This window comes from Alteromonas sp. H02 (genome assembly GCF_059682525.1).
On sequence record NZ_CM185021.1, the window covers coordinates 1,843,970 to 1,901,640 of the forward strand.

The following is a 57,671-nucleotide window of genomic DNA, read 5'->3' on the forward strand; positions in this document are numbered from 1 at the left end:
GTACAGCTGATTCTTGCTGTGCCTGTTCCTGCGGCAGCAACGCTAGGTACACAAATAGATTCCACTATACTTGTGCAATCTGTTGGCGGTGGTGCGGGTGTGGTTCTCGATATCGGAACGAACAGCGATGCTGGTACTTATGATTCAGATAGCGATGGTACACCTGATGGTAACGATAGCCTAAACAACGTAGTTACGGTTACTACGGATGCCGTTTTAGTTGCAACTAAAACAGCGGTAGTAAACGCAGATACTAACACTGTTCGCTATACCTTACAAGTAGCTAATACGGGTGGGAATACGGCTGAGAATGTAAATATATTCGATACTATTCCGACTAATAGTAGCTTTGTGGAAGTAAATGCAATTAATGGTTTGTTAGCATCTAATGGCGATACATTCCGTGATGCCGCCGGCGTTGATACGGCAATACCAAGCGATCCTACTACTATTGTGCTAACCGAAGTTGATGAGCCTGCGGGCATTGATATGAACGGTAACGGTATATCGGGTGAAACTGCGGTTGATGGTATTTTCTTCAACAATGCTTCGATGGCTCCGGGTACTACGGTATCAATTACTTTCACAGTATCATTTGACCCAACTGCAGTTAGTGCAGGTTCACAAATTCGTAACGTGTTTGTTGCGCAAGGTGATACTGATGGCGGTGGTACTCCAAATGATCCGGTACCTTCGAATAGCACAACAACTACTGTAGGCCAAATCTACACGGTTGATGTATCGGATACTGGTGATGCAGCGGACGACGATGGCTCAGTTAACGATATCGCGCGTCAAGATACTGCTGGTGCTGGTTCTACTGTTGGTTTTGCTAACGTGATTACCAACAATGGTAACGGTACAGACATTATCGATTTTGAACTTTTGAACGACGCAGGTGCGGCTTATGCCGGCGCTACTGCGCTTCCTGCGGGTGCGCAAGTGTTCCCTGCGGGTACACAGTTCTCATTCTGGAACGAAGCAGGAACAGTGCAGTTAACCGATACCAATGGTAACGGCCGTGCTGATACTGGCGAGCTGGCTCCAGGCGCAAGTTTACGTATCCAAGTAAAAGCACAACTGCCGGCTGGATTTTCTGGTACCGGACCTTTTGTTGCGACGATGCGTGCTACATCAGCAAACGATCCTTCGGCCACTCCAGCCAGTAACACTAAACTTGAAGTTTTAGGTCAAATCTCAGCTCCAACAGTGGATTTGGCAAACAGCTATAGTGTTGATCTTGTTGATGCTGGCGTGGATGCTGATGCATTTAGTGCAACTACACCAATCACGACAGAAACCGCACAGGTTGGTGGTACAGCCACGTTCCCATTGTTCTTAGCGAACAACTCGGGTAATTCGCAATCGTTTTTCTTACAGTCAACTTTGCCTGCGGGATGGTCGGTAACTTTCCGTGAGTTGGGTATTGATTCGAACGGCGATGGCGTTATTAACAATGCTGCAAATGCCGGGAATACGGTTTCTTCTTCACCGGCATTGCCAGGTGGCGCGGTTTATCACTATGAAGCAGTTGTACAAGTATCTGCAGTGGTATCGCAATCACTTGCTGAGTTTACAGGTGCTGTGGGTGGTGTGAACGGTGATGATATTGGTGGTGCGTATCCGATAATTTTCACGGTTGCCTCTACTTCTGATGGCGCTGTTACCGATACCAAGCTTGATGCGGTTGATGTTACGGCTAATCGGAATATTGATGTAACTCCGGATGGTGCGAACCAAATTCAACCGGGCGGTAATGTAACGTATTCACACATAATCGCAAACATTGGTAACTCAACAGAAGCACTTGAAATTACAGGCCAAAATAGCTTGGCTGCCGATGGTTGGTCGAACAACACGCAGTTGTTTGTTGATACCACCGGCAATGGCGAACCTGATGCTTGGGTGCAGATTAATAACCTAGTTACAGGTACTGTATTTGCTCGTTCACCTTCTGGCACGATTATGCAGATTGAGGTTGATAATAGTGGTGCAAACCCTGTAATCACCTTAGAGCCTGCACAGCGTTTAGATGTACGTGTAATTGTGTATGCTCCAGCGGCAGCACCAGCTGGCAATATCGATCAGTTTACTCTAACTGCTTCGAATGCCAACGTTACAGGCACAGCAATAGATAGTTCTGAAGTTATTGTTGGTCAGGTGCGTTTGCAAAAATCAGCTTTCGTTGACACGAGCTGTGCATGTGCAGGTGGATCGCCAACTTGGCCAGCTGATAACTTGTTTGAAGCAAATCCAAGTGGAACGGTATTACCAGAGCAGTGCATTGTTTGGCGCTTAACAACGGTGAACGAAGGTAGTGCAGCAGCGCAAAACGTTGTGATTTCTGATGCAACAACTGCCTTTACAACCTTCCAGAATGCTCGTGATGCAATTCGTTTATCTGATGGTAATGCTGTACCTAATAGTGGTACAGCTCCTGAAGTTAATTGGAATGTAGGTAACTTGCCTTCGGGTGACCAAGCCACAGCTCAATTCTGTGTAGTGGTTAATTAATACTTAAAGCCGTTGTGCGCGCTGTGTGAATACAGTGTGTGCAACGGCTTTATTTTTTAATGCGCTCTTGGAACGAGAGCTTATTAAAAAATAAGAAATAAAAAACTAAAATTATAACTTTGTTACCTGGATGGTACAGGCATGTGGAAAGCAGCAACCTACACGTTTTATGCTTTATTGCTGTTGGCAAGCTTTGCAGTGGATGCAAATACGCCACCGAATACTGCAATATACAATCAAGCGCACGCTTCTTATTATGACGAAGAGTTTGGCATTACTCATGAAGTGATTTCGAATACTTCGCGAGTGATGGTTGGACATAGCTATAGTTTTATTCTTGATGACGAGAAGATAAAATATGTTGCCCCCGCGCAGCAAGTTCATTTTGACCACATTGTTACCAACACTGGAAACTCTATTGATAGCTACACGCTTTTGTTTGAAAACCTTGAAGGTGATGATGGCGAATTAGTAAATTTACGTGCTTACCATGACGTGAATGCTAACGGTGTTGTGGATGCTGGCGAACCAGAAATTAGTTCTATTCAAAATCTTGAACCTGACGCTAGTGTTAATATCGTTGTACTCGGTAACACGCGAGCTAATCAACGGAATAATGATGAAATCGATATATTAGTGACGGTAACATCGCAGCATGATGCGAGCGATGTTAAAGCAGTTACCGATAAAGCGATTGTTCGTGAAGGTGCGATTTTTACTTTAAATAAATTCTCTCACCAGCAATGTGAAGCGCCATTAACGGCCGGAGAGTTGATTCATTACAGCATTGAATTTTCTAATACAGGCACCTCACTTCCAAGCCCGCGGACGATTTCACTTGACGGTGTGCCTTATCAAGGCGTTGTGTTGGAGGATAAAATTCCAGCAAATACTTTCCTACTTCCTAATCAAGATTTAGATGTTTCACCTATTCAAGCTATTCCATTGGTGCGCTTGAGTGGCTCTGAATCGCAAAACTGGCAGCCATACGAGAGTTGGGATGGCACGGTTCCCGCCGTGAGTTTTGGATTGCTTATTCCGGTTGCGAACGTGCAGCCTAACCAATCGGGTAGTGTTTCTTTTGCGGTTCAAATAGAGCCCGGTGTTTCTAATAACACAATGATATACAACCAAGCTGAAATTGACTTTTCGGGTACGAACAGTGACATTTTATTTTCGAATCGAGTGTGTAACTCAGTAGCCGCCCAGAATGTACCCGAGATTCGTTTTCAATCTGCTCGGCCAGAAATGGTGGCAAGTGGGCAGGTGAAACATAGTAATGATGCTCACTTTATGGATACCAGCATATATTCGATGCCCGGTGAGCAAAGTTATGATGCGTTGCTGGATGGTGTTTTTCTTCGATTAGTAGCCTCTCAACTAAATCGGGATCTTGATAAACACGATTTCGTTCACGAAAATGGCGTTGAACTTTTATTAGCACGGGTTGAATCACAGCTGAGTGGTGATTCGGTTCAAGTAGTCATGAAAGAAACTGAACGGAATTCAGGTGTATTTAGAAGCTTGCAACCATTGGTTCTTAGCGGTATTCGTACAGCCGATGGTGAAATATGTTCGAGCAGTGCAACTGCCGCATCGGCTTTCGAATTCACATCTACTACTACTACCAACGAAGTTCTAGGCCAAGGTTGTTATTTGAACAGCGCTTTTGGCGATATTCTGAATGTTACGTTTGATGTGCCAGTTGAACAGGCTGCTGGCTTTGGCCAACGCATGATTCGCGTTTCTGATGTTGCTGCAGTTGAACCTTCGGGGCGTGTTTTTGATACGTCTTCGGGGAAAGCGGTTAATGGCGCACTGGTAAGCTTGTTTCAATCGAAGCAAGTGTTCTCGAATGCAGGCCCTAGTGCATGTGCATCGCTTACTGCGGAAGACTTTGAACCTGCTCGAGATCGATTTACTGGTGAGGTAATTCCTGCGTTCGATAGTGGGAGCATGAACCGAAGTGGGAATTCCGATGGATTGTACAGTTTTGCGCGTGCGGCAACAGACCATTGCTATTACATTGGTGTAACTCCGCCTGATGGCTATGAGTTTCCATCAAGTGTTTCACCTATTTCCTTACGCGCATTTTCTTCAAACTTAGGCGAGCATTCTTATGGCTTAATTGGTTACCTCGGTGACGGTGGTAGATTACAGCCTGTTGGCGACGGAATGACCACTACCAACGAACAAGGGGACTCAAAAGGGGCTTTTTCTCTTGGTTTAGCTTGGTTTCCTGATATTCCATTAGACCCTGAAGATTCACTTGTGGCGGGTGAATTGTTTCTAGAGAAAACGGTAGATACCGAAGTTATTGCTGCTGGTGATTATGTGTCTTATCGATTGAGTATTAGCAACTCAAGCGCTGTTCCGTTGTTAGGTTTCCGCATCGTTGATAAGCCTGCTTACGGGCTTCGCTACGAATCAGGGACCGCTCGAATGACAGTAGGGAACGGTGTGGCGATAGAGTTACCAGATCCCGTTCGTGATGAGGGCGGTTATTTAGTGTTTCCTCGAATACGTGATGAAAACGGGGCGAATTTATTATTGGAGCCAGGTGCTACGCTTGATATTACGTATGTAATGCGCGCGTCGGTAGCTGTAAATAATGGTCGATTAGTTAACCAAGCCAATGTAACTGCTCGTAACGAGGGTGGCTTTTTATTTACATCAAATGAAGCAGAAGCTTCAGTGACGGTTCGGAACGAGGGAGTTTTATCTGATCGCGGTATTATATTTGGTAAGGTGTTTGTAGATACTACGTGCTCAAGTACTCAGGAGCTCGGTGAGTGGGTTATTCCTGGTGTACGTTTGTATCTACAAGATGGAACATGGGTAGTAACCGACGAAGATGGCATGTTTAGTATTCACGGTTTACGCCCAGGTTTAAAAACACTTGCTGTCGACCCTGCCACAATGCCGGCTGGCGTTACTTTAAAACCGATCACAACACGTCACGCAGGAGATGGAACAAGCCGGTTCGTTGATTTAGTACCCGGAGAAATGCATCGAGCTGATTTTGCCATTGCGTGCCCTGATGCTCGGAATATCGTTCGTGTGCGGGCGGATATTGAAGCGCGTAGAGAAAACGCAAATAGTGAGTGGGTTTACGATAGTATTCTCGCCAATGATCCTCTGCGCAACAGAGCTGCTGGAACACGTATTCGAAGTGCCGGTGCTGGTGGTGATTTAGGTAGTGGCTTTTACGATGAAACGTTGAGCCGTGGTTTGGACCCGATGCGGTCTGCTGAGCGCGAGACGCCACAAACTTCAATAGCTGAAGGGCAACTCACTTCAGCGTTGGCCGATGCTCCTGAGATGCTTGAATCTGTTGATCAAGCTCGTATTATTACCAGTGAACAAGCAACAGCAGGCGTGGTACTGTGGCCTGAAAACGGCGTTAGCCGCGATGGCCGTTTGCAGGTTGTTGTGCAAGCGGGCGTTACACCAGAGTTGACTATTAATGGCAAGGCAGTAGCGAAAGAGCAGCTCGGTGAGCAAATCGAAAATATTTCTGAGCAAGGGCAAGTTGTAACTTGGTATGGCTTGCAGTTTACGCCAGGCGAGAACCATGTTGTTGTTCAAGCGGTAGACCCCTTTGGTAATTTACGCACGCTTATTGATACTATGATTGTGCGCCCGGGATCGGCAAAAGCCCTGCAGTTAACCGCTCAGGATGAACCGTTTTTTGCTGATGGCGGCACAACTCGTATGCCGATTACAATTGAGCTGTTTGATAGTGAGGGCTATCACGCAAGTGGTTCTAATGTAGTTACTTTATTAGGTAATGATTTACGTTTTGCGGAAGCGGATTTGCAACCGGATACCATGGGCCAACAGGTACGCATAGTTGATGGGAAAGGGACTATTCATCTACTTAGCTCTTTTCAAACAGGCTCTCGAGATGTGCATGCTCGCTTTAACGATTTGAACGACAGTATTGCGGTGCAGCAAATAACACCAGTCCGCGAACTTTTCGCTACGGGTTATATTTCAGCGAAAAAAGTTTGGGGTGATTTTACCAATAATGGTGATGTTCCAGCCGATATTGAATCAATCGAACAAGAACAATCGGGTTTAGAGAGCGGTATGTTTGTAACGGGCTCTGTAGGTGAACGTACAACCCTAACGTTGGCTTTTGATAGCGAACGCGCATTGAGTGATGAAGAAGAGATACGCCGTGATCTTAACCCTGGTGATTATTATCCGGTTTCTGGTGATGCATCTATTCGTGGGTATGATGCAAAAAGCCAAAGCCGTGTGTATGCTCGTGTAGAACGTGGTGCGAGTTCGTTACTTTGGGGCGATTTTGTTACTGATGCGAATACGGATTTCCAAGATGTTGGGCGTATTCAGCAAATTCTAACGGGGGCCAATCTCACTTTTGATAATCAAACGACTCGGCTTCAGTTGTTTGGTGCGAAAGTTGATTATCAGCAAGTAACTGAAGAAATTCGGGGTAACGGTACGGCATTGTTGTACCAAACTTCAGCGCCGCCAGTTCGTGAATCTGAAATTATAGAATTTATTGTTCGCGATAGAAATAATCCTGGATTAGTTATAGAGACACGGCCGCTGCGCCGAGGCGTTGATTACTCGATAAATTATTTCACGGGTGATTTACGTTTCTTTGATGTCATTCCCTCAGTTGACGATGAGTTCAACCCTGTATTTTTACGTATTACCTACAATGTTGATGGTAGCAGTGTGGATTACGATGTGTATGGTGCGCGCTTGCAGCATAAGCTTTCTGATTCTTTGACCCTAAGCGGCAGCTTCACTGAGAACTCACATGATATTGACGGTTATAGTTTATCGAGTGTTACTTCGCTTTATGAATTGGGGAATCGCACGCGTGCTTTTGCTTCATACGGGCGGATGCAAAATCTAATTGATGAAGATGGCGATGCTTTGAGCGTTGGTTTGCAACACCAATGGGAAAACGGCAGCTTTACTGATATTCGTTGGGCTCGCGCTAATGATGGCTTCCGTAATCCTACCTCAGGTATTGGTGAAGCTAGAGAAGAACTGCGCGCTGAACATGAACAGCAAATTTCTTCACGAACTTCTGCTCGATTTGAAGCTCGAAAAACACAAGATTTGAGCACTGATGCAGAACAAAGTAGCGTTGCTTTTCTCGCGCTACGCCAGTTTGATAATGTTCGGGCTACCGTAGGTTCGCGTGCTATTGAGCAGCGGGATACTGACGGGGATGATCGTTTTGGCACTTATATTTTAGGTCTGGCGAGTGGTTTTGATGTGTTTGGTAAACCGCTAACGCTTGGTGCGGAATATGAGCAAGCGTTTAGCGACTCAAGTAAGCAACGGATAGCCGCAGATGCTGATCTGGCGATTACGCAGAATACAGGTTTTTATGCTCGTTATGAGTTCTTGAATAGCATTGCGGGAATGAATCAAATTACCTCGGATGTAGAAACGGAGCAGTTTGTTGCGGGTGTTCGTACGCGGGCATTTAGTAATACCGACCTATTCTCTGAATACCGCTTGCGTGGTGCCCAAGATGGGCAGGACGTAGCGTTAGCGAATGGTGTTCGTTCTGCCTTTGAAATCGAACCAGGGTTAACTTGGAGCCCGTCGGTGGAATGGATTCGGGTACTTGATGGTAATGAGAGCCAAGCCGCTACGGCATATTCTTTAGGTTTCGAGGATATTCGGTCGGCGAATCGGCGAACGCTTGGACGAGTTGAAACTCGGTTCGGTAACGGCCGCCGTTATTACGGTGTTTCCTTGGCCAATATTTGGCGTATTTCGCAGAATTGGTCAGGTGTGATTCGGAATGATATGCGGGTTCAATATTCTGATACAGAATCACGAAATGGCGATCATATTGTAACGCTTGGTTTTGCTCGTCGGCCTCGACTCGATAACAAGCATCATTCAATGTTCATGTATCAATGGCGTAAACATTGGGGCGGCGATTTAGGGCCAGATCGCGTTGCTCATGTATTAAGCAATCACCATAACTTGGAATTGAAAGCCGATCTTGTGCTGTCGGGCCGAATTGGTGGTAAGTGGCAATCATTTGAGCAAAATGATTTAGCGCTAAGCAATGCTATTTATATTGCTGATGGTCGGGTTATTTGGGGTGTGACTCGGCGTTTAGATATCGATGTTCGCGCTGGTATTATGAGTGCTCGTGATGAGAATGAGCAACGCTTTAGTTATGGAATAAGCGCTAACTATTTGATTAGAAAGAATCTGCGTATGGGTGTTGGTTATAATGTACGTGGCTTTAAAGATAATGATTTAGATCCTGAAGGCTATAATGCGCAAGGCCTCCATATTGGCTTGGATTATAAAATTAGCGCTGATGATTTTGCCTGGATTGGCAATACAGCTGCCGGCATACGTTCGTTTATTGGAGCAAACTAATGAAAAAGAAACCATTATTGAGCATGTTATTTCTTGTGGGGGCTTTATCAGGTTGCGCCAGTATGGATGAACTGTATGCTGATTACGATTTAATGTGTGAAGCACCCCAAGCGCCTTTTAATTCTGTGGTGGTAGTAAACTCCATGATAGAGGAGATTACCACGCGTTGGGAGCCTGCGGTCTATTTTGGCTTTGATAGGGGCGAGTTAAACGATGCTGAGAAGCTGCGCTTACAGCCAAACTTAGACATCATGGCAGCGAACCCGGAGTACAAAATCAGTATGCAGGCGTTTACCGACCAGTTAGGTAATGCTGATTATAACTTGAGTTTAGCCAATGAAAGGTTACAAGCAGTGATCCGTTACTTTACTGAAAACGGAGTTTCACGAGATCGTATGGTGACAGGATCGGCAGGTCAGGAAATGTTGCTTTCAACGGATGACAATGTGTCTGAACGAGTTTACAACCGCCGTGTAGAACTGATGCTTTTAGATTCAAACGGGCGTCCGTTATCGCTACGAGTAGTTCAAGATGCAGATGAAGAGGCGTTTGTTGCGCCGGAACCAATTCGATAGGGGAAGTTGAGTGGCGATGCAAATAACAAGGTGGTTTTTCACAACTATATTGGTTGTATTATTCAGTGGGCTATCCTATTCCGCGGTAGCGGACGTAGTACCCGCTGGTACGGTAATTAAAAACCAAGCATCGGCAACATACCGTACTTGCATCGACGACTCATGCTCTCAGGCCACTGAAGAGCGGAGTATTACGTCTAATATAGTTGAAACTTTAATTCAGGGAGTGCCTGCATTTGAGTTTTTAACTGATCAACGCTTACCTGCTATTTCTGAACGACCGGTATACTTTGCACACACAATTTCGAATATTGGTAATGTTGCTGATAGATATCAGATTTGTGTGAGCGCGGTGGATGCTCAAGTTTCAGAGTGGCGCGTTTATGCTGATACTGATCTGGATGGCAGGCCTGACCCGGGTCAAATTTTATTGAGTAGTGATGATGGCAGCGCATGTTTACCCAACCTCACAAACTCAATAGATCCAAGTGAAACTTGGGGTTTAGTGATTGAAGTGATTGCGAATGGGGCTGCTGGCTCGGTTTTACTTTCTGCCATAGAACTTGAAGCAACTAGCTCTGATGACAATACCTTAAACCAAACGGTAGTTGATAGTGTTGAATTTATTGAAGGGCCTCTAATCGAGGTTTTGAAATCAATGCCTGTGCGTGTTGGAGGTTCCCCCAGTGGCCCTTATACGGTGCGTTTAGCGTATCGAAATGTTTCTAATTTCACAGCCTCGTCGGTGGTATTGGAAGATATTTTACCGACAACTTTTTTTGATGGACAAGGCCAACCGCAAACCGGTGGGTTTGAGTATGTGCCTGGTTCTGGCCGCTGGAGCCAAACGGGTAATACCGCTTTAACTGATGACGATGATGGCGTCGAGGGGGGAGGAACCGAACCCGCTTCCTATTGTGCATATGATGGCACAGCTGCAAATGTAGATTGTCAGGATAGAGTGCGGTTTGAATTAGCAACGTTACCGCCTGGTGGCGAAGGTTATATCGAATTTGCTGTACAGGTTGTTGGCGGTATTTCGACTGGTGGACGGATACTGAATATTGCAGGGTATTATTATAACAATGAAGACAATACCGTTGTGTATGCGCAAAGCGGTTCAGGGCCTGTAGGTGGCGCAATAACCCCGTTTGATACCAACGTAGTACCTTTTCAAATAAAATCATCCGCCACTGCTCCAAGCGTGGTTGTGAACGATAGCTCTACTGATATAAACATCGGTGTGGATGATAGTTTGGATTCGGGAAATCGCGTTGAGATCGCGGCAGCTGGGCAAGGCGCGGTGATTCGTTTTACTAACTATATTTGGAACACAGGTGATGGTGTTGATACCTTTGATTTAAATGTTGTTCGGGCACTGAACCGCGTTGGCGCTAGCTTAGCAAACCCATTTCCTGATAACGCCATTGTACGTGTGTTACAAGCAGATGGCGCAACGCCTTTGTTGGATACTTCGAACAGTGGCCGAGTAGATACCGGCCCTATACCTTTGCCTAATTTTGATACCGGTGCGTGTTCTGGCCGTTTTGTTACGAGCGCAGACAATACCCGTTGTGGTTTACCTGTAGTTGTTGAAGTGGAATTGCCGGCCGATGCAGTAGGTGGCCCTTATGAACTGACGTTAGCAGCTACCTCTAATGTTGATACTACTGTAACCAATGCGGTAAGTAATATCTTACTTTCTGTGGTACCGGCAACGGTTGATATCACGAATAATTTGCCGCTGAGTGCTGGAAGCGCGCCTGGTGCAGGTGTAGGCCCGGAACCAACAGCAGTAACCACGATTTCATTAATGCCGGGTAATACTGGAACGTTTACCTTGTATGTGAATAACACCGGTGATCGTCAAGACCAATATCAACTCGCTGCAAGTACCACTAACTTTGCGGCTGGTACTCTATATCCTGGGTGGCTCGTGAGTTTTTATCGCGATGGTGGGGCTGGGGATTGTACATCTCTGGGTAACGCGATTGATGTAACTGATATTATTCCAGCGGGCTCAGCCCAGTTGGTTTGTGCGCATGTGCAAACGGCTGCAAATGCTGAGGTTGATGTATATGATCTGTATTTTCGTGCGTCATCGTTGTTGAGTGCCGCACAAGATATTAAATTGGATGCGGTAGAAATACTCGGCGCGCCTGATATTTCATTTTCCCCAGATCAATTTAACCAAGTTGTTCCGGGTTCTAGTGTTAGTTATACCCATCAGATTAAAAATACAGGAACTGTACCGCTTTCGAGTATTCAACTCACAGCAACGCCACAGGCTGAAGATGACAATGGTTGGGCTGTATTGGTGTATGAAGATGATGGTAACGGTGTTTGGGGCCCAGAAGATGAAACAATACCTTTAGGTGGCGTTTTAGGAACTGATAATGGAGATGAAATTCTTTTACCTGGCGAATCAATTACCGTGCATGTACGAGTTTTTGCTCCTGCCTCGGCGGTGCTTGGGGATATTAATGTTAAAACGATTACCCTCACTACTACTGTAGGCACGGATACCTTAGAACGTTCGGTTACTGATAGTACATCAACGAGCCAAGGCAACACGCTTATCTTTAAAGAGCAAGCCTTGGATAGTAATTGTGATGGTGTTCCTGATGGCCCGTTGGCCTGCACGGGTGATAGCTGCTTTAGCACTAGTGTTTTCCCGGTGCACCCAGGGCAATGTGTTCTGTATCGTTTAACGGCCCGAAATCAAAGTGCTGAACCGGTATTTAATGTACTGATTAACGACCGAACTCAAGCTTATACCACTTATTTCCAGACGGCCCTTAATTGCAGTAGCCCAAGTGGTTCCTGTAATGCGGATGTAACGACACCGAATGATGGTGGTGTTGGCGATATTCAGGCAGATATCGGTGTATTGCAGGCCGGTGAGCAGGCCATACTCATTTTCGGAGTGAGAGTGCGCTAAAAATGAAAAAAAAATCAGTTAAAGCCGCGGTTCTTGCTGCTGGATCAATATCGTTGTTATCGGCTGTACATGCAGCAGACATTAATGCGTTGTTCAATACACCTGCGGGCAGGGCGCAAATGGCTAATGCTCTTTTGGGACCTGCAGAATTTAGCGATGTTATCATTGAGAACTTGGTTGTTGAGCACGGGTTAACCGATTCAGGTAATGTTAACCGACAGCAAATAGGTTTTGTCCAGAATGCAGGGCCTTCGATTGGTATTACCCAAGGTATTTTGCTTGCTACCGGTTCTGTGAATGACATAGCTAGGCCAGCGAGCTTTTTCCTTGATCGAGCACTAGGCACGAGTGCTAATACCTTGCTTTCAAGTGTGGTGCAATCAACAGCCACGAACGACCCTGTGGTTATTTCTTTTGACGTAACCCCAGAACGGGACCGACTCAACCTTACTCTTGTATTTGGTTCTGAAGAATACCCTGATTATGCGTGTTCTCAGTATAATGATGCCTTTGGTATTTTCATCGAGGGTGGTGAATTTACAACGGCCAAGAATATGGCCATAGAACCAGGTAGTGGTACAACGATTACTATCAATAATATCAACGGTTCTACAATTGGCGAACCTAACCCGAGTGGGTCGGGAACATGTGGTAGTGCTCTTTTCTATAGGCAGAATTTACTCGCAACGCCTGCTGGAACCGATATCGCGTTGAACGGGTTTACCTCGCCAATAACGGTTGCTGAGCCGGTTACCCCAGGGGAAACGTATCGGGTTTCGTTAATTATTGCTGATGCCGTGGATGGGCGATATGACAGTGCCGCGTTTTTTGGGTTTCTCTCCAGTACTTGGAGTTTTGATGTTGATTTATCGCTTGATGTTGAAGTTTCGGGGGGCTTTATTGATGGAACGCCTTCATTTGAGTTCGGCCAAGAAGCGGTATTTGAATTAGTAGTAGAAAACCAAGGGCCCGCAGGTTCAGGCGCAGTTCAGGTAGAGTTCCCTTTTCCTTCCGATTTATTCAACTTCACCGAAGCTGTGGGCGAGGGTAGTTACGATGCAGGTACAGGATTATGGACTATTGGCTTTCTTCCTGCGAATGAAACACGGACTATTGAGATTAAAGGGATAGCAAACGCTCCAGGCTCTCGGGCTTTGTTTACGGAAATTATTTCGGGTACGGGGGAAGATCCAAATTCACGGCCAGGTAACGGCCCACGGACACCTGTGGAAGATGATGAAGCTACGATAAATCTGCAAGTTATTGAATCACCAGAAGTATGCCCAACGGGAACCGATATTACTGGCTCTGGCTTAGCTAGTTCTGGTTCCGGAGCGTTTTTAAGCACTATGTATTGGTTAGATTGGGGCTGCGGCACTCTTGATGAATTTAATCCGGGTGATTGGGTTTCGAAGCGTTGGGAATTTGGGAATGTAGAAATTCGCGCCTTGTTGGGGAATATTACTGCGCCACTGCAGCCTTATGTTTCCGGCACTTGGGCTGGCGATGCGTTTCAAATTGCGTATTCGGGAGTGAATCCGGTAGGTTTGGCGAATTTATCAGGAACAGGCCACTCTTTTGATATTGTTTGGGAAAAGCGCGTTAATGGTGTTCAAGTACCAATGGATTTGGTAGTGGTAGATGCCGAAAGTACGAATGCTGGTGAGCAGTTAGTAATGCGCTCGAATGGCGCCCCGTGGGAGTTAATTGAAGTTTCTCCTGGTGCTGATATAAGTATGGCGTGGGAGCTTGCTGGCCAACAAATTCGGGTAGCGCCTGCTGGTAGTGGTGGTGGTTCGTTTTTAGCGGTAACAAGTGATGTTTCTTTTACCTCGCAGCAGTTGATAGATCCCGGAATACAAGCTATCGGTTTTGGTGTTCCGGTACAGATTGATTTTGGCGACTTGCCCGCATCATACCCTGATAGTGGTGGCCATTATCTTCGTTATGAGGCTACTGCGGGCGGTAAACCAAGTACCGCAACACCTATAACATCGATTTCTCAGGCATCATGGCAGCCGCAAGCGGATACACCGTTTATCGGGGCTGTTCGACCTAGCCCTCGGCTTGGGCCAACAAATTCTGCGAATGCGGATGCTCACGTTGAAGATGAAGGCGTGTTATTACCTGCTCGTTTTGTTCCGGGAGAACAGACGACAATCAGTATTGAAGTAGATGAGGCAACTGTAGGTTCAGGTTACCTCCAAGGGTGGATAGATTGGAACCAAGATGGTTCATTTAACGGCATTGGCGAGCATGTTGTGATCAACCTGCGAGATAATGGTGCTGCGGATACTAATCCGGTAAATGGTATCATTACTGTTCAGGTATTCGTACCGCCGAATGCTCAACTGGGGAACACGTTTGCCCGCTTCCGTTTTTCGAGTGAGCAAGATATCCCGTTTTCGGACCAGTTAGCGCTTGATGGCGAAATTGAAGATTATGAGATAAATATTGGTTTCGAGCCTGATGGCGCAACGCTTCGCGGTATGGTTTTCAATGATAATGGCACAGGATCAGGCACGGCTCATAATGGCTTAATTGATGGTTCTGAAGTAGGCGTTGCGGGGGCGTTGGTGCGGGCATTTGCTGGCGTTACCGCTCCAGGTGAATGTAATACATCGGCTCCCGAGCTTGCGCGAACGGTTACTGCGGGTGATGGCAGTTGGCAATTGAAATTTGATATTGCTGATTCTGGTAACCAAGCTTGTATCTTGGTGCAACCGGCGGGTGGCGTTTTCTTGGTTAGTGAAGATGCGGGCACGGGCATTGTTGATTCGGCTGTCGCCGACGATGGGCAAATGAGTTTTGTGGTGCCCTCGGCGATCACGGTTTGGGAAGATATTAATTTTGGTGTTGTGCCTAAATCTGTGCTTGAGCCGGATAACCAAGGTGTTTCTGAGCCGGGCTCGTCTATCAATTATTATCATCGTTATAAAGCACAAACTTCAGGTGTTGTAGATTTCTCCGCTACTGTGGAGGCGCAATCGCCAAATACGTTAGATTGGGCGCAAACGCTGTATCAAGATCTATCGTGCTCGCAGAATGTTAGTGTGGGCGCGCCAATAACGAATATAAGCGTAGTGGCGGGTGATGAAATTTGTTTAGTACTGCGGGTATTTGTACCAGCAAATGCACCAGTTGGTGCGTTTCATCAAGTTCAGATTACTGCTGATAATGCGCTTTCGGGAACTGCGCGTGTGGATTCGGCTGTAGCTTTTGATAATACGGGTGTGCAGAGTGGGCGCTTACGGTTGGATAAGTTGGTGCGTAATATTGGTCCCGATGGTGTAAGCGGTACAGCCGATGATGTAGATACTGTAGGCTTATTGAGCAACCAGGCAAAGCCTTGTGATGTAATTCGCTACTCTGTTTTCTTTGCTAACGATGGGACAATGGATTTGGATGAGGTTGTAATTTACGACCAAGTACCAGCCTTCACTGAGCTTGCTCAGCCAATTTCCTGTCCGGGAACGCTGCCGAGTGGTATATCGGCTTGCCAAGTTGCAACTCCAAATGGAGCGAATGCTCAAGGATACGAAGGCGGATTGCAATGGCAGTTTACGGGGCAGTTGGGCCCAGGCGAGACCGGTGAGCTTAGCTTCGATGTTCGTGTGAAAGGCTTGCTTCCAAATACGGTTGGGGCGAGCTGCTCGGCATTATAGAAAATGGGGTCGTTGTCGCGTTTCTCTGGCACCAAAATTACTATGCGGCTTTAGCTGAACTTTCTAGCGCTTACCAAACCAAGTGTTATGCTTTAGAAAAGTAAAGGTCGTTGTCTGCGTTGTGTGTCCCTCAACTGATGTTGAAAAGGAGCCAGAGAACACAGACAACGACCCCATCTTCAAAAAGGTGCCAGAGAACAGGGACAACGACCCCATCTTCTAAACTTCCTTGGTGTGCGTAAACGTAATCTCCGGGAAGCGTTCTTGCGTGAGCGATAAATTCGCCATGGTGGGCGCTATGTAGGCTAGTGCATTACCGCCGTCGATGGAGAGGTTGTGTTGCGCTTTGCGTTGAAACTCTTCGAATTTCTTGGCGTCATCGCAATATACCCAGCGCGCGGTGGCAACCTGAATATTTTCGTACAGCGCTTCTACTTTGTACTCGGCGCGCAAGCGGTGCACAACCACATCAAACTGCAGCATACCCACGGCACCCACAATTAAATCGTTTGAAGCCAACGGGCGGAACACCTGTACCGCACCTTCTTCTGAAAGCTGCACCAAACCCTTCAATAATTGCTTCTGCTTCAACGGATCTTTTAAACGAATACGGCGGAATAACTCAGGCGCAAAGTTTGGAATACCGGTGAATTTGAATTCATCGCCCCATGTGAACGTATCCCCAATTTGAATCGTCCCGTGGTTATGCAAACCAATAATATCGCCCGGCCACGCTTCATCTACGTGCTCACGATCACCGGCAACACTTCAGAGTTCAGCACAAGACGTTATCACGGCATCAAACCGCTTTAGTGAGCTTGATCAGGCCAGCTACAGTCTATCAGGACAAAGGAACACGGATGGTGCGACGTTAACTCGATTAGCAGCGGATAATCCTGAAGTCATGGATTATTTAGGTCGCTATATGAACCAGCATGTTGAAGCAGGTAACCGATTACGTGAAAACCTTCCAATGTATCAGCGCTTGCTACCTGATGATAATCAGGCGTATGTGGCCGCAGCTATGGAGTCTTTAACCTATAGCAACTCCTCTACGCCCGCTGAACGAGACAATGACTATCAAGCAGCAATGACTGTTATGGCCATGGCTACCGGAGCCGATTTACGATCTATTCAGCCACGCTCTAATGAAGGCTTGTCATCAACGGCACCTACTTTTGGTGGCACTCAAAGCCAAGTTGAATCCGGTGTTCTGGGAGGCTATGAGGATGCTGCAACAGTTCAAACGCAGTTCAATTCGGCTCAATCTGCTTACCAAACCAATCTTTCTGGTGTAGATGGACAGCTGAATGCGCATCAGTAACAAGCCCAGCAGGCCGTAGCTTCTGACACAAGTACCTATCAATCTGGACTAAACAGTGAAGCTGGCTCTAAGTGGCGATCTCGCATTATGGCTGATGATAGCGGAGTCTCTGGTGCTGAAATGTTCTTCAACAGCGCCAGTGCTATTGGTGATTTCAGTGGCAAGCATACTGATGCAGCATTGCATACCTTGAATCATTTTGGCGAAGACTATGAGAGTTACAAGGAGCAAGCCCTTGCAGAACCTGGCTCACGAGGTTTCTTGCACAATGCAACTGTGGCCAGCAAATCAACATGGGATGGGTTAAAAGCAGCCGTTGATGCCGGAACCTCTTTGGAAAATCCTTTGACGGCGTTTAATGATGCATACAGTGGATCGAGTTCGCAGTATGCCTCCGAAGTTAACTGGGGCATTCGGTGCGGCAGTTAACAATCGATACGGTGAGTTCTTAGAACAGTACGCCGATGATTTTAAACAGGAAGCATACAGCGAAGGGCAGAGAATGGGATTGACCCCGATTCAAAGTCAAGTGTTTGCTCAAGCTTTCAATGAAGGTTTGGCGGGGCGCGTATTCAACTCTGAAGACTCATCGAGTTGGTCGCCTGAAATGCTAGGTCTAAGGGAGCAAATGCTAAATGAGTATCGTCAAAAGGATGAGAGTGGCGCTTACATTCCTGACAGTGTGTCCGAAGAAGATAAAGCATTTGTGGATAAGCAGATAGCGGTGATCTCAAATGCATCGCTTGCGGGAGATTATGCTCTGAACAACTTGATCGATATTAGGGCCTATAACCAGGCATCAGGAAGGAACTGAAAATAGAAGGTAGCCAGCTTGTGGTTGGCTGGCTATTTTTTTGGCTTTTTGGGATACCTTGGATAAAAGCCATCAAAAAACGAATGGAGCTTATACCAATACCATTTTTCTTCAATGCTCAAAGTTCTACCCGAATCTTTAACTTGGCTACTCAAGAATCTAATTCCAGTACAAATAGCTAAGAAAAAGAGTCCCAAACCAACAATTGTCCAACTCGCTTGCCAATATGCGATTGCTACAAGCATAGTGATTATGGCTATAAGTCCGATGGGATTACAGGTCGCTTTGAATCCCAAATAGCTGAAAAAAACGACGGTGCAGAACAGAAATGGTAAAGCCGCTAACTTGGCTGATGCTGTTAATATTTCTGATGGAAAAAAGTGAGCCGCAGCCAAAGTCGCCAGAAAAAGCCCCAGTGATATAACCCAGCAGCGTGCTGGTAAAGATTTAAGTAAGTTTGCCATCTTCTTAGTTCTCTCAAAGTGCACGGGCGGTGCACAATCAAATCATGCATCAGCATGTTAGTTCTCAAAAAGTGCTCTAGTGGTTTGCTCGGCCATAATCTCACACACAGGACATTTAAGCTGAATGCGCTGTTGAGATACCGTCAAATACAGACTACCGCATCGACACAGGTGTAAGGATGCAAGCTGAGATCTTAAATCGCGAGCTAGAACCCAACCTTCATTGATGGTCAGCTTTTTCCAGGGGATCTCAGCTGGAAGATCTGCTTCTTCTCTTGCAACCAAGTACGCATCGTAAGCCTTCATCAAAGCATCGATATTTAATTGCTTGTAGACATTGTCACCACCAATATTGACATAAAGCGCCATCAGCAGGGAGCCTTCAACTAAGGCTCTTCTGCTTTTAACAATGGCATCAGATTCTGGCAATTGACCTGGACAAGGTGACTTGCCTGTGACTTCTTTGTGCAGCCTTCTGATAATGTGGATTGGCAAACCAGTATCAAGCGCGATAATCGTTGTCCGAAATCCGTATTTAATAAGCAGCGAGGCTCGGGTAAATAGCTCACTTTTGGACAGGTTATCAATCATGCATCCCCCTTGTTGTTTAGGGTTGATAATAAATAAGCGATTCTTGGGATACCTGTGCCTTTGCTCTTCACCATCTCAATCAGTTGGCTTTGGTTACCCCTTGGTTGAAACAGCATGAATGATGAGGTCGCCACTCGTTGCAGGTCGTCAACACCAGCATTAATCAGAGCATCAACCACGTAGCGTGTAAGTCCAAAGCGCAAGACGGCCTCTTGCGGATCAATTCGCGCCAATTCTCGTGATGCGTGTAGGTACGCCAAATTTAATTGATAGAAGTCTTGTTGATTGGTTGTCATTGACGGACCTCCAGTTCATGTAAAATATTGCGATAGATAGAAAGCACTCTTTGCCCATACCAGCGTGCACGCTCTTCGTTCCAACTGTGATAGCGGCCTATGCCAAGCTCTAAATCATTTGGTGAAGACTTGATTGCTTCGGCCAAAATACTTGAGCCGACCGTAAGGTTGGTGATGGGGTCTATCAGTTCCGCTGCTGAGCTCACCCGATGTCCGTGCCAATGCAAATTGATTTGCATTAGGCCAATATCGAGCTGGTATTTTTCACTCTCTTGCAGTGCCTGGTTTAACAGTTGCTCTGCTTCGGTCTTAGATTTGGCGTAGGTTGCATTTGAACCATTGCGAATTGCGTATGGCCATGGACTAGTCATGTTGAGACCACGATGTGAGGCGGACTCAGCCAAGGCAACGGCGTAGAGCATGACAGGATCAATACCAACGCTTTGTGCTGCTTTTTCCCACTGATAGCCCGGAAACGCATAGACTGAAGTGCTTGCGGACATGGCTATCACTAGGGCAATGGTTTTTGCTTTAATTGTTTTCATTTTTGTCCTCTAATTGATTTCCGAGAAGCGCCTGAATGGCTTTCGGGCTTATTCTTTTTAAAGGCACTGCGCTAAAGTCGGCTATGCCTCTCGTATAAACTTGTGCCGCTTTTGACCAGTCGCCCACGGCAACAGGCGCTTGCATATCAAATCCTTTTTGCTGGTTCTGATGGTCTGCAATACCCTGTAATAGCCTTGGATATTCACCTACTTCGTCCCGCAGTAAGTAAGCCTGGTAGCGTGTTAAAAACTCTTTTTGCTTAAAGGGGTATTCCCTGTCGTCAACCTTGCAGAGTTCAACCCATCCCCCCATGTCTGAAATAACGCGGTGAATAAGCGCATCGTCAAACATCACTGATGTCCAAGCGCCAACCTGACGAACAGCCTTGTCAACTTTGTTCCAAGCAACCATGGCTCTTGAGCCCGAGTTGCCGTCGATATGCTTGATGACGTCAGCGGGCTTTGGAAAAAATTGCCCAGTATCCGGTGATTGAATATGCCGAGTCAGACCGATTCGCACTTCTTCAATGCTATAAGCACGAAGGGCTTCAAATGCGATGGATAGCAATTGCGGTGATACGCTTTTGCCATACATGGCCCAAGCGGCTCCCCAAACCTCAGCAAACTCGCGTTTATCAACCTCCTGCACTTGAACGAACCTCCCGAATACCTGGTCCGGCCCAGCTTTCGGCGATGCGGCGATTGCTTTCTTCAATATTCAATTGGTGATTGCTGCCCTTTAGGCTCGTCGATGATTGCTGTACTTCATCAATGCGAACGTACTCGTCTTCCCATTGCCGGTTTAAAAGCCAGTTATGTGGCATAGGGGTCTTAGTCCGATCTTGATACTGCAATCGGTTGTCTCGTTGCTCTTTCCAGCGTGTTAGCACTTCCAAGGCGAGTTCATGGTCTTCATTGAGGCCCATGCGAAGCCATTCTTCTTTGGCTTTCGCTTTTTTTTCTTTGCGTATTTGTACATCCCAGAAGTCTTCGAACTGTATGTGGTCAACAGTTTTAACTGTTGGCTTATTGCTTCTCTCAGAGTCATCCGACCGTTGAGAGTCCCTTACCGGGTTGCCATCAGGCATAAACAATGATGAAAATTCTTCTGGAAGCCGAGCTTGAAAAGCGGCAAGAGATTTCAAAAGCGATGCCATACCAACGAAGTCGGCAGGTACATCTTTAAGCAACCGAAAGGCTGCCTTACCTTGGTTAGGGTTTTCGATTGGGTTGTGCTTCAGAAAGCTCCGAATCAAAGTCCAACCGGATTCCTCGCAACGAATGAGGAACTGATCTCGTTCTAACTCACTTAACGCCTTGGCAACCTGTTGCTCTTCCCAGTTCAAGTCAGAAGCAACGTAACCAATCGGCAATCGAAAGCAGCCAAGCAAATTACAATGTGGGCATGTAAGCAAATACAGTCCTAGCAACTTCGCTGAGTCACTCCAGGACAAAACGTTTTGCTTTAGCCAAAAGCGGGTATAGACCTTGCCATAATCACGCATGGAGGAACTCGCTTTTGTGTTTACGTAAAATGCTGACCATTATTTGCCCTTAATCCTACTGGTTACTGGCTTTCAGCTCGCTTGGGCATTCGGGATAGATGTCCGGTCTTAACTGGGATCGGGTTACCTGTCCTTGCGTAGCTTGTTCGATGGGTAAAACGAATTCAGCGGGAACACGCCCTGATTTATTCAACCAAAACCAGACGTTTTGCTGTTTTGAGTTGATGGCTCGTGCTAATGCTGATTGCCCGCCGACCAAGTCAATGGCACGGCGGAGATGTTTTTGTGTCGTGTTGAACACTTCCATACCGTCTCCTGTTACAATAATAACTGTTACAAGATTGAATGTTACAGTTTAAACTGTAGGCAAGTCAACAGTTAAAATTGTTGAAAGGCTACAGTTTTATTTGTAGAATGCGGGCTTATGAAAACTTTATCCGAACGACTAAACCATGCCTTGCAGCTTACTGGGGTGACTCAGTCTGAGTTGGCTCGTCGCATTGGTATCAAACAGCAGTCGATCAGCCAGATTTGCTCTGGTAAATCGGCTAGGTCTCGTTACACCATGCAGATCGCGGAGGCGCTTCGCGTGAATGCTCATTGGCTCGCCACAGGTGATGGCGAGATTGGCTTGGGGGTCGGTAATGTAGAAGTCGGGCCTGATATTAAGGGAAGAATTCCTCTCATTAACTGGGTTCAGGCCGGTGATTGGACTGAAATAGCGGAGGGATTTGCCCATGAAGATGCTGAGGAGTGGCGTGAAGTCACTGGGAAAGCACATGAGGGTTGTTTCGCGCTTCGCGTAAAAGGCGACAGTATGGAAAATCCAAGCGGCAAAAAATCAATACCAGAAGGTGCTGTTATAGTTGTAGATCCTGATGCTCCTTACTCATCTGGTTCATTGGTTGTTGCGCGTTTGGATGATTCGAAAGAAGCAACCTTTAAGCAGTTAGTTATTGATGGTGAACAGAAGTACCTAAAACCTTTGAACCCGCAATACCCTGCAATACCGATCAACGGCAACTGCACCATCATCGGTGTAGTACGACAAGCTATCATCGATTTCTGGTAGCGAAGGAATTTGTGGTTTAGCCACAGTTGTTCATGAGCTGAAGAAGCAACGATTGCAAACAGCTACAACTGAGCATTGGCGCACGCTGAGAGTAAATGGTAACCGATTAGATAACCATTGATTGTTTATAAAGTCAATATCAGCGAAAATAGCGGCCAATTACGATTAACACGACGGATTTGACAAGCGAAGAACTGAAAAGAGAGTACTTCCAAAAGTGTGTACAAATCCGTGTACAAACTAAAAGAATTTATACATGGCAAACCAAGATTTTCTCAATGAAATCAACAAGCGAAGGACCTTTGCTATCATCTCGCACCCGGACGCCGGTAAAACAACCATCACCGAAAAAGTGCTGTTATACGGACAAGCATTGCAGACCGCCGGTACCGTTAAAGGTAAAAAGTCCGGCCAGCATGCTAAATCCGACTGGATGGAAATGGAAAAAGAGCGGGGGATCTCCGTTACAACGTCCGTTATGCAGTTTCCTTATGGTGATAACCTGGTTAACCTGCTGGATACCCCCGGGCACGAAGATTTCTCTGAAGATACTTATCGCACACTGACTGCCGTTGACTCTTGTCTGATGGTGATTGATGCGGCGAAAGGGGTTGAGGATCGCACCCGCAAACTGATGGAAGTTACCCGTTTACGTGATACGCCGATCATCACGTTTATGAACAAGCTGGACCGTGATATTCGCGATCCTATGGAACTACTGGATGAAGTGGAAACTGAGCTCAACATTGCCTGCGCGCCAGTTACCTGGCCGATTGGCTGTGGTAAGCAGTTTAAAGGGGTCTACCACATTCACCGTGATGAAACGATTTTGTATAAAACCGGTCAGGGCCATACCATTCAGGATGTTCAGATCATCAAAGGGCTGGACAACCCGGAGCTGGATGCGGCGGTAGGTGATGGCCTGGCAGCTGAGTTCCGTGACGAACTTGAGCTGGTAATGGGGGCGTCCAACGAGTTTGATCAGGAGCTGTTCCTGGCAGGTGAGATTACCCCGGTTTTCTTCGGTACTGCACTGGGTAACTTTGGTGTGGACCATATGCTCGATGGTCTGGTGGCCTGGGCGCCACAGCCACAAGGACGCGAAACGGATAACGGCAGTGTGGATGCACTGGCGCCTAAGTTCAGCGGCTTTGTATTTAAGATCCAGGCCAACATGGATCCTAAACACCGCGACCGTATTGCGTTTTGCCGGATAGTGTCAGGCAAATACGAAAAAGGCATGAAAATGCGGCATACGCGGATTGGTAAAGATGTGCGTATTTCCGACGCGCTTACCTTCTTAGCGGGCGACCGGGCATTGCTCGAAGAAGCTTACGCCGGCGACATCATCGGCCTGCACAATCACGGCTCTATCCGCATTGGTGACACCTTCTCATCAGGCGAAGATTACCGCTTTACCGGTATTCCTAACTTTGCGCCGGAACTGTTTAAACGTATTCGCCTGCGCGATCCGCTAAAAATGAAGCAATTGCAAAAAGGCCTTATTCAGTTGTCGGAGGAAGGCGCCGTACAGGTATTCCGCCCGTTGGCGAATAATGACCTGATTGTCGGTGCGGTAGGTGTACTGCAGTTCGATGTAGTAGTGGCGCGCCTTAAAGCCGAATACAACGTTGATGCACTGTATGAGCATGTCAGTGTGGCAACTGCCCGCTGGGTGTATTCTGACAGCGAGAAGAAGCTTGATGAATTCCGCCGCAAAGCCGAGCAAAACCTGGCCCTGGACGGTGGTGATAACTTAGCTTACGTTGCGCCAACCATGGTGAACCTGTCGCTGGCACAGGAACGCTACCCCGATATTGAATTTAGAACGACTCGCGAGCACTAGAGACCACAATGAATATTCACGCACTTCTTATTTCTCGTTTTTCTCAGGCCTTAAGTGACATGGGCATTACCGACGCGCCGGTTCCGGTAGCGCGCAGTGGCCGACCTGAGTTTGGTGAATATCAGTTTAATGGTGCCATGGCGCTGGCCAAGCAGCTTAAGCAAAAGCCCCGCGATATTGCCGGCACTATTTTAGAGCACGTAAAACTTGATGACGTGGCCAGCAAGCTTGAGATTGCCGGCCCGGGCTTTATTAACATTCATCTGGCCGACAGCTGGCTGGCACAGCAGTGTCAGCAGGCGCTAGAAGATACTCGCTCCGGCATTCCTTCTCAGGCCGCACAAACGGTAGTGGTGGACTATTCTTCACCGAACCTGGCTAAAGAGATGCACGTTGGACACCTGCGTACCACCATCATTGGCGACGCGGTGGTTAAACTGCTGGAGTTTCTTGGCCATAAGGTTATTCGCCAAAACCATATGGGCGACTGGGGCACGCAGTTTGGTATGCTGCTGGCGCACTTAAGCGATAAACTCAGCGCCAATGCCGTGGCCGAAACCGCACTTTCTGATCTGGAAAACTTTTACCGGGAAGCCAAAATCCGTTTCGACGAGGAAGAAGGCTTTGCCGACCGGGCCCGTGAATATGTAGTGAAACTGCAAAGCGGCGACCAGCAGTGTGCCGAGCTATGGCATTTGTTTATTGATGTGTCTATTTCACACAGTGAAGAAGTATATGCAAAACTCAATGTCAGCCTGACCCGCAAGGACATTATGGGCGAATCCGCCTATAACGAAGATCTGCCACACGTGGTAGCAGAGCTGAAAGAGAAGGGCATTGCTGTGGAAGATCAGGGCGCCCAGGTTGTGTTCCTTGAAGAGCTGGCCGACAAAGAAGGCAACCCGGCAGTGTATATCGTACAAAAATCCGGTGGTGGATACCTGTATGCGACCACGGATTTGGCGGCAATGCGCTATCGCAGCGGAAAATTGGGCGCAGACCGCACCCTGATCCTGACCGATGCCCGCCAGGCGCTGCACTTTAAACAAACTGAAATTGTCGGTCGCAAAGCCGGCTTTATGCAGCCAGAACAAACTTACGAACACTGCCCGTTCGGTATGATGCTCGGTAGTGACGGCAAGCCGTTTAAAACCCGCAGTGGTGGTACCGTTAAACTGGTAGAGCTGCTGGATGAAGCGGTTGAGCGTGCGCGTAAATTGCTGGCCGAGAGAGATACTGGTTTAACCGCTGACGAACTTAACGACGTTGCCCGCAAAGTGGGCATCGGTGCCGTTAAGTACGCCGATTTAAGTAAAAACCGTACCACCGATTATGTATTCAACTGGGATACTATGCTGAGCTTTGAAGGCAATACTGCGCCTTATCTGCAATATGCTTACACTCGGGTGCAGAGCTTGTTCCGCAAGGCTGAGGTGAGTCCTACCGCACTGAATGCCACCATCAGCATCGAACATGCTCAGGAGCATGCGCTGGCGGTGCAGTTGTTGCAACTGGAAGAACAACTGAATGTTGTCGCCCGAGATGCAACGCCTCATGTGTTGTGTAGCTATTTATATGATTTGGCCAGCCACTTTATGAGCTTTTATGAAGCTTGCCCGGTATTAAAGAGTGATGTGCCTGAAGCCACCCGAAACAGTCGTTTAGCCTTGTCGGCACTGGTTGCCAAAGAGCTGAAACTGGGCCTTGAGCTGCTGGGCATCGAAACACTGGAAAAAATGTAAGGCTGATAAACGCCCCACACTCACTTTGTTAATAAGGAAGACATCATGGTTAAAGTACTGGCATTCTCAGGTAGTACCCGTAACGGCTCTTTAAATCAGGCGTTGGTGGAAAACGCCGCCGATGCCGCGCGCGAAGCGGGCGCAGAGGTTACGGTAATTAACCTGGCTGACTATGCGATGCCTATCTTTAATCAGGATGAGGAAGACGAGTACGGTATTCCCGAGCGGGCTCAGGCATTTAAACAATTGCTTATCGATCACGATGCGTTTTTGATTGCCAGCCCGGAGTACAATAGCAGTTACCCGGCGGTGCTGAAAAATGCCATCGACTGGGCGTCGCGCAAAGCCGGTGATGAAGCCGTGCTGGCCGCCTACAAAAACAAAGTGGTTGGCTTAATGGCTGCTTCGCCAGGCGCGCTGGGCGGAATGCGTGTTCTGGTGGTACTGCGCATGCTGATGCAAAACCTGATGTGTGTGGTGACGCCTGTGCAGGTGTCAGTAGCCAAAGCGGCCGACAAATTGGACGACGCCGGCAAGCTTACCGACGATACTGCTAAGAAGCAGTTAGCTAACTTAGCCTCGCAAGTGGTCTCCATGGCTGAAAAGCTTAAGGATTAACCGCACTCTGCCTGCGCACTTTGCATACAAAACGACTGTTAAAAGCAGGCCAAATCCGGTACTATCCGTGCCCTTAAAAATGAATCAGTTAAAAGGTCATTATGTTTGAAGTAAACCCTGTGCTAAATGCGATTCGGGATATCCGTGAGCGTACTGCAGCGCTTCGGGGGTATCTTTGACTTTGATGTAAAGTCAGAGCGCTTAGAAGAAGTTAACCGCGAACTCGAAAGTCCCGACGTTTGGAATGAGCCGGAGCGAGCTCAGGCCCTCGGTAAAGAAAAAGTCGCCCTTGAGCAGGTGGTAGAAACCATTGTTAACCTGGAGCAGGGTGCCGAAGACGTTGATGGTTTGGTCGAGCTGGCCGTAGAAGCCGAAGATGAAGAAACCTTTATCGAGGCACAGGGTGAGTTGGATGGCCTGATTGCGCAACTGGAAACCCTTGAGTTTCGCCGTATGTTTGCCGGCCCGAATGATACCTGTGATTGCTATCTGGATATTCAGTCAGGCTCTGGTGGTACCGAAGCCCAGGACTGGGCCAATATGCTACTCAGAATGTACCTGCGCTGGGGTGAAGAGCACGGCTTTAAAACCGAACTTATTGAGGTCTCTGATGGCGACGTGGCAGGCATTAAAAGTGCTACCGTACGCTTTGAAGGCGAGTATGCCTTTGGTTGGCTACGCACCGAAACCGGTGTTCATCGTCTGGTACGTAAGTCGCCTTTTGATTCGGGTAACCGCCGCCACACTTCTTTTGCGTCGGCCTTTGTTTACCCTGAAATTGATGATGATATTGAAATCGATATCAATCCGTCTGATTTACGCATAGACACCTACCGTGCCTCTGGTGCTGGTGGTCAGCACGTTAACCGGACCGACTCGGCGGTACGTATTACCCACGAACCAACGGGTATTGTGGTGCAGTGTCAGAACGACCGTTCACAGCATAAAAACAAAGATCAGGCGATGAAGCAGTTAAAAGCCAAGCTCTATGAGTATGAACTGCAAAAGCAAAACGCCGAAAAGCAAGCCATGGAAGACAACAAATCCGATATCGGCTGGGGCAGTCAGATCCGCTCTTACGTGCTGGATGACTCGCGCATTAAGGATTTGCGCACCGGTGTTGAAACCCGTAATACCCAGGCCGTTCTGGACGGTGGGTTAGATAAATTTATTGAAGCCAGCCTGAAATCGGGGCTGTAGTAACTCAACTTTAAGTGAACAGACTATGAGCGAACAACAACTCGACGAAAATAAACTGATTGCCGAGCGCCGCGCCAAATTAAGCGCTATCCGCGAAAACTGTCGCGCTAACGGTTTTCCGAATGGCTTCCGTCGCGAAAATTATGCCGAGGAACTGCAAGGTCAGTTCGGTGAGCTGGATAAAGAAACTCTCGAAACCCAGGACAACCGGGTAAGTATCGCAGGCCGTGTAATGGCCAAACGTGGCCCGTTCCTGTTGTTACAGGATATGACCGGCCGCATTCAGGCTTATGCTGATAAAGCCACGCAAAAAGACATTAAAGCCCGCTATGGTTCACTGGATATTGGTGACATCATTGGCGTGGCCGGTGCATTGCACAAATCCGGTAAGGGTGATTTATATGTAAATATGGCCAGCTACGAACTGCTGACCAAATCACTGCGCCCGTTACCTGAAAAATTCCATGGTTTAACCGATCAGGAAACCAAGTATCGTCAGCGTTACGTGGACCTTATCACCAGTGAAAAGACCCGCGAAACCTTTGTGGTGCGCAGCAAAATTGTTAACGGTATCCGCAATTTCCTCACCACTCGTAACTACATTGAAGTAGAAACGCCCATGTTGCAGGTTATCCCTGGCGGGGCGACAGCGAAGCCGTTTGTGACTCATCACAACTCGCTGGATATCGATATGTATTTACGTATTGCACCAGAACTGTACCTTAAGCGTCTGGTTGTAGGTGGCTTCGAACGTGTGTTCGAGATTAACCGTAACTTCCGTAACGAAGGGCTATCTACCCGTCACAACCCGGAATTTACCATGCTGGAATTCTATCAGGCCTACGCAGATTACAACGATCTGATGAACCTGACCGAAGACATGCTGCGTACGCTGGCTGAAGATATCCTGGGTACCACCGAACTGGTGAATACCGTGCGTGATACGGAAGGCAACGTAGTAGAAGAAAAACACTACGACTTTGGTAAACCTTTCGACCGCCTGAGTATGGGTGAAGCCATCCTGAAATACTGGCCAGAAGCAAATGAAGCCGCTATCCGTGACCCGGAAGCACACCTCGATGAGCTGAAAGCCATGGCGAAACAGCTGCACATTAAAGAGCCCGAAGTCGATGGGATCTGGGGTGCCGGTAAATATCTGTGCGAAATTTTTGAAGCGACTGCCGAAGAAAAACTCGAACAGCCCACGTTTATTACTGAATACCCGTGGGAAGTTTCCCCGCTGGCCCGTCGTAACGATGCCAATCCGTTTATTACCGACCGTTTTGAGTTTTTCGTGGGCGGCCGCGAACTGGCCAATGGTTTCAGCGAACTCAATGATCCGGAAGATCAGGCTGAGCGTTTCCGCAAGCAGGTGGAAGAAAAAGACGCCGGCGACGATGAAGCCATGCATTACGACGAAGACTACATCCGTGCACTGGAGTTTGGTTTACCACCAACGGCAGGTGAGGGGATCGGTATCGACCGTCTGACCATGCTGTTTACTGACAGCCCGACGATTAAAGACGTTATCCTGTTCCCGCATATGAAACCGGAAGTGCAGGCTCAGGACGCTGAATAAGCGCTAAAGCGCTTTTATAGCTTTGCATAAAAGGGTATTGATGGGCACATCAATACCCTTTTTCTTTGCCTGTTTAACAATGTAGCCGTTGATGCCCTCTATCTCGGTGGTGCGTTTGTAAATCACATCCTGATGCATGCTGGAAAAGTTCTCTGCGGTACGTTCGATCACGTTAAATACCAGTTCGGTGATGGTATTTACCTCAAGCTCTATCTTGCAAGCTCTGGCAACGGCACACACTTCTTCACACACGGCGGTAATGGTTTCTGCGTATTGCACTGCCAGCAGGCCGCCGTTGGGCATATTGTTAAGCGCGGTTAACGGGTTGATGGCGCAGTTAACCGCGAGTTTTTGCCAGAGTGCGGTTTCGATATCATCACGCCAGGTCACCGGGCCGATACAGCGATTCATCATTTCGGCAATATGGGTATTCAGCAGCGTTGAGGTAGTGTGGCAGGGCGAGCTACCCAACATGGTTTCCCCTTTGCCGGTATGCCTGATACGGGTTGCCGATGTTTTGAGTGCGCCATGGCTGGTGGTGGCCAGAAATACCGGGTTATCCGGCAGATATTTGGCTGCCAGTTCCATCCCGCCCATACCGTTATGCAGCAATACAACCGGCGTATCTGGCAATAGTTTATGCCGCCAGGTTTTTAACGCTTCTTTAAGTTGCGTTACCTTAAGCGGGACTATCAATAAATCGCTAGCGGTGAGTGCCTTGTCTGCACAGTCTAGCGGTTCGAGGCTTACCGATTCCCCGTTCAACAACTCCACATGGTTAAGCGTGGTGCTGCCAGGCCTTGACCATAATCGATAAGGTGTCGCGGATAACTGTGCACCCACTGCACAAAGCCCGCCAATAGCACCGCTGCCGAGAATATTCACCGTCATGGTCATATCAGTCGGCCTCATCCCGTTTGTTACCAAAAGATTTGGGCCAGTTTAGCGTATTGGGATGGGGCGCCTGAGCAAGCCAGCCCGCGATACTGCTGTGTGCAAAATGTTCGCCATCAGACGGCGTGCAAAATACACTCACCGGCTCACTTTCATAGTCAAATTCAAGGCCCCAGGCATGCAGATACAATCTGTCTGCGGGCGCAGCGCTGTATAGGGTATCGCCAACAATAGGGCTGCCCAGGCTTTTCATGGCCACGCGTATCTGATGGGTTTTGCCACTTAAGGGTTTTACCAGCATCAGACGGGGCGCATCGGTAAAGCCATAACTAAAAAACTGGCTCACAGCAGGGTTATGCTGCGACTTTAACAGAATATGTTGACCGTTACGGCGGTTTTTCATATCGCCGGTTATGGTGCCCTGTTTCTTTTTGGGTTTCTTCTCTACCAGCGCCAGATAATATTTCTGTACCTGTCGGGTACGAAACAAGACTTCAAAGCGTGCCGCAGCCTGAGGGTTGCGCGCCAGAATTAAACAGCCGGAGGTGCCATCGTCGAGCCGATGAACCAGGTGTAAGTCTGTTTCTCCCAATGCTTCACAAACCTGTCGCACGATGCCGTGTTGGGCATCATGCATGGTAATTCCGGCAGATTTGTTAATGATGAAGAAATCGGGATGACTGAAAATGGCTTCAGTCATCAGGCATTAGCATCTTCTAGGATAGCCAGCGCTTTGTCATATTCCAGCGATGACACTGCATCGACTAATTCCTGCTGATGACTGCTATTGAGATCGAGCTTTGTCAGCCAGTTGTTGAGTTTTTCGTCGTTGATGTATTCGTGATGTTGTAGTGCCTGACTCAGCGCCTGATAGGTTTGCTGCTTTTCGTCTGATGGGGCCGCTTTAGCGCTTGCGGTCAGCTCAGAATCGTCTGGCAGTTCCTCAATTACCCGGATGGTTTCAGCCAGGCGGTGGATTAATTCTTTCAATGAGGACTGTTCGGGCTTGCCCAGTTTGAGTTCTTCATTGACCAGGCGGCTTGATTGATAGACTGCCGTGCAGCCAAGATTGCCCGACACGCCTTTTAAGGTGTGTACCAGGTTCTCAGCTTCTGTTATCTCCTGTTGGGCGAGCATGGTTTGCAAACAGGTATCCAAAGACTGATACTCAGCCGCAAACTTGCGCAACAGGCGATATAACAGGCTACGGTTGCCATTTAGCTGCCGTAATCCGAAGTCAAAATCTATTACCATTGGCTGTTCTTGCATAAGTTCCTGTAATCTCGATATATCTGTAAATACGAAAAAATGCCGACGAGGCTTTAACAGTAAACATTTACGTGTAATTATTGTTAAACTTGTCACGTAAACTTAACGTACCTTCGCAGATGGATGCGCCATCCACTAAATTCCGGAATGTTTAATGTTGTTCAGATTTATCCTGTTGGGTTTGATTGCCCATTTATTATATGGTTGCTCTCAGACATCCGATCTCTCACCGGCCAATACAAAAAGTGTAGCACAACCTGTTGCTATTGCTTATGAGAAATACCAATTAAAAAACGGACTTACCGTTATTCTACACGAAGACCACTCTGATCCGCTGGTGCATGTGGATGTAACCTACCACGTGGGATCGGCCAGAGAAGAACCTGGTAAAACCGGCTTTGCTCACTTTTACGAGCACATGATGTTTCAGGGCTCTGCCAATGTGGCCGATGAACAGCATTTTAAGCTGATTACCGATGCCGGTGGCACGCTTAATGGTTCTACCAACCGTGACAGAACCAATTATTATCAGACCGTGCCAGCTAATCAGTTAGAGAAAGTACTCTGGCTGGAATCAGACCGGATGGGGTTTTTATTACCGGCTGTGACCCAGGAAAAGTTTGAGATCCAGCGCGAAACCGTTAAAAACGAACGGGCCGAGCGTATTGATAACCAGCCGTATGCCCGCCGCCACGAGCGAATTGGCGAGGTGCTGTATCCCGACGGACATCCGTATTCGTGGTTGACGATTGGCTACACTGAAGATCTCGACCGGGTTGATGTTGATGACCTTAAAGCGTTTTTTAAACGCTGGTACGGGCCCAACAATGCGGTGTTATCTATCGGTGGTGATATTAATGTCGCCCAGACTAAAGCTTGGATTGAAAAGTATTTTGGTGAGTTGCCGGCCGGCCCGGACGTTAAAGCTCAGTCGCCAGCGCCCGCATCGCTTAGCGAAAACAAATTCATCACCATGCAGGACAACGTGCATCTGCCGCTGGTGCAAATAGTCTTTCCCACCGTGTATGCACGGCACGAGGACGAAGCCGCGCTCGACGTGCTGGCCAGTATTCTGGGCAGTGGCAAGACATCGGTATTCTACGAACAGCTGGTAAAAACTGGCAAGGTGGTTCAGGCCGGTGTTTCTCATCCCTGTAGTGAACTCGCCTGCGAATTCAATCTGGTGGCCCTGGTGTCGCCGGAATCAGAACATTCACTGGCCATGATTTATAGCGAAATGGAAACCATACTGGCAGATTTTGAAAGCCGCCCTTTCGACGACGATGCGCTGGCCAGAGTTAAGGCGAATATTAAAGCGTCGACCATTTATGGGTTACAGAGTGTTAGCGGCAAGGTGTCAACCCTGGCTTATAACGAAACTTTTTTTGGCAAGCCTGATTTAATGAATGAGGATGTTAAGCGTTATAGCGAAGTCACTAAGGAAGACGTGTACCGGGTTTTCGATCGTTATATTAAAGGCCGGGCGGCGGTTGTTCTGAGTGTGGTACCTGACGGTCAGCCCGCTTTAGCGGTTAAGCCTGCCACGGTCAGTCAGCCCGAGCGCCAGGTGGTGGCAAATAAAGCCGAACAGCAGTTGAATACCAACGAAACACCATCGTCTGATTTTGACCGGAGCAAGATACCTGCAGCCGGTGAACCGCCGGTAGTGACTATTCCTAGTTTCTGGCAGCTCAAATTGCGTAATGGTATTCAGGTGCTTGGGGTCACAAACGATGAAACGCCCACGGTAACCATTACGTTGGATCTGGATGGCGGGATGTTACTGGATCCGGTGAATAAAGCCGGCTTATCGACATTTACGGCGCTGATGATGAACGAATCAACGTTAAATTATTCCAATGAGGATATGTCTAACGCGCTGGCAAAAATGGGCTCCTCTATCAGTTTTGCCAGCAACGGCCGCTACACTCAGGTCTTTATCTCGAGTCTGACAGAGCACTTAAATGAGACGCTGGCGCTACTGGAAGAGAAGCTGTTTAACCCGGCATTTAAAGCCGAGGATTTCGCCCGTATCAAACAGCAGTTGCTCGATAACATCAACGCTCAGAGCAAAGAGCCGGGCGCCATCATGGAACAGGTAAAAACTGCTGTGTTGTGGGGTGGTGAGAACCGTGTTGGGTTGCCGCCCGGCGGCACCGCAGAAAGCGTCTCCCGGATCACTTTGGACGATATTAAAACGTTTTACGAGCAATATTATGTGCCGGCAAAAGGCACCATCGTGGTGGTGGGAGATATGACTCCTGGCCAAATCACCACCTATTTTGACTTTATCAATACCTGGCAGGGAGATGACTATCAGATTGCCGATTACGGTGACTTTCCTGAGTACGACGGTCAGCAAATTGTGCTGGTGGACGTGCCCGGTGCTGCGCAGAGTCTGGTAAGAATGGTTGAGCGGGCGATGCCCTATGACGCTACCGGCGATTATTTTCGTGCCCAGCTGATGAACTTTCCGCTCGGGGATGATTTTAACAGCCGGATTAACCTTAACCTGCGCGAAGATAAAGGCTACACCTACGGCGCCTTCTCAGCGTTTAATGGCGGTAAAACCCTGGGGTGGTTCGAGGCCGGTGCCGATCTGAAACAAGAGTTCACCGCGGCTGGTATCATGGAACTGCTGGGTGAAATCAATCATTATCAGCAGCGCGGTATCACGGATGCTGAGCTTAGTTACATGCAAAATGCCTTTACCCTGAGTGAAGCATTAGAATACGAAACGCCGCTGGATAAGGCCTCTTTCTTACGCCGCCTGCTGGCCTACGACCTACCGGTTAATTATAAAAAAGCACAAAAAGCTATATTGCTGAACATCAGCAAAGCTGAAATTGATGCCGTAGCCGCTAAGGCTTTGCATCCGGAGTTATTGCAAATTGTTGTTGTAGGAGACAAAAATGTGATCCTGCCCCAGCTTGAAACCCTTGGTATTGCGATTAAAGAAGTGCGTCCTGCAGGCCTGCAATAACAGTGATTTTGGGGGTAAACCGGGGCAGGAGCGCCATAAATTAACCACTTTGTGCTGTGAATTATGCTTGGGTCGATATAAATATTTGATATTATACGGCCCACAGCTAACCGTCTTGCAACCAATGTAAGTCGCAACCGACATTATGGAATCGACATTGCGCCAACTGACTCACGACCTTTCTTACGATTTTGAGGCCCTTAAATCATCTTCAGCGTTTTCTGCACTCAGTGCCATTAAACGCGGGGTTGAACGCGAGTGCTTGCGGATAAATCCAACCGGCATGCTGGCAATGACGCCGCATCCAAAGGCGCTTGGAGCAGCTCTTACTCATGAGAGTATCACTACCGATTACTCTGAATCGCTGCTTGAATTTATTACTCCGCCTGAGTCTGACGTTAATACCACGCTGGCGCAGTTAGAGGACGTGCACAAATTCACCATCGATAATATTGGTGATGAGCGCTTGTGGCCGCTGAGCATGCCTTGCTTTATTGAAAATGCGCAGGATATCCCTATCGCTTACTTTGGCGAGTCTAATGTTGGCAAAATGAAAAAAGCCTATCGGACGGGGTTACGTAACCGCTACGGTAGCATGATGCAGGTGATTTCCGGGGTGCACTTTAACTTTTCTGTACCCGATACATTCTGGCAGCACCTGGCCACCCAGAAAGGCGTGCAAGCTTCCCAGGAATGGGTGTCTGAACAATATTTTGCTCTGATCAGAAATTACCGCCGCAGTTGTTGGTTAATTCCGTATTTATTTGGCGCTTCTCCGGCGTTGTGTAAGTCTTTTGTTGAAGGGCGTGAACACGGTCTGGACTTTAAACAGCTGGGGCGCGGCACGTTATATTTACCTTATGCTACGTCATTACGCATGAGCGGGTTGGGTTACACCAGCAATGAGCAGTCTTCTCTGCGTATTTGTTACAACTCAATCGATACCTACGTGCGCTTGTTGCGGGAAGCGATGTATTCGCCATCAAAGAATTACGCAGGTTTTGCCGCCGGCGAGGGCGGTGATTATCAACAGCTCAGTAAAAATGTACTGCAAATTGAAAACGAGTTTTACTCGCCAATCCGGCCCAAACAGCCCACCGCATCCGGTGAAAAGCCCACTGACGCGCTGGCACTGCGAGGCGTAAGTTACATTGAGATCCGGGCGCTGGATGTGAATCCGTTTAGTCCGGTTGGCATCGATAAAGAGCAAATGCATTTCCTGGATGTATTCCTGATGGCATGCCTGCTCACCGAGAGCCCTAAGTTTGATGCTGAACGCTACAAAGAAACCGAGGTTAATCTTAACCGGGTAGTGCTTGAAGGGCGCAAGCCAGGCTTAACCTTGCTGCAAAATGAGCAGGAAGTTGCCATGCGTGACTGGGCTGAAGCCTTATTTGCCCGGTATGCCGAAGTAGCAGCCATCATGGACGAAAACTATGATGACAATCGTTACAGCGAAGCGGTTAAACGTGAATGGTTAAAAGTGCAAGATCCAGACTTAACCTTCTCAGGGCGCTGGCTGAATAAATTACTGGCAGAGGGTGACAACGCGGTAGTGGGTCGTGAATTGGCCGAAACCTATCGTCGGCAAATTGGTGATTTTAACTACCACTTTAAATCGGCAGAAGATTTTGTTGCTGAAGCCGAGCGCTCTTTTGCCGCTCAGCGTGAGATTGAAGCCAGTGATAATCTGTCTTTCAGCGAGTTTATCACCGATTACTTTGCCCGGGAGCCAGCCAAAAAAAATGCCTGACACGGGTCAGGCATAAGAATTTGTTCCAGGGAAACACACTTTCGGAACATTAATTTGGACAGCATATGTACAAAAAGTTCAAACAAATTTGTATCTTTTTTTCCGGCTGGGTGATTTTCTTACCAATGGTGATCACAGGTTGTGCCACCACGCCACCAAAAGATACCAGCAATCTTTGTGAGATCTTTTACGAAAAGGAAGACTGGTACGACGCGGCGGCCGACATGCGTGATAAATGGGGCGTACCCATCCACGTACCCATGGCCATGATGTACCAGGAAAGTTCTTTTCGTCACGATGCGCTGCCGCCCCGCGATTACATTCTCTTCGGACTCATTCCCTGGGGCAGGGTGAGTTCGGCTTACGGCTATTCTCAGGCCAAAACGCCCACCTGGAGCGACTACATTCGCGAAACCGGGAATTCTGGCGCTGACCGCGATGATTTTGAAGATGCGATAGATTTCATGGGCTGGTTTATCAGTAAAACCCATAAAGTGAATGGTGTCTCAAAATGGGATGCCTACGCGCAATACCTTAATTATCATGAAGGGTGGGGAGGCTACCGGCGCAAGACCTATCTCAGGAAGGGGTGGTTGGTACAAGTCTCGCAGCGCGTTAAAGGCCGTTCACTGCGCTATGCTACGCAATTAAAAACCTGCGAAGAAGATCTCCAGAAAAGCTGGTTTTTCAAGTTATTTGATTAACGTCTTAATGGCGGCACGAAGCCCCCGGCTGGAAAAAAAGCAGGCGGGCAAAGTGCCCGCCTGCCAGAAGTGGGATTCCGTCCAAGACCGTAAAATTTCCGGAAACCCAACAGGCATATTTACTTTAATCTAAATGATAACTATTATCAATAAAAGTTTTGAAAACCCTGTATATTAGGTTAGCCGCATTCTTTTGATCCAGGTCATGCTTTGCGCCAGATGGCTATTTTGATATTGATTTGGATCAGCGTTTTTTCTGCCTCTCAGGCGCACACTATCACCATAGAAACAGCAAATAAAAAGGTGATTGTTATGTGGTCAATGTTATTAAAAGATCCGGTTGTATGGGGCTCATTACTTGGCATTTTTATCGTATGCGCAATGATGGTGTATTACACTTACTTGTTTATCCACAACAGCGGTGATGACCATAAGTAAACCGCAAATGGCTGAAGCCTGAATGTGATTAGCGTTTTTTGTTAAACGGTGACTCGACTTCCAGCAGTACCAGCAAGGCACCCTGCCCACCGTATTCCAGTGGTGCCTGATGGAAGGCCATCACTCTGGGATGTTGAATAAGGTAATGGGGCAACGCCTGTTTGAGAACGCCTGAACCTACGCCGTGAACGATACACACACAGTCAACATGCTCCTGCCAGGCTGTGTGCAGTAAAGCGGCTAATTCATGTTTAGCTTGTGCTTTGGTCAGGCCGTGTAAATCAAGAATGTAATCCGGGCTGTAATCGCCCCGGCGCAACTGTTTAAGCTCATAGCCCGGCACATCCTGTCGGCAGTAGCGGAGTGCGCCTTCTGGCGGAATAAAGCCTTCAAAGGCGTCAGAAAACTCAAAGCTGGCTCTGGCCTGCCGGTGAATTTTTTGCCGGCGACGAATTTTCACTTCCGGACGGGTCGTCTCCGGCACATAAGTATCCTGCTTTAGAGGCGCTACGCCTTTAATTTCTTGTCGAAATAACGCCATATCATCACTGTCTTCGGTGTCCTGTTGAGCTGGGACAGGGGGAAATTGCGACTTAAATTTCACAGGCCAGGTTTCCTAATCTTCATTACGGATGATTTTGCATTAAATTAAGCATGTCCGAAGCGGACAACATTATGTATCATACCAGCTTTATAAATTCAGGACATTGTAGCCCGTATGACCGACAAGTTTTACCTCGACGAAGCCATTGCTGATCTGCACTCCATTTTAGACATGGTGCGCTGGGCGGTCAGTCGGTTTAATGATGCAGAACTGTTTTACGGTCATGGTACCGACAATGCCTGGGATGAGGCGGTGAGCCTGGTGTTTTATGCACTGCATTTACCTCACACATTAACCTCTCAAACCGGTGACGGAGTGTTTGCAGCGAGGCTGACCAAAAGTGAGCGCAGTAAGGTCGCCGAGTTGGTACTGCAACGAGTGCAAACCCGTTTACCTCTGCCTTACATCACGCATGAAGCCTGGTTCTGCGAACTGCCGTTTTATGTGGATGAGCGGGTACTGATCCCACGCTCGCCGTTTGCCGAACTGATCCAGGGCAAATTTGTGCCATATCTTAGCAACACTCCAACCCGAATTCTGGATATGTGTACCGGCGGCGGTTGTATAGCCATTGCATTGGCTTACGCGTTCGATGAGGCCCAGGTTGATGCGGTGGACATCAGTGCCGATGCTCTGGCCGTGGCAGAACTGAATATAGGAGAACACGGACTGAGTGAACGGGTTTTCCCTTTGTACTCTGATTTGTTCAGTCAGCTCGAAGGACAAAAATACGACTTAATCGTATCGAATCCCCCTTATGTGGATGCTGAGGATATGGCCGACTTGCCGGTGGAATTTCAGCACGAACCCGAACTGGCGCTGGCTGCTGGCGAGGATGGCCTCGATTTAGTGGAGACCATGATTGCCCGGGCCGCGGATTATCTTACCGAGCAGGGCGTCATGTTTGTTGAAGTCGGCAACAGCCTGGTGCATATGGCAGCAAGGTTCCCGGGACTGGATATTGAGTGGGTCGAACTGGCACAGGGTGGCCATGGTATATTCGCTGTAACCAAAGCAGCATTAGACAGTTACAACCAACAGGATAAATAAAAGAGATGGCGGGTAATACTTTCGGTAAAATATTTACGGTATCCACCTTTGGTGAGAGTCACGGCATTGCTCTGGGCGGTGTGGTAGATGGTTGTCCTCCGGGACTGGAACTGACCGAAGAAGATTTACAGGTAGATTTAGACCGTCGTAAACCAGGTACATCACGCTATACCACAGCCCGTCGCGAAGACGACGAAGTGCAAATTTTATCTGGCGTGTTTGAAGGCAAAACCACCGGTACCAGTATAGGCCTGCTGATTAAGAATAAAGATCAGCGCAGTCAGGATTATTCTAATATCGCCAACCGCTTCCGTCCTGGTCATGCCGATTATACCTACCAGCAAAAGTACGGGTTGCGCGATTATCGCGGCGGCGGTCGCTCCTCGGCGCGTGAAACGGCCATTCGTGTTGCTGCAGGCGGTATTGCTAAAAAATACCTCGAGCAGGTTCATGGGGTTAAAATTCATGGTTTTCTGTCGCAGTTAGGGCCGGTTGCTATCGATACGGTTGACTACAGCATTATTAACGAAAACCCGTTTTTCTGTCCGGATGCGTCGAAGCTGGAAGCGCTGGATGAATACATGCGCGACCTGAAAAAGTCCGGCGATTCAATCGGCGCGAAAGTGTCTGTGGTTGCCACTAATATGCCGGTAGGCCTCGGTGAGCCGGTATTTGACCGTCTCGATGCTGATATTGCCGGTGCCATGATGGGCATTAATGCGGTTAAAGGCGTGGAAGTGGGTGATGGTTTTGATGTAGTGACCCAAAAGGGCAGTGAACATCGTGACACACTAACACCCGACGGCTTTGCGTCTAATCACTCAGGCGGTGTGTTAGGCGGCATTTCAACGGGGCAGGATCTGGTAGTACACATGGCACTTAAGCCCACCTCCAGTATCTCAGTACCCGGCGAAACCATTGATACCAAGGGTAATGCCATTGATATCGTTACCAAGGGGCGTCACGATCCTTGCGTAGGTATTCGTGCAGTACCTATCGCCGAAGCCATGTTGGCGCTGGTGTTAATGGACCATTGCCTGCGTCATCGCGCACAAAATGCGGCGGTTCATTGCACTACGCCGATTATTTCGGGTTCAGCCAAATAAGATGCTGAACCTGATATTCAAGTAATGGCGGCGTCTTCCAGCCGCTTTGCTATTATAGCGCTCAGCCTTACCTATGCTCTGTACTTTGGTCAGTTAGGGGTAATTACCCCTTATCTTGGCATCTTCCTTGATGGGCGCGGTTTCACGTCGGTAGAGATTGGCGAGTTGTTTGCGGTGATTACCCTGGCACGCATTATCGGCCCTTCGCTGTGGGCAGGCGTTGCCGATCGTACCGGTAAAATCCTGTTTATTCTAAGACTCGGCAGCGGTTTAACCGTACTGAGTTTTATTGGTGTGTTCTGGGCTTACTCGTTCTGGTATTTAACGCTCGTCATGGGCCTGATGATGATGTTCTGGACAGCGGTGTTGCCGCAGCTCGAAGTACTCACCCTGCAAACTATCGAAGGCGACTCTAAACGTTACGGTCGTATTCGTTTGTGGGGCAGTATTGGCTTTATTGTACTGACCGTTTTGGTTGGACAGGCACTCGACTTTTTTTCTACTGACGCGCCAATTTATGCATCGATGCTGGTGTTAATCGGTCTGTTTATCAGCAGCCTTACGCTTACCCAGCCGCAAAACCTTAAACCGAAAGCCGCTGTTGCGGTGCGGATCATGCCTTTTTTGCGGGATAAAGTGGCACTGTTGTTTCTGCTGTCCAATGCCTTACTACAATTAAGTTTTGGCGCGTACTACGGTTTTTTTGCACTGTATATGCGGGATTTGGGGTATTCCGGCATGCAAACCGGTTTGCTGATCGCATTGGGAGTAACGGTAGAGGTTGGCATTTTCCTGGTGGCCCAGCGGTTGATATCCCGTTTTGGTGTGTGGCGTTTAATGGTGTTCTGTTTGCTCGCCACTGGCCTTCGCTGGCTGGTTCTGGGCACCCTGGCAGACATGTTCTGGCTGGTTTTTTTCAGTCAGTTTATCCATGCTTTAAGCTTTGGGTTGAATCACTCTACGTCGATGCATTTTATCCATCATTATTTTCCAACCCAGATCCATGGCCGTATACAGGCCGCTTATATCAGTCTGGCCTTTGGACTGGGAGGTGCCATCGGCAATTATGTCGCAGGGTTGTTGTGGCAGCAAGGCGCCGGCTCCATGCTGACGTTCTCCGCAGCTGGCGCCTGTGCCGCCGCAGGTGGATTGGTATTATTGCTTGTTACACCGCAGCAGATGGATAAGCGACGGGAGCGATCAAGGGGTCAGGTTCTTTGAAAATACTTTCTCATAGTGAGGTAAGCCTTTAGTTTACCGCAAATAAAGAACAGACCTGTTGACCAGTATAATTTGGTAGATTTTCACATAAGATTTAAGCCAGTTTGTTTTCAGGGAGAATTAAAATTGGCTCGTCGTCCGAGGGTATTGGTTCCCAATATGCCTGTACACGTTGTTCAGCGAGGAAACAATAGACAAGCGTGTTTTTTTCAGGCTGCAGATTATGCGGTTTACCTTAAAAAGCTTAAAGAGTGTGCATACAAATTTAATGTGCGGATACATTGTTTTGTCTTAATGACAAACTATGTTCATTTACTTTTGCAAGCATCAGACTATGAGGGCATTAGTTATGTTATGCAGAGTTTAGGGCGCTATTATGTTCGCTATATCAACACCACTTACAATCGAACTGGCACGCTTTGGGAAGGTAGGTTTAAATCAAGTTTGGTGAATTCTGACGAGTACCTACTACAGGTTTACCAATATATTGAATTAAATCCGGTCAGAGCAAAAATGGTAGATCACCCAAAAGACTACGTATGGAGTAGCTATCATGCAAACGGAGGCAATAAAAATATTGCCATGCTAGAGCCTCACCCTCTCTATTTATCCCTCGGCAATGACTCCGCGAGTCGAAAACTGGCTTATAACCGTCTTCTCGACAACTCGTTATCAAATGAGATAGTGAACAAGATAAGATTATCAATAAATAAGTCCAGGGTGCTGGGCGATGATAAATTTGTAAAGCAGATATCCGAACAACTTGAGCGCTTTGTCGGATATCTTGAACACGGAGGGGATAGACGCTCTGAAGAGTTTAAGGAATGGTTTCAAAGAATCTGACCCCTTGATCTCAGTGCGCGGCCTTAAACGCTATTCATAATCGTCACGTCCCGTTGGGTATTGCTTCTCCCACTCTTTACCATTGGTCTGCCTTATCTCAATGCTGTTGACGCTCGCTTCATCCAGGCATCTGACATTCACGCTGTAGCCATCCGGGTGGGAGCGAGGGATATAAAACGGTTTAATCCCACAGATTTTACAGAATAAATGCCTGGCGGTATGAGTATTAAAGGTATAAGTGGTTAAGCACTGCTCGCCTTGCAAAAGTACAAAATGGTCCGCCGGAACAATGAGATGCAGATACCCGGACTTACTGCATATTGAACAGTTGCACTCATTGACTTTCAGATCCGTCGGGGCGCTTACGGCAAACTTTATCGCGCCACAGTGACAACTCCCGGCATGTTCTACCATTTTTCAATCCTAATTATCTTCATTCCCTTGGCTGATAATGACTGTAAAAGCACTTACTGACGGATACAGCGGGCTATCACAGCAGGCTCGCCATCATCCTGTATCTGTTCGAGTTTAACGTCGAATTTCCACAACCTGTGCAGGTGGCGCATGACTTCGTCTTTACTGTCGGCCAGTGGAATACCGTTTTGCGGTACATACCTTAATGTTAAAGAGCGATCGCCACGTACATCCACGTTATATACCTGAATGTTAGGTTCTAGGTTACTCAGGTTATACTGGGCGGAGAGCTTTTCCCGGATGGCCCGGTAACCGCGCTCGTCGTGAATAGCCGATACGCTCACATAGGGTTTATCAGCATCATCTTCCACCGCAAACAGTTTAAAGTCGCGCATCAACTTGGGTGACAAAAACTGGCTGATAAAGCTTTCATCCTTAAAATTATGCATAGCAAAATGCACGGTTTCCAACCAGTCCTTACCAACAATGTCCGGAAACCAGTAGCGGTCTTCCTCGGTAGGCGCCTGGCAAATTCGTTTGATATCCATAAACATATTGAAGCCCAGCGCATAAGGGTTGATACCGCTGTAATACGGACTGTTGTAGTCGGGCTGGGTGACCACACTGGTATGACTGTGCAGGAATTCCAACATAAACCGGTCGGTCACCAGCCCCTCATCATAAAGCTTGTTTAAAATATGGTAATGCCAGAAACACGCCCAGCCCTCGTTCATTACCTGGGTTTGTTTTTGCGGATAAAAGTACTGGGACACCTTGCGCACTATGCGCACAATTTCACGTTGCCAGGGCTCCAGTAAAGGGGCATTTTTTTCTATGAAATAAAGCAGGTTTTCCTGAGGTTCCGCCGGGAAGCGCATTGCTTTGGGCTGATTTTTTTCTTTGCTGTCGGGGAGGGTGCGCCAAAGTTCATTCACCTGCGACTGCAAATATTTTGCCCGTTGTTTCTGGCGGCTCTTTTCCTCCTGAAGCGATAACTTCTGCGGGCGTTTGTAACGGTCTACACCAAAATTCATCAGCGCGTGGCAGGAGTCCAGAGTTTGCTCGACTTCCTCGTAACCGTATTTTTGTTCGCATTTGGCAATGTAATTTTTGGCAAACACCAGATAATCGATAATTGAACTGGCATCGGTCCAGGTTTGAAACAGGTAATTGCCTTTAAAAAAGGAATTGTGCCCGTAACAGGCATGAGCCATTACCAGTGCCTGCATGGTAATGGTATTTTCTTCCATCAGGTAAGCAATACACGGATTGGAGTTAATCACTATTTCGTAGGCCAGGCCCATCTGGCCGCGGCGGTATTGCTGCTCGTTCTGAATGAATTTTTTGCCAAATGACCAGTGGGTATAATTGATTGGCATACCAATGCTGGCATAGGCATCCATCATTTGCTCGGCGGTGATCACCTCAATTTGGTTTGGATAGATGTCGAGTTTGTAGTCTTTGGCAATCCGGTCTATTTCATTTTCGTACTGGGCCAGCATGTCGAAGGTCCAGTCGGGCCCGTCGCTGAGTGTTTTCTTTACTTCTGCTACTTCAGCCGTCATTAGCTTCCTCCGCTGGTTTCACTGGTTTTTTCAAACAGTTCACGGAATACAGGATAGATATCGCTGACCGAGATGATATGTTTGCAAACAAAGTTACTGCAGGCTTCCTCCACGCTTTGGTATTCCCGCCACAGGCTCTGGTGCTGGCGTTCGGTAATTTCGATGTAAGCGAAATAGCGCGTTACCGGCAGCAGTTTTTTCATCAGAAGTTCGCGGCACTGAGGCGAGTCGTCGGCCCAGTTATCACCGTCGGAGGCCTGCGCCGCATAGATGTTCCAGTCGCTTTCCTGATAGCGTTCGGCAATAATTTCGTCCATCAGTTTAAGCGCGCTGGATACAATGGTACCGCCGGTTTCCTGTGAGTAGAAAAACTCCTGCTCATCGACCTCTTTGGCCTGAGTATGATGGCGAATGTATACCACCTCGACGTTTTTATAGGTCCGGCTTAAAAACAAATAGAGCAGGATATAAAAGCGCTTGGCCATGTCTTTGGTGGCCTGATCCATCGAGCCGGAGACATCCATCAGGCAAAACATCACTGCCTTGCTGGTGGGCACGGGCTTTTTGGCGTAGTTTTTAAAGCGTAAATCAAAGGTGTCAATAAACGGAACACCAGCAATTTTAGCTTTTAACGCGCCAATGGTTTTTTCCAGTTCAATAATAGCCACGGTGTTATCGTGCTTATCGGCTTTAAGCTTCTCAAGCTCCTCTTCGGCTTCGCGCAACTTGCGTCGGTCTGCCGCAGTCAGGGCTACCCGTCTTGCCATCGAGCCTTTAAGCGAGCGCACGATGTCCAGGTTGGTAGGCACCCCGTCGGTTTGATAACCCGCCCGGTAAGTCTCGTATTGCACTACCTGATCGAACTGGCTGTTTTTCAGGTTGGGCAGGGCCAAATCTTCAAACAGTAAGTCGAGGTATTCGTCTTTGGATATGGAGAAGGTAAAGTCATCTTCACCTTCGCCACTATTACCGGCATCGCCCTGACCTGAGCCCTGGCCGCCCTGAGGCGGCGGACGGTCGATGCGGTCACCGGCGGTAAACTGATCGTTGCCCGGGTGAACAACGGTGCGTTTGCCACCTTTCCCGGTGTGAAATAATGGTTCGGAGATGTCCTGTTTGGGTATGCTGATATGTTCGCCAGATTCGACGTCGGTCACCGAACGTTGACCGACGGCATCTGACACAGCGCGTTTGATTTGTTGCTTATATCGTTTTAAAAACCGCTGACGGTTAAGGGTGCTTTTCCCTTTGCTATTTAACCTGCGGTCTATGAAATGTGCCATACAACCCCTTCACGCTAAATTGCACCCTAAGATGCTTTGCGGACACGCAGGTACCATTCGCACAGTAACCGTACTTGTTTTTGTGTATACCCTTTTTCCACCATCCGGTTCACAAAGTCGTCGTGTTTCTTACGATCTTCGGCAGACCCTTTGGTGTTAAACGAAATCACCGGCAGTAAATCTTCCGTATTGGAGAACATTTTCTTCTCTATCACGGTGCGCAGTTTTTCGTAGCTGGTCCAATTAGGGTTTTTACCCCCATTATTGGCCCGGGCACGGAGCACAAAATTCACGATCTCATTACGGAAATCTTTCGGGTTACTGATACCGGCCGGTTTTTCGGTTTTCTCCAGCTCGGCATTCAGCGACGCGCGGTCAAACAGCTGACCGGTTTCCGGATCGCGGTATTCCTGATCCTGGATCCAGAAGTCTGCATAGGTTACATAGCGGTCAAACAGGTTCTGGCCATACTCTGAGTAAGACTCCAGATATGCGGTTTGAATTTCCTTGCCAATAAACTCCACGTAATGCGGGATCAGGAAGCCTTTTAAAAATTCCTTATAGCGATCGGCTGTATCCTGAGGGAACTGCTCGCGCTCAATTTGTCGCTCCAGCACATAGAATAAATGTACCGGGTTAGCCGCGACCTCGGCGTGATCGAAGTTGAACACGCGGGATAAAATTTTGAAGGCGAAACGGGTAGATAAGCCTTCCATGCCCTCATCGACCCCGGCGTAATCGCGGTATTCCTGATAGGACTTAGCTTTCGGGTCAGTGTCTTTCAGGCTTTCACCGTCGTAGACCCGCATTTTCGAATAGATGCTGGAATTCTCAGGCTCTTTAAGTCGTGACAGTACAATAAACTGAGCCAGACTTTTTAACGTGTCTGGTGCGCAGGGCGCGCCGTGTAGTTCACTGTTTTGCAATAGTTTGTCGTAGATCCGCATTTCTTCAGAAACGCGCAGGCAATAAGGCACTTTTACAATGTAAACCCGGTCCAGGAACGCTTCATTGTTTTTGTTGTTGCGGAACGACTGCCATTCAGATTCGTTAGAGTGGGCCAGAATCAGCCCGTCAAAGGGCAGGGCGGAAAACCCTTCAGTAGGGTTATAATTGCCTTCCTGGGTTGCAGTTAGCAGCGGATGCAGCACCTTAATTGGTGCTTTAAACATTTCCACAAACTCCATCAGGCCCTGATTGGCCTTACACAGAGAACCTGAGTAGCTGTAGGCATCGGGATCGTTCTGAGCAAATTGCTCCAGACGACGGATATCCACTTTACCGACCAGCGACGAAATATCCTGGTTGTTTTCATCGCCAGGTTCGGTTTTAGCAATGCCCACCTGATCGAGAATGGATGGATATACCTTCACGACTTTAAATTTAGTGATGTCACCGTTGTATTCATGCAGGCGCTTTCTGGCCCAGGGTGACATGATAGTTTTTAAATACCGCTTTGGAATGCCGTATTCTTGTTCAAGAATGTTGCCGTCTTCATTTAAGTCGAACAGACAGAACGGATGGTCGTTTACCGGTGAGTCTTTGATCATGTAAACCGGCACTTTCTGCATCAGCTCTTTAAGCCGTTCAGCGAGTGATGATTTACCGCCACCTACCGGGCCCAACAAGTACAGAATTTGCTTCTTCTCTTCCAGCCCCTGAGCAGCGTGACGCAGGTAGGAGACTATCTGTTCAATCGCTTCTTCCATGCCAAAAAATTCATGGAATGCCGGATAGCGGGCGATAACGCGGTTTGAGAAAATGCGGCTGAGTGCTGGATCGGTGGATGTGTCTATCATTTCAGGCTCACCAATGGCCTGTAGCAATCTTTCCGCGGAATTTGCATAGGCCATCGGGTCGTTTTTACAGATGTCTAAGAATTCCTGAATGGTAAACTCTTCTTGCTTATGTTTTTCATAGCGCTCTTGGTAATGCTCGAAAATACCCATAAATACCCCTGTATAAAAAACGGTCTCCCGTACTTCCAGCATAGTCCTATAATTTCAGAAAACAATGGGCAAAAGGTGTAATTCGTCGTTTATTTTTGCAACAAAAATGTTAATAAAATCATGAGGCCCAAGTGAACTAAGGGCTGGAAAAGAGCAGTAATAAGCAGAAAAAAGTGAAAATTATCAGTGGGGGAGAGAAGGATCGTACCCGCAGGGTGCGGGTACGAAAAAGGGCTTACGCGCCGAAGTTAGCGGCTGCGAATTCCCAGTTAACCAGTGCCCAGAAGCCACCTAAGTACTTAGGACGCAGGTTACGGTAGTCGATGTAGTAAGCGTGTTCCCACAGGTCCACGGTCAGCACTGGGGTCAGGCTGTCGTCAGTCAGTGGGGTTGCTGCATTGCTGGTGTTAACGATATCCAGGCTACCGTCAGCAGTTTTAACCAGCCAGGTCCAGCTTGAACCAAAGTTGTTAACGGCTTTATCGTTGAATGCAGCCTGGAAGTCTTCAAAAGAACCCCATTTTGCAATAATCGCATCTGCCAGTGCGCCAGTTGGCTCACCGCCGCCGTTCGGGCTTAGGCAGTTCCAGTAGAACGTGTGGTTCCATACCTGAGCAGCGTTGTTGAATACACCGCCTTCAGAAGTCTTAACGATTTCTTCCAGGCTCTTTGATTCCAGATCAGTACCTTCTACCAGACCATTCAGTTTGGTTACGTAAGTAGCGTGGTGTTTACCATAGTGGTAATCGAGCGTCTCAGCAGAAATGTGTGGCTCCAGAGCATCTTTTTCATAAGGTAACGCTGGTAGTTCAAAAGCCATATGAGTCTCCATTTTCTTGGTTAGTTGTACGTAGTCTGTTATCAGAATAAGTCTTTTATCTAACGGTCATTTATCCCGACACCCTATGATATAGGGACGGATTTATTTAACCCAATGACAATTAGATGAAATTTTTCTTTTTTGAGTTAGTTGGCGGCGGTGGGAACCTATTACATCGCAGTCACAAAACCGGTAACCAATCCAAATGCTGTTGTGTGTCGTAACAAGCTGACTGACTATTTGTATTACAGATTAGCCCAAGCGCTTGTGAAACTCCAACATCAGCTTGCTATATCATAGGCGTAAAAGCACTTATCGGATCACTTACGCCATGGCAAACTGTTAAATCAGAATTTATGCGCGGCACATATTAATGGTACAATCAACGCTACCCGCCCTTGAAAAGTGGCGTTCATGCATACATATCCCTGCAAAGGTAAAAAGTTAAGAGGCATTCATGGAAAACAACGGTGAACAAACCACATTAGAGCGTATTCAGCAGCAAATCTCGGAAAACCCGATCCTGCTGTATATGAAAGGCTCTCCTAAATTACCCAGCTGCGGCTTCTCAGCTCAGGTATCTCAGGCGCTGATGTCCTGTGGCGAGCAATTTGCTTATGTTGATATTTTGCAAAATCCTGACATTCGTGCGGAATTACCAGCGTATGCAAACTGGCCTACGTTTCCTCAGTTATGGGTCGACGGCGAATTAGTTGGCGGGTGTGACATTATTCTGGAAATGTTCCAGCAAGGTGAGCTTCAGCCACTGATTAAAGAAACTGCTGAAAAAACCAAAGCGGAATAGTTAGCCAATATTATCGAAAAAGCCGGCTTAACACAGCCGGTTTTTTTATGGTGTGCCGGGCATGGCGCGTGGTGTTTCGACACCGTTTAACTCACTGTGGTGGTGAGTTGATGACTTGGAGGTGAAAGTCCTCTGCACACCCGGCAAGGGGAAGTGCTAGCCGAACGGCAAGGGTGTTCATCGTGAGGTGAAATCTGAAGGAAGCCGAAGGCAAAATGCTGGCCTGACGAACAGGAAGCGGTTTAGGCGTTGTTGTAGGGTGAGGTGGCCATTATCGCTAAAGCCCGGTACTTGCACGGAATGCAGCAACGTAGAGCCGACAGGCATAAGCAGGAAGGTCGCGCGAATTACCCCGGGAGGTCTGATATTTTGCTAAAGAGCTACCCGCATCGTGAGGTGTAGGGATGGGATATCAGAAGTCAGCAGACGCCGTAGTAGTGCTAGTAAACCAATAGCACGAAGGGCTGAACCTGTCACGAGCGGCAAGTCACGCGTGCTCTCGCGTTATCGGAACACAAGGCAATGAAGAATCATTGCTCCGGGACAAATATACAAGAAGGGTCGGAAACCTGGGCGGTGTTTGCGGAGTTCTAAACGGTAAAGCGGCGACACGATGCACGAAACAGACTCAGGTATTGGCTATGGTCAATACAGACAGGAACCGCCGTGGTACGGAACCGTATGCCCGGTGGTGTGAGGACGGCGGGAGTAATCCCGCCTCCTACTCGATCCCGCTAAAGAAATAATGTAGCTGAAAGATACCCCGAACCGGCGCCTTTTTTAGCCGACCAAATACCTATAGGCAAGTCACGAAACCCGATCCTCCATGTCCGGAAAATATATTTTCAATTTGGCACTTTTTATTTGTTTATTAGCTGTTTAGCGTCTATAAAACGTTTGCTGTCAGGGCTTGCCCAGGCAGTGTAGAAGGTAAAAATAAACAGATATAAAAGCCGGTATTTTGTTTGCACATAACAGATGGCAGTACCGGCCACAAAAACAATCCGGGAAACCATTATGAAAACAAGTTTGACGAGAATTTCAGTGCAACTTCGTCTGGTGCTGGCAGCTTCTGTAGCAGCCACCAGTGTGGTTGCTGCCCCCGCTCTGGCTCAGGAGGATGCCGACGCCAAATCGGTTGAGAAAATCGCCGTTGTCGGTACCCGTGCAGCACCGCGTTCGATAGGTGACTCTGCCGTACCCATCGATATTATTTCCGAGGAAGAATTTGTTAATCAGGGTTCTACCGACATGGTATCCATGATGCAAACGGTGGTGCCGTCGTTTAACGTTAATGATCAGCCAATCAACGATGCTTCCACCCTGGTGCGTCCGGCTAACCTGCGTGGTATGGCGTCGGATCATACCCTGGTGCTGGTTAACGGTAAGCGTCGTCACCGTTCTGCGGTAATTACCTTTTTAGGCGGCGGCTTATCTGACGGTGCGCAGGGGCCTGATATTTCAACCATCCCCGCGGCTGCCTTAAAGCAGGTTGAAGTATTACGCGACGGTGCAGCAGCTCAGTACGGTTCAGATGCTATTGCCGGTGTGGTTAACTTCGTGCTCAAAGACAGTGCTGAAGGTGGCATATTTGAAGCCCGCTACGGTTCATACTATGAAGGCGATGGTGACATGATGCAGTTAAGCGGTAATATCGGTTTACCTTTGGGTGACGATGGTTTCGCTAACTTCACCGGTGAGTACCGTACCGCTAATCCAACCTCGCGCAGTGTTCAGCGTGACGATGCTGCCGCACTAATTGCTGCTGGCAATACCGCTGTTGCCGATCCAGCCCAAATCTGGGGTAGCCCGGAAATCAAAGATGATCTTAAGTTATTTGCCAATCTCGGAATGGATTTAAGCGATGATTCCCGTTTGTACCTGTTTGGTAACTACGCAGAGCGTGAAGTCGAAGGCGGATTCTATTATCGTAACCCACATACCCGTGGCGGTGTTGCCGATGGCGGCACGGATGAAGACGGCACGCCATTGTTGTTGGTGGGCGATTTGGATGGCGTTGGTACCGGCGTTGAGTGTCCGTTAGTGCGCATTACCGATGGTAATGTGCTGGATGACGCAGATTACGGCCTGATAGCGGATAACTCTACCGCTGTAGGTGCTAACTGTTTTGCCTTTAACGAAATGTTCCCGGGCGGTTTTACACCGCGTTTTGGCGGCACTGTGGAAGACATGTCACTGGTGTTTGGTACGAGCGGCGAACTGGGCAATGAAATTGGTTATGACGTGAGCCTGAACTTCGGTCAGAATTCCGTTGACTTTGCTATCAGCAATACCATCAACCCTTCCCTCGGGCCGGATACACCCACCTCATTCAAACCGGGTATGTACACCCAAACCGAAAAATCACTGGACATCGACTTAACCAAGCCTATTGATATGGGGCTGTCTGAGCCGGTTTATCTGGCCGGTGGTTTCCAGTACCGTCATGAGACTTACGAGAGTGAAGCGGGCGATCCGGCATCTTTTGCTATTGGTCCGTTGGCGTCACAAGGCTTTGGTATTGGCTCAAATGGTTTCCCTGGCTTGTCTACGCGTAGTGCCGGTGAAGCCTCGCGCCACAATATTGCGCTGTATCTGGATGCAGAAGCGTATCTGACTGACGATCTGTTGTTAACGGCGGCCGTTCGTTATGAAGACTTTTCAGACTTTGGTGACACCACCAAGGGGAAAATATCACTGCGCTATCAGGCAACTGATGCCATTGCATTCCGAGGTGCTTTCAGCACGGGTTTTAAAGCGCCAACCATTGGCCAGAGTAACGTGCGTAACGTAACTACCGCATTTGGTACTGATGGTCGCCTTATCGACCGTGCAACCCTGCCACCTACCGATCCGATTTCTGTTCAGAAGGGCGGTACACAGTTAACGCCGGAAGAGTCTGAAAGCATGAGCGTTGGTATGGTCGCTGAGTTTGACAACGGCTTGTTCCTGACAGTGGATTACTACAACATTGAGGTGACCGATCGGATCAGCACCACTTCGGGTATCAGCTTAACGGAAGAAGACATTGAAGCCTTGCTTGCTCAGGGCGTAGAGGATGCCTCGAGCTTCTCTGAAGTCAGTTTCTTTACCAATGATTTTGATACCACCACTGAAGGTGTGGATATCGTCGCTAACTATTCTTTCGACATGTACGGCGGTGAAACCAAGCTTGCGCTGGCTTATAACTGGACATCGACTACCGTCGATGATGCGTCAGATAACATCTCAGCCGAACGGATCCATATGCTGGAAGACAACCTGCCGGCCATTCGTTATAGCCTGACAGCAAATCATACTAATGGTGACTGGCGTATCTTAGGTCGCATGAACTATGCTGGCAGCATTTATGAAGATCACCTGGATTCCGGGCTGCCTATCGATAATGTCAGCGCTGAGTTTACCTTTGATATGGAAGTGGGCTATCACTTTACTGATGACCTGCAACTGGTGGTCGGTGCCAAGAATCTGTTTGATGAGCGTCCTGATCGCAACGTGATGTGGGATAACGAAATTGCCGGTTCTAAATATCCGACAACATCGCCAATCGGTATCAACGGTGGCTTTTATTATGTAAGAGGTATCTATACTTTTTAAGGTAGAATAATGCCACTGGCCGGCCGGGGTAGCCCGGCCGGTTGTTTGTTTAATGTAATAGTAGCCATGTTGCCAGATACCGAACAATGAGCGGACACTCTAAAATTGCCGCAACTTATTTGAAATACCGCCTGCGTCTGATGCGAGCGGTGGCAAATATTGTGGACGATAACGACGTTGAAGATATAGTGCAGGATGCCTTTGTTAAAAGTTATGAAGCTGAATTAAATCAGGAAATTCAGTACGAGCGGACTTACATGTTAAGAACGGTGCGTAATCTCGCCCTTAATCATGTGTCCCGGGCGGCGCATAAGCTGAATGACCAGGTTGAGAATATGGATCTGTTGTCACACAGCAATATGGATGCGTCACTGGAAAAACAGTTTGAAAGTAAACAGCGTTTTATTCATTTTTGCCAGGCAACGGAAAGTTTGCCGGCACAAGTTAAGCGCGTTTTTTTGCTGAAGAAAGTGTACGATATGAGTCAGCGCGATATCGCCGAGCTGCTGCAACTCAGTGAAAGTACAGTGGAAAAACATGTGGCTAAAGGGCTTATGCAATGCGCTCAGTTCCTGGCTCGCCAACAGCAGCCTCAGCGCGCTGACGACAGTCAGTCAAATCTGGGGTAGGTCAATAGTAGTTATGAGTAATGTAAGTCAATTTAACAGTAAAGAAACCATACAGGCTACCGCATGTGACTGGATAGCCGCTATTGATCGTGGGCTCACGGTGCAGGAAACCGAAGTACTGAAAGACTGGATCGCCAGCAATCCTTCTCATCAGAAAGTACTGGCAGAGATGGCAGCATTGTGGGATGAGATAAGTGTGATGAACACGGTACGGGAACTGGCACCGGTGCAAAAACCCACGAAATCATCACCATCCAGGCGCTGGCTTATCAGTGCTGCGGCTGTGTTTATGCTCAGCGGATTAATTAGCTGGCAGTGGCTGAGCAGCCCCGGTGAACCTGCGCAGCAGGTAATGCTAACGGAGCATAGCCAGACACTGGTAGGCGAACAGAAAACCGTTACTCTGGCTGATGGTTCAAGAGTCTATTTAAACACCGATACCGAAATTCATGTGGCCTTTTACGCCGACTCCCGTCAGGTAGCACTAATTAAAGGCGAGGCACATTTTGAGGTTGCCAAAGACCCGGTAAAACCTTTTACGGTATCAGCCGGTAACAATGCAGTAACGGCGGTAGGCACCGCGTTTAATATGCAGTTTACCCGAGCCAAGGCATTTGAACTGACTGTGACTGAAGGTAAAGTCAGGGTTTCCAGGCAGTCAAATGAGGCGGCTTCAGAGCAACAACCGCAACCGGTGTTCGCTCGGGAAGGCGTAATGGTGTTCGCCGGCGAAAAAGTGCTGGTCAGTGATAAAGTTTCGCCAAGAGAGTCGCTGACGCAATCAGAAATTGCCCAGAGTCTTGCCTGGCAAGATGGCCAGATTGTCTTTACCGGCGAGCAACTACCCCAGGCGTTACAGGAAATCAGCCGCTATACACAGGTTAAGTTTGTGATTGATGATGAAGCACTTAAGGCTACCCGGGTAGCGGGCTATTTCCGGGTAGGGGATATAAAAGGCTTGCTGGCCGCACTGGAAAATAGTTTTGCTATCAGCTCCTATGAAGGGTCTGATAAGACTATTCATCTGCATACCAAATCGGGGGCGTGATAAAAAAGTGCACGACCTGCCGCTTTGTGTAACTATTAGCGGAATTTTACCTAACTTTAACAAGTAACATTGCGCAAACGTTGTTCTCATTGTTGGCTTTTTACTTTTTTGCTGGTGGCTGCCTGGCCGGTACCACCCGTTTTGGGCGCTATTAAAGAATACTCAACAGCGCCACAGTATGACTTTTCAGTGAGGCCACAAACCGCCGATAAATCCCTTATCGAACTGGCCGGTCAGGCCAGAACGACGTTGTTGTTTCCCTTTGAGCTGGCCCAGCAGGTTGTGTTGCCGGGGATCCAGGGGCAATATACTCTGGAGGAAGCGCTTAACCTTTTATTAGAAAACTCTCCTCTCACCATTCATAGGGATAATAAAGGTTATCTGACCATTGTTCCCAGACAGACTGAGCCTCCAGTTAACGCGCTCCGCGAAGAAAGCTCCAAAATAACCATTGATGAAGGGCCCGTATACGAGCGTATTTCAGTGCTGGGTAACCGGGCATCAGCACGTGGAGCATACGATTCGGCGGTGCCACTGGATATTATTGCTACCGATAATCCTTTTTTTGCCGGCAGTCAGACCATGCTCGATGCGTTAACTCAGGTGCTCCCATCATTTAATGTCAGTGCGCAAACCACCAACGATGCGGCTATGTTGGTGCGACCGGCAAATCTTCGCGGGCTGGCATCTGATCACACGCTAACGCTGGTAAACGGTAAACGCCGCCACCGTTCGGCCGTGATCACATTTTTGGGCGGCGGTTTGTCTGATGGTGCCCAGGGGCCGGACATTTCGGTATTGCCGGTGAGTGCTATAGAACAGGCCGAAGTACTTCGCGATGGTGCAGCGGCCCAATATGGTTCTGATGCTATTGCCGGAGTGATGAACTTTAAACTGAAAAGTACGCCGGGGCAGGGCAGTATTTCATTCACTGGCGGTCAGTATTCAGCCGGTGATGGAGAGCAGGTCAGCGTGCAGGTAAGTCAGGGGCTGGCTATTGGCCAGAAGGGGGCTCTGCAGCTGAGTGCCGAGTATCAACAGCAAAATCCTACCGACCGCAGTGTTCAGCGCGAGGATGCCCAGGCACTGCTTGATGCCGGCAATAAAGTTATCGCGATACCCGCGCAAAAGTGGGGCAGTGCAGCCATGGATCGAGATGTTAAGCTAGCGGCAAATCTAGTTGTGCCTGTTTCCCGCCAGCATGAAGTATACGCTTTTGCGCTGGGCACCAGTCGGGATATGGAAGGGGAGTTTTATTTCCGCAATCCGCAGCGTCGGCAGGGCGTATTCGTCGCTGGTGCGAGCCAGCCTGGTGAACTGCTAATTGCCGACCTGGACGGCTTAGGTGAAGGCATTGAATGCCCAACCATTCTGTTAACGGGTGATAATGTACTGGCTAGTGCTACATACCAACAAATTGCCGATGAACAAAGTGCGGTGGGGCGTAACTGTTTTGCGTTTAACGAATGGTTTCCAGGCGGGTTTACGCCGCGCTTTGGTGGCCGGGTGAAAGATGGCACATTTTACGCCGGCAGTCGCGGTGAGTTTGGTGATGCCTGGCTGTACGATGTAAGTGTAGGAGCAGGCTATTCTGGTATTCGTTATTACATTAATAACACGGTTAACCCCTCGCTTGGGCCTGATTCGCCCACCACATTTCGGCCCGGAGGGGCTGCGCAAATTGAGCGTAATGCCAGTATCGGGCTCCTCAAAAGTCTGCCTACCGGCTTCTATGAGCCATTTACCCTGGCGTTGGGACTGGAATGGCGTAGCGAGCGTTACCGGCAAATTGCTGGCGAACAGGCTTCCTACGAGGTAGGACGTTTTGCGCAAAATCGCCAGGGGGTGAGCGCCGGGTTTTCGGTGGGCGCTAACGGCTTTCCGGGCTATCGACCAGAAACATCCGGTGAGTGGCAGCGAGAAACACGGGCTGTTTATGTAGATTTAACCATGCCTTTAAGTGATACCTGGTTCACTACGGCGGCGTTCAGAGCGGAAGACTTTTCTGATTTTGGTACTCACGTAGATGGTAAGCTAAGCCTTCGCTGGCAGGCCACTGAAACCCTTGCGTATCGTTCTTCGGTAAGTACCGGGTTTAAGGCACCTACTGTCGGGCAGAGCAATATCATTAATATCAGTACTAAATTTGGTCTTAATGGACTGGAAGATCAGATCACTTTACCACCTACCAACAGTGTGGCGGTAAAGCTGGGAGCCCGCGAATTAACGCCGGAAGAATCGGTTAATTTTAGTGTGGGCCTGATGGCCAGTCTGTCGCCTGCTGCGCAACTTACACTGGATTTCTATCAGATCTATTTAGCGGATCGTATCAGCACAACGTCGGCCATAGAACTGGATGAACAAACCGTCGGGCTATTACTTGAACAGGGGTTTGAAGAGGCTGAAACGTATCGCAGCGCGAAGTTTTTCACCAATGATTTTGATACCCGCACCCGGGGGCTGGACTTGGTGTTTAACTGGCAGTTCGACTGGCAGGGCTGGCAGCATCAGTTATTAGCCACGTTAAACTGGACTGATACCCAGGTGATCCGTGTGACCGCTCAGGATTACGAGCAGCGGGACGGCGCCGTAAATCTCACAACCCAGCGGATCAGAATGCTCGAGGACAACCTGCCAGCTTACCGGGCTAACATCAGCCTGACGCAATCATTCGGTGCGCACCAGTTAGCCTGGCAAGTTCATTATTTTGGTGCCTTTTATGAAGATCATCTCGACGCTTCGGCCGGCTACGATATCGAAGCGCCAGGGCGTTTCACTATGGATGCGCGATGGTCCTATAAACTTGCAGAAGACTGGAAGTTAACGATGGGGATCAATAATGTCTTTAATACCCAGCCTGAATTAAATCCACATCGCTTTGTTGCCGGAGCGAAATACCCGTCGACGAGTCCGGGGGGATTTGATGGGCGTTATGGGTTTATTGCGTTTATAGGGGGTTGGTAAAAATGTGGGACAAAAAAGGACGTTAGCCAACGTCCTTAAATAAAC

41 protein-coding genes and 2 pseudogenes (2 of these 43 running past the window's edge) are annotated in these 57,671 nt (G+C 48.1%); 25 read left to right on the forward strand and 18 right to left on the reverse strand.

All coding sequences use genetic code 11. The features are described from left to right. From AC566Q_RS08480 to AC566Q_RS08500, 5 genes are all read left to right on the forward strand, one after another. Positions 1-2,514, forward strand: the 3' portion of a protein-coding gene (locus AC566Q_RS08480; RefSeq protein ID WP_499615723.1) for a beta strand repeat-containing protein. It extends 456 nt beyond the left edge of the window; the window shows 2,514 of its 2,970 coding nt (coding positions 457-2,970); the start codon falls outside the window, past its left edge; it ends in the stop codon at positions 2,512-2,514. Positions 2,515-2,655: 141 nt separating this feature from the next. Continuing rightward, entirely contained in the window at positions 2,656-8,910 is a 6,255-nt protein-coding gene (locus tag AC566Q_RS08485; RefSeq protein WP_499615729.1) for a hypothetical protein, read from the forward strand. Next, positions 8,910-9,485, forward strand: a complete 576-nt coding sequence (locus AC566Q_RS08490; protein WP_055022194.1) for an OmpA family protein — start codon at positions 8,910-8,912, stop codon at positions 9,483-9,485. Before AC566Q_RS08485 ends, AC566Q_RS08490 begins: the two co-directional genes overlap by 1 nt. Before the next feature lie 10 nt (positions 9,486-9,495). After that, positions 9,496-12,426, forward strand: a complete 2,931-nt coding sequence (locus tag AC566Q_RS08495; protein WP_499615736.1) for a COG1470 family protein — start codon at positions 9,496-9,498, stop codon at positions 12,424-12,426. Between the two features lie 2 nt (positions 12,427-12,428). After that, positions 12,429-16,091 (forward strand): CshA/CshB family fibrillar adhesin-related protein, encoded by a 3,663-nt coding sequence (locus AC566Q_RS08500; RefSeq protein ID WP_499615739.1) that lies wholly within the window; start codon positions 12,429-12,431, stop codon positions 16,089-16,091. Positions 16,092-16,310: 219 nt separating this feature from the next. Here the strand turns inward: AC566Q_RS08500 and prfC (AC566Q_RS08505) are convergent. Continuing rightward, a pseudogene (gene prfC, locus AC566Q_RS08505) lies at positions 16,311-16,856 on the reverse strand (peptide chain release factor 3); the annotation flags it as partial. Between prfC (AC566Q_RS08505) and AC566Q_RS08510 the strand changes: the two are divergent. Beyond that, positions 16,855-18,229 (forward strand): annotated as a pseudogene (locus AC566Q_RS08510) (conjugal transfer protein TraG N-terminal domain-containing protein); the annotation flags it as partial. The pseudogenes prfC (AC566Q_RS08505) and AC566Q_RS08510 overlap by 2 nt on opposite strands. A gap of 32 nt (positions 18,230-18,261) precedes the next feature. On the opposite strand, the gene eexS reads toward AC566Q_RS08510, so the two are convergent. Genes eexS through AC566Q_RS08545 form a run of 7 tightly spaced genes read right to left on the reverse strand, consistent with a single transcriptional unit; the run spans position 18,262 to position 21,937 of the window. Continuing rightward, the gene (gene eexS / locus AC566Q_RS08515) at positions 18,262-18,693 is read right to left on the reverse strand and encodes an entry exclusion protein EexS (RefSeq protein ID WP_499615742.1); all 432 of its coding nucleotides are present in this window, start codon (positions 18,691-18,693) and stop codon (positions 18,262-18,264) included. A gap of 57 nt (positions 18,694-18,750) precedes the next feature. Then, positions 18,751-19,284 (reverse strand): FlhC family transcriptional regulator, encoded by a 534-nt coding sequence (locus tag AC566Q_RS08520; RefSeq protein ID WP_032479643.1) that lies wholly within the window; start codon positions 19,282-19,284, stop codon positions 18,751-18,753. Continuing rightward, a complete protein-coding gene (locus tag AC566Q_RS08525; RefSeq protein WP_499615745.1) occupies positions 19,281-19,580 on the reverse strand; it encodes a flagellar transcriptional regulator FlhD in 300 nt (99 codons plus the stop codon). The genes AC566Q_RS08520 and AC566Q_RS08525 overlap by 4 nt, the downstream gene beginning before the upstream one ends. Further along, positions 19,577-20,125, reverse strand: coding sequence for a lytic transglycosylase domain-containing protein (locus tag AC566Q_RS08530; protein WP_499615749.1), 549 nt, complete (start codon positions 20,123-20,125; stop codon positions 19,577-19,579). Before AC566Q_RS08530 ends, AC566Q_RS08525 begins: the two co-directional genes overlap by 4 nt. Continuing rightward, the gene (locus tag AC566Q_RS08535; protein ID WP_498304302.1) at positions 20,112-20,774 is read right to left on the reverse strand and encodes a DUF6475 domain-containing protein; all 663 of its coding nucleotides are present in this window, start codon (positions 20,772-20,774) and stop codon (positions 20,112-20,114) included. The genes AC566Q_RS08530 and AC566Q_RS08535 overlap by 14 nt, the downstream gene beginning before the upstream one ends. After that, the gene (locus AC566Q_RS08540; protein WP_499615753.1) at positions 20,761-21,630 is read right to left on the reverse strand and encodes a hypothetical protein; all 870 of its coding nucleotides are present in this window, start codon (positions 21,628-21,630) and stop codon (positions 20,761-20,763) included. Before AC566Q_RS08540 ends, AC566Q_RS08535 begins: the two co-directional genes overlap by 14 nt. A 55-nt stretch (positions 21,631-21,685) precedes the next feature. Beyond that, on the reverse strand, positions 21,686-21,937 hold the full coding sequence (locus AC566Q_RS08545; protein ID WP_000451746.1) for a helix-turn-helix domain-containing protein: 252 nt from the start codon (positions 21,935-21,937) through the stop codon (positions 21,686-21,688). Positions 21,938-22,054: 117 nt separating this feature from the next. Here AC566Q_RS08545 and AC566Q_RS08550 point away from each other — a divergent pair, with 117 nt between their 5' ends. The 6 genes from AC566Q_RS08550 (at position 22,055) to lysS (ending at position 29,687) form a co-directional block, all read left to right on the forward strand. Next, positions 22,055-22,702, forward strand: coding sequence for a LexA family protein (locus AC566Q_RS08550; RefSeq protein WP_499615756.1), 648 nt, complete (start codon positions 22,055-22,057; stop codon positions 22,700-22,702). Positions 22,703-22,958: 256 nt separating this feature from the next. Beyond that, on the forward strand, positions 22,959-24,548 hold the full coding sequence (gene prfC / locus AC566Q_RS08555; protein WP_499615759.1) for a peptide chain release factor 3: 1,590 nt from the start codon (positions 22,959-22,961) through the stop codon (positions 24,546-24,548). An 8-nt stretch (positions 24,549-24,556) separates the two neighbouring features. Then, on the forward strand, positions 24,557-26,290 hold the full coding sequence (argS, locus tag AC566Q_RS08560; RefSeq protein ID WP_499615762.1) for an arginine--tRNA ligase: 1,734 nt from the start codon (positions 24,557-24,559) through the stop codon (positions 26,288-26,290). A gap of 45 nt (positions 26,291-26,335) precedes the next feature. Further along, the gene (locus tag AC566Q_RS08565; RefSeq protein ID WP_499615764.1) at positions 26,336-26,908 is read left to right on the forward strand and encodes an NADPH-dependent FMN reductase; all 573 of its coding nucleotides are present in this window, start codon (positions 26,336-26,338) and stop codon (positions 26,906-26,908) included. A 101-nt stretch (positions 26,909-27,009) separates the two neighbouring features. Further along, positions 27,010-28,108, forward strand: a protein-coding gene (prfB, locus tag AC566Q_RS08570) for a peptide chain release factor 2 (RefSeq protein ID WP_499615768.1) whose coding sequence is annotated in 2 segments (ribosomal slippage) — positions 27,010-27,084 and positions 27,086-28,108 — 1,098 coding nt in all. Because the reading frame shifts where the segments join, the coding sequence is not laid out codon by codon here. 25 nt (positions 28,109-28,133) lie between these two features. Continuing rightward, on the forward strand, positions 28,134-29,687 hold the full coding sequence (gene lysS / locus AC566Q_RS08575) for a lysine--tRNA ligase (protein ID WP_499615771.1): 1,554 nt from the start codon (positions 28,134-28,136) through the stop codon (positions 29,685-29,687). Positions 29,688-29,690: 3 nt separating this feature from the next. Here lysS and AC566Q_RS08580 read toward each other — a convergent pair whose 3' ends face one another. Genes AC566Q_RS08580 through AC566Q_RS08590 form a run of 3 tightly spaced genes read right to left on the reverse strand, consistent with a single transcriptional unit; the run spans position 29,691 to position 31,850 of the window. Then, a complete protein-coding gene (locus AC566Q_RS08580; RefSeq protein WP_499615777.1) occupies positions 29,691-30,584 on the reverse strand; it encodes a ketopantoate reductase family protein in 894 nt (297 codons plus the stop codon). 1 nt (position 30,585) lies between these two features. Further along, complete coding sequence (locus tag AC566Q_RS08585; protein WP_499615780.1) at positions 30,586-31,281, reverse strand: TIGR01621 family pseudouridine synthase; 696 nt, start codon at positions 31,279-31,281, stop codon at positions 30,586-30,588. Continuing rightward, positions 31,281-31,850, reverse strand: a complete 570-nt coding sequence (locus AC566Q_RS08590) for an Hpt domain-containing protein (protein ID WP_499615783.1) — start codon at positions 31,848-31,850, stop codon at positions 31,281-31,283. The genes AC566Q_RS08585 and AC566Q_RS08590 overlap by 1 nt, the downstream gene beginning before the upstream one ends. A gap of 154 nt (positions 31,851-32,004) precedes the next feature. On the opposite strand from AC566Q_RS08590, the gene AC566Q_RS08595 reads away from it, so the two are divergent. The 4 genes from AC566Q_RS08595 to AC566Q_RS08610 all read left to right on the forward strand — a co-directional run bounded on the left by AC566Q_RS08595 (position 32,005) and on the right by AC566Q_RS08610 (position 37,728). Beyond that, a complete protein-coding gene (locus AC566Q_RS08595) occupies positions 32,005-34,833 on the forward strand; it encodes a M16 family metallopeptidase (protein WP_499615786.1) in 2,829 nt (942 codons plus the stop codon). Between the two features lie 145 nt (positions 34,834-34,978). Then, entirely contained in the window at positions 34,979-36,586 is a 1,608-nt protein-coding gene (gshA, locus tag AC566Q_RS08600; RefSeq protein WP_499615789.1) for a glutamate--cysteine ligase, read from the forward strand. 65 nt (positions 36,587-36,651) lie between these two features. After that, positions 36,652-37,290, forward strand: coding sequence for a transglycosylase SLT domain-containing protein (locus AC566Q_RS08605; RefSeq protein ID WP_499615792.1), 639 nt, complete (start codon positions 36,652-36,654; stop codon positions 37,288-37,290). Positions 37,291-37,602: 312 nt separating this feature from the next. Continuing rightward, positions 37,603-37,728, forward strand: a complete 126-nt coding sequence (locus AC566Q_RS08610; RefSeq protein ID WP_489807898.1) for a DUF3149 domain-containing protein — start codon at positions 37,603-37,605, stop codon at positions 37,726-37,728. A gap of 28 nt (positions 37,729-37,756) precedes the next feature. On the opposite strand, the gene smrB is transcribed toward AC566Q_RS08610, so the two are convergent. Further along, the gene (gene smrB / locus AC566Q_RS08615) at positions 37,757-38,332 is read right to left on the reverse strand and encodes an endonuclease SmrB (RefSeq protein WP_499615796.1); all 576 of its coding nucleotides are present in this window, start codon (positions 38,330-38,332) and stop codon (positions 37,757-37,759) included. Positions 38,333-38,446: 114 nt separating this feature from the next. On the opposite strand from smrB, the gene prmB reads away from it, so the two are divergent. From prmB to AC566Q_RS08635, 4 genes are all read left to right on the forward strand, one after another. Further along, entirely contained in the window at positions 38,447-39,382 is a 936-nt protein-coding gene (gene prmB, locus AC566Q_RS08620) for a 50S ribosomal protein L3 N(5)-glutamine methyltransferase (RefSeq protein ID WP_499615799.1), read from the forward strand. A gap of 5 nt (positions 39,383-39,387) precedes the next feature. Beyond that, the gene (aroC, locus tag AC566Q_RS08625) at positions 39,388-40,488 is read left to right on the forward strand and encodes a chorismate synthase (RefSeq protein WP_499615802.1); all 1,101 of its coding nucleotides are present in this window, start codon (positions 39,388-39,390) and stop codon (positions 40,486-40,488) included. A gap of 24 nt (positions 40,489-40,512) precedes the next feature. Continuing rightward, positions 40,513-41,709, forward strand: a complete 1,197-nt coding sequence (locus AC566Q_RS08630; RefSeq protein ID WP_499615804.1) for an MFS transporter — start codon at positions 40,513-40,515, stop codon at positions 41,707-41,709. A gap of 126 nt (positions 41,710-41,835) precedes the next feature. Beyond that, positions 41,836-42,552, forward strand: a complete 717-nt coding sequence (locus AC566Q_RS08635) for a transposase (RefSeq protein ID WP_499615807.1) — start codon at positions 41,836-41,838, stop codon at positions 42,550-42,552. 30 nt (positions 42,553-42,582) lie between these two features. On the opposite strand, the gene AC566Q_RS08640 is transcribed toward AC566Q_RS08635, so the two are convergent. The 5 genes from AC566Q_RS08640 to sodB form a co-directional block, all read right to left on the reverse strand. Beyond that, positions 42,583-42,966, reverse strand: coding sequence for a GFA family protein (locus tag AC566Q_RS08640; RefSeq protein WP_499615810.1), 384 nt, complete (start codon positions 42,964-42,966; stop codon positions 42,583-42,585). A gap of 53 nt (positions 42,967-43,019) precedes the next feature. Continuing rightward, positions 43,020-44,531: a SpoVR family protein gene (locus AC566Q_RS08645; protein WP_499615813.1), complete on the reverse strand. Its 1,512-nt coding sequence runs from the start codon at positions 44,529-44,531 to the stop codon at positions 43,020-43,022. After that, complete coding sequence (locus AC566Q_RS08650; RefSeq protein ID WP_499615816.1) at positions 44,531-45,814, reverse strand: YeaH/YhbH family protein; 1,284 nt, start codon at positions 45,812-45,814, stop codon at positions 44,531-44,533. The genes AC566Q_RS08645 and AC566Q_RS08650 overlap by 1 nt, the downstream gene beginning before the upstream one ends. 26 nt (positions 45,815-45,840) lie before the next feature. Next, entirely contained in the window at positions 45,841-47,763 is a 1,923-nt protein-coding gene (locus tag AC566Q_RS08655; protein WP_499615819.1) for a PrkA family serine protein kinase, read from the reverse strand. 235 nt (positions 47,764-47,998) lie between these two features. Further along, on the reverse strand, positions 47,999-48,583 hold the full coding sequence (sodB, locus tag AC566Q_RS08660) for a superoxide dismutase [Fe] (RefSeq protein WP_499615822.1): 585 nt from the start codon (positions 48,581-48,583) through the stop codon (positions 47,999-48,001). 457 nt (positions 48,584-49,040) lie between these two features. Between sodB and AC566Q_RS08665 the strand changes: the two genes are divergently transcribed. The 5 genes from AC566Q_RS08665 (at position 49,041) to AC566Q_RS08685 (ending at position 57,626) form a co-directional block, all read left to right on the forward strand. Then, positions 49,041-49,388, forward strand: coding sequence for a Grx4 family monothiol glutaredoxin (locus tag AC566Q_RS08665; RefSeq protein WP_499615825.1), 348 nt, complete (start codon positions 49,041-49,043; stop codon positions 49,386-49,388). A 1,017-nt stretch (positions 49,389-50,405) separates the two neighbouring features. Continuing rightward, positions 50,406-52,985, forward strand: coding sequence for a TonB-dependent receptor plug domain-containing protein (locus AC566Q_RS08670; protein ID WP_499615828.1), 2,580 nt, complete (start codon positions 50,406-50,408; stop codon positions 52,983-52,985). 86 nt (positions 52,986-53,071) lie between these two features. Beyond that, positions 53,072-53,614, forward strand: coding sequence for an RNA polymerase sigma factor (locus AC566Q_RS08675; protein WP_105936730.1), 543 nt, complete (start codon positions 53,072-53,074; stop codon positions 53,612-53,614). A gap of 13 nt (positions 53,615-53,627) precedes the next feature. After that, a complete protein-coding gene (locus tag AC566Q_RS08680) occupies positions 53,628-54,662 on the forward strand; it encodes a FecR family protein (protein WP_499615830.1) in 1,035 nt (344 codons plus the stop codon). Positions 54,663-54,851: 189 nt separating this feature from the next. After that, positions 54,852-57,626, forward strand: coding sequence for a TonB-dependent receptor plug domain-containing protein (locus tag AC566Q_RS08685; protein WP_499615834.1), 2,775 nt, complete (start codon positions 54,852-54,854; stop codon positions 57,624-57,626). Positions 57,627-57,648: 22 nt separating this feature from the next. On the opposite strand, the gene AC566Q_RS08690 is transcribed toward AC566Q_RS08685, so the two are convergent. After that, positions 57,649-57,671: the 3' portion of a (2Fe-2S)-binding protein gene (locus AC566Q_RS08690; protein WP_105936733.1), read on the reverse strand. 172 nt of this gene lie beyond the right edge of the window; the window shows 23 of its 195 coding nt (coding positions 173-195); the start codon falls outside the window, past its right edge — the gene reads right to left on this strand; it ends in the stop codon at positions 57,649-57,651.

Coding starts and splice junctions, on each gene's coding strand:
- AC566Q_RS08485 (WP_499615729.1), top strand. CDS start 2,656: ATGTGGAAAGCAGCAACCTACACGTTTTATGCTTTATTGCTGTTGGCA.
- AC566Q_RS08490 (WP_055022194.1), top strand. CDS start 8,910: ATGAAAAAGAAACCATTATTGAGCATGTTATTTCTTGTGGGGGCTTTA.
- AC566Q_RS08500 (WP_499615739.1), top strand. CDS start 12,429: ATGAAAAAAAAATCAGTTAAAGCCGCGGTTCTTGCTGCTGGATCAATA.
- eexS (WP_499615742.1), bottom strand. CDS start 18,693: ATGGCAAACTTACTTAAATCTTTACCAGCACGCTGCTGGGTTATATCA.
- AC566Q_RS08520 (WP_032479643.1), bottom strand. CDS start 19,284: ATGATTGATAACCTGTCCAAAAGTGAGCTATTTACCCGAGCCTCGCTG.
- AC566Q_RS08525 (WP_499615745.1), bottom strand. CDS start 19,580: ATGACAACCAATCAACAAGACTTCTATCAATTAAATTTGGCGTACCTA.
- AC566Q_RS08530 (WP_499615749.1), bottom strand. CDS start 20,125: ATGAAAACAATTAAAGCAAAAACCATTGCCCTAGTGATAGCCATGTCC.
- AC566Q_RS08540 (WP_499615753.1), bottom strand. CDS start 21,630: ATGCGTGATTATGGCAAGGTCTATACCCGCTTTTGGCTAAAGCAAAAC.
- AC566Q_RS08545 (WP_000451746.1), bottom strand. CDS start 21,937: ATGGAAGTGTTCAACACGACACAAAAACATCTCCGCCGTGCCATTGAC.
- AC566Q_RS08550 (WP_499615756.1), top strand. CDS start 22,055: ATGAAAACTTTATCCGAACGACTAAACCATGCCTTGCAGCTTACTGGG.
- prfC (WP_499615759.1), top strand. CDS start 22,959: ATGGCAAACCAAGATTTTCTCAATGAAATCAACAAGCGAAGGACCTTT.
- argS (WP_499615762.1), top strand. CDS start 24,557: ATGAATATTCACGCACTTCTTATTTCTCGTTTTTCTCAGGCCTTAAGT.
- AC566Q_RS08565 (WP_499615764.1), top strand. CDS start 26,336: ATGGTTAAAGTACTGGCATTCTCAGGTAGTACCCGTAACGGCTCTTTA.
- lysS (WP_499615771.1), top strand. CDS start 28,134: ATGAGCGAACAACAACTCGACGAAAATAAACTGATTGCCGAGCGCCGC.
- AC566Q_RS08580 (WP_499615777.1), bottom strand. CDS start 30,584: ATGACCATGACGGTGAATATTCTCGGCAGCGGTGCTATTGGCGGGCTT.
- AC566Q_RS08585 (WP_499615780.1), bottom strand. CDS start 31,281: ATGACTGAAGCCATTTTCAGTCATCCCGATTTCTTCATCATTAACAAA.
- AC566Q_RS08590 (WP_499615783.1), bottom strand. CDS start 31,850: ATGCAAGAACAGCCAATGGTAATAGATTTTGACTTCGGATTACGGCAG.
- AC566Q_RS08595 (WP_499615786.1), top strand. CDS start 32,005: ATGTTGTTCAGATTTATCCTGTTGGGTTTGATTGCCCATTTATTATAT.
- gshA (WP_499615789.1), top strand. CDS start 34,979: ATGGAATCGACATTGCGCCAACTGACTCACGACCTTTCTTACGATTTT.
- AC566Q_RS08605 (WP_499615792.1), top strand. CDS start 36,652: ATGTACAAAAAGTTCAAACAAATTTGTATCTTTTTTTCCGGCTGGGTG.
- AC566Q_RS08610 (WP_489807898.1), top strand. CDS start 37,603: ATGTGGTCAATGTTATTAAAAGATCCGGTTGTATGGGGCTCATTACTT.
- prmB (WP_499615799.1), top strand. CDS start 38,447: ATGACCGACAAGTTTTACCTCGACGAAGCCATTGCTGATCTGCACTCC.
- aroC (WP_499615802.1), top strand. CDS start 39,388: ATGGCGGGTAATACTTTCGGTAAAATATTTACGGTATCCACCTTTGGT.
- AC566Q_RS08630 (WP_499615804.1), top strand. CDS start 40,513: ATGGCGGCGTCTTCCAGCCGCTTTGCTATTATAGCGCTCAGCCTTACC.
- AC566Q_RS08640 (WP_499615810.1), bottom strand. CDS start 42,966: ATGGTAGAACATGCCGGGAGTTGTCACTGTGGCGCGATAAAGTTTGCC.
- AC566Q_RS08645 (WP_499615813.1), bottom strand. CDS start 44,531: ATGACGGCTGAAGTAGCAGAAGTAAAGAAAACACTCAGCGACGGGCCC.
- AC566Q_RS08650 (WP_499615816.1), bottom strand. CDS start 45,814: ATGGCACATTTCATAGACCGCAGGTTAAATAGCAAAGGGAAAAGCACC.
- AC566Q_RS08655 (WP_499615819.1), bottom strand. CDS start 47,763: ATGGGTATTTTCGAGCATTACCAAGAGCGCTATGAAAAACATAAGCAA.
- sodB (WP_499615822.1), bottom strand. CDS start 48,583: ATGGCTTTTGAACTACCAGCGTTACCTTATGAAAAAGATGCTCTGGAG.
- AC566Q_RS08665 (WP_499615825.1), top strand. CDS start 49,041: ATGGAAAACAACGGTGAACAAACCACATTAGAGCGTATTCAGCAGCAA.
- AC566Q_RS08670 (WP_499615828.1), top strand. CDS start 50,406: ATGAAAACAAGTTTGACGAGAATTTCAGTGCAACTTCGTCTGGTGCTG.
- AC566Q_RS08675 (WP_105936730.1), top strand. CDS start 53,072: ATGAGCGGACACTCTAAAATTGCCGCAACTTATTTGAAATACCGCCTG.
- AC566Q_RS08680 (WP_499615830.1), top strand. CDS start 53,628: ATGAGTAATGTAAGTCAATTTAACAGTAAAGAAACCATACAGGCTACC.